Raw genomic sequence first — 51,833 nt, 5'->3', positions numbered from 1 at the left:
TTCGAGGTCGGGTTCTCCGTCCGATGGGTGTGAAGTTCGCCGGCGTAGTTGGTCTGGATGATGTGCTCGGCGAGGTTGCGGTCCTTCTCCTCGTCGGGCTTGTCCGTCACGGTGAAGATGAGGTCGAACCGCGAGATGAGCGCCGGTTCGAGATCTATCTGCTCACCGATGGGTTCGTACTGGTCGAAGCGGCCGTACTTGGGGTTGGCCGCGCCCAGCAGCGAACAGCGGGATTTGAGTGTCGCATTAATACCGGCCTTGGAGACGCTGATACGCTGCTGTTCCAGCGCCTCGTGCATTGCCGAACGATCTTCGGGAGACATCTTATCGAGTTCGTCGATAGCGGCGATACCCTGATCAGCGAGCACGAGCGCCCCCGCTTCCAGCGTCCACTGCTGGCCGTCGCCGAAGTCGTCGCGAACGGCGGCCGCGGTGAGCCCCGCGCTCGATGACCCTTTGCCGGAGGTGTAGACAGAGCGTGGCGCAATGTTCTCGATATATGATAGCATCTGCGATTTACCCGTTCCCGGGTCCCCTATCAGCAACATGTGGAGGTCCCCACGGATTCGGGACCCGTCAGGTAGCTCCTTCGTCACGCCGGAGAAGAGCTGGAGCATCATCGCGAGCTTCTCTTTCTCGTAGCCGTAGATAGAGGGGGCGATAGCGCCGACCATCTTGTCGTAGATGTCGGATTCAGTGGAAAGCTCGAAGATTTTCTCCTTATCGGCATCGGTAATATCCATGTCCTCGAACTGCTCGTCTTCGATTTCGACGCTGACGCCCTCCATGTAGATGTCGAACATCGGGGACTTCTCGTTGTCGTTGCCCCGCTGATCGAGTTTGAGGATGCCGGTCACGCGGACGTGGTCGCCGGCGGTGACGTGGCCCGTGATGTCGTCCTCGATGTTGATATCGATTGACTGGGGCGTCTCCCCGCCGCGCAGGCCCTCGGGCGATTCCTGGACGCGGAGCTTCTGGGCGTCGATGAACTGGGACTGGTCGGTGTTGAGCCGGAACGGCCCCTGACGCTCACAGCCCTGGCAGTCGTGGGGTTCCTGAAAGTCGCCGGCGGTCTGTGGAATACGCGTGAGTGTTCCACAGCGCTGGCACTCGAAGGCTGCCTCGATGACTTTCGGACGGACATCGGTCGCTTTCCGGATGATACCACGGACGGCGACGAGGTTGCCGTGGTGTTCGTGGCGCAGGTCGCGGATGTCCTCGGATTCGGGGAGGTTCCGGACGCGGACGTGAGCCTGTCCGAGCGAGACATCGACCGGGAGGTCGTACAGTCGGAGGGCCTCCTCGGCGTACTCTTGGATCTGCTCGGGCTTGGTCCGGTAGTCGTCGGCCAGGTCCGGGTCGAAGCGATAGAGGTCGTCCCAGTCGATATACAGCGATTTCTGGTCGTTCGGATATTTCTGGGCGAGCTCACCGATCTCGTTGCGGTAGTAGTTGCGGTAGAACTCCTCGAAGCGGTCGATGAGTTCGGTGTTCTCGGCGGTCGCCATTTGAGTGGACAGTGGTTATGCCCACTGGCCTAAGAAGGTTCGCAAACCGGGGTGGAACTGAAATGATGCGGTACGAGGGGGAATCAGTATCAGTGTCGAGAATGGGGCCCAGTAGTTTTTGCTGGTATATCTGATTCACTCAGAGTAGAATAACCGTGCGCGATCAAAAAATCACAAGACGTCAGCTCCTCGCCAGCGGTAGCGCGGCCGCAACCGCAGCGTTCGCTGGCTGTGCGAGCCGCTTCGAGAATTTCGGAGGGAGCGGAGCAGGGGACGAGGGTTCCAGCGAGAGCCAGCAAGCGACCGCCAGCGGCATCGACGAGAGCGATGCGGCGGCGACTGTCGGAATGGTGTACGCGCTGGGCGGGCTCGATGACCGCTCGTTCAACGATGCTGCGAACCGCGGTATTCAGCGCGCACGCCTCGATGACGGGGTCGAGTACACGAACCACGAGCCAACCAGTGTCGCCGGATTCGGCGAAATACAGGCCGAGCTGGCGAGTTCGACGAACCCGTCATACGACCTGATCTGTTGTATCGGATTTCTACAGGCTGAGGGGCTATCTGAGGCTGCATCGGAGTACACGGACCAGCAGTTCATGATCGTCGACTCTGTCGTGGATGCAGACAACGTGGCGAGTTACGTGTTCCGCGAACACGAGGGGTCGTTTCAGGCCGGAAACCTCGCTGGGCTGCTCACGACCAGGGATGTCGACCTCGGTGCGGGTGCAACGAACCCGGAAGAGACGACGGTCGGGTTTATCGGCGGCCTCGACCAGCCACTCATCCACAAGTTCGAAGCCGGCTTCAGAGCCGGCGTCGAGTACGCCAACGCGGACGTTGATGTCCTCACGGAGTATCTCGGGAACTTCGACGACGTGCAGGGCGCCCGGGACATCGCAGCCGGGATGTACAACGATGGAGCGGACATCGTCTACCACGCGGCGGGTGGCGCAGGTGTTGGCATCTTCCAGGCCGCGCAGGCCCATGGGCGGTACGCGATCGGAGTGGATTCAGACCAGTCCCGGAGTAATCCCCGGTACGCGGACGTCGTGCTCGCGAGCATGGTCAAGCGGGTGAACGTCGCAGTCTACGACGCGGCGACAGCGACGGTCGCGAACAACCTCCCTGCTGGTGAGGTCGTTTCTCTCGGGCTTGACAGTGACGGCGTCGGCATCGTCTATGGGACCTCCCTCGAACCGGCGATTCCCGACGACGTCAGGGAGGCGCTGTCGACGTCGCGGGAGCAGGTCGCCGCCGGCGACATCGTCGTACCCACTGAGCGCTCTAACACGGGTGGTGCCTGATGGCGGGCGGTCCACTTGATGGACTGGCGAGTGCACTTGATCGAGTCGCCCCCGAGTTTGTCCGGCAGCGGTTCGCTGCGAAGTTCGCTGTTGCGTTCCTCGCCGTGTTGCTCGTCATCGCGGGCGCTGGCGCGTTCACGTTTCAGGCGACATCCACGGCAGTCGAACAACAGACGACCGAACAGCTCGCCGAGACCAGTCAGCTGGAGGGAGACTCTATCGGCTCGTGGGTTGAACAGCAGCGCACGCACACACGATCCATTTCGCAAGGTGAACCGCTCCGGAGCGACCGGCGCGCTGCGGCGTATATCCTGCTGCAGGACCAGCTACTGCCTGACGATGTTGTCAGTATGCATCTCGTAAACGACACGCGTGGCGAGGTGGTCGCCAGCACGGAACTCCCACTTGAGGGGCGGTCGCTGTCCGAACTTGACGCGCCGTGGACGGCCGCCGAAGTGCCGGAGGGCCCCGGAAACAACACACAGGTCTGGTCGAGTAGTCGATCGTACCGCTCACCGGTCCTCAACGACGAACCCGTGATGGCGTTCGCTAGCTCGGTCCCGAAGCGCGACGGCTCGCACCTCGTCGTCGTCACACGCATCCAGAGTCAGGTCGACCGGCTCAGCGATACAAATTCGACGAAGGAAACCACGATTCTGAACACCAACGACGAGACGGTACTGAACATCGACCGCGAGTTCGATGCTGACACCCACAGCGGGAGCCTCGCGGCGATCCGCGATGCGAACGGTACTGCAGCGCCGGTGACAGCGGTGTCCGATGGTCGCGTGTACGCGTTCGCGCCCGTCCCGACCACCAACTGGGTCACGGTGACGAGTCTGGACACGGCACAGGCGTTCAGTGTCCGGGACACGGTCGGACAGACGGTCGGACTGCTTGTCCTGCTGGCGCTCGTTTCGTTGTCGGCTGTCGGCCTCGTACTCGGGAAACGCACGGTCGATCCGCTGAAGCAGTTGCGGGACCGTGCTGAACGCATCGAGGCCGGCGACTTCGATGTCGACCTCTCGACGAACCGCGCCGACGAAATCGGCCGCCTCTATGGGACGTTCGACGATATGCGGATCTCTCTCCAGAACCGCATTCAGGAAGCGGAGGAGGCAGTCGAGGAAGCGAAGGCGGCGCGGTCGGAAGCCGAAGAACTGCGTACGGAAGCGGAGGACGCACGGGCAGAGGCAGAGGAAGCCAGCCAGCGCCTGCAGGAGCGCGCCACCGAGTACAGTGCGGTGATGCAAGAGATCGCTGACGGTGACCTCACGAAGCGACTCGACGAGGACGCGGAGGAGACGGCGATGCGGGAAGTTGCAGTCGAGTTCAACGCGATGCTCGACGGGCTCGAAGCCACCGTCAGCGAAGTCGCGGCGTTCGCCGATGAAGTCGCGAATGCCACGATCGAGGTCGCGACTGGGGCCGAAGAAATCGAGACGACGAGCCAGACCGTCAGTGACCGCATACAGGAGATCGCGGACGGCGCTATCAGACAGCACGACGACCTCGAGGAGGCCGCCGCCGAGATGGACGAGCTATCGGCGAGCATCGAGGAGGTCGCGGCGTCGTCGACGACAGTCGCAGAGACGGCCAGAGAAGCTGTCGACCGTGGCGAAACGGGCCGGGAGGCCGCCGAGTCGGCCATTGACGACATGGCGGAAATCGAGTCCCGGTCGGCAGACGCGGTCGACCAGATCCTCGCGCTGCAGGAGCGCATGGACGACATCGGCGAGATCGTCGACTTCATCTCGGATATCGCCGAGCAGACGAACATGCTCGCCCTGAACGCCAACATCGAGGCCGCCCGCGCCGATAAGGACGGCGAGGGCTTCGCTGTTGTCGCCGACGAGGTCAAGAGCCTCGCAGAAGAGACGAAACAGGCGGCAGCAGAGATAGAAGCCGAAATCGCCGCCGTACAGACGGAGACCGACGAGACTGTCACGGACATCCGCGCGACCAGCGACCACATCGACACCGGTGTCGAGACTGTCCGCGAGGCTGCCGACGCGATCGAGGATACCGTCGACGCGATCGAGAACGCCAACGACGGTATTCAGGAGATTGCGGACGCGACCGAGGACCAAGCCGACGCGACGCAGAGCGTTGTCCACCGCGTTGACGGAGTGTCCGAGATCAGTCAGAACGTGACGGAGGACGCCGAGCAGGTATCGGCGGCCGCCGAGGAACAGTCCGCATCGGTCGCTGAAATCGCTCAGAGCGCGGACGAACTCCGTGACCGTGCCGACTCGCTGGCCGCGACCGTCGATCAGTTCGACACCAGCGGCGGCGCGGACGACCACAGTGGTACCGACGGTCAGCCATAAACACACCGCGCGTTCGCCCCTGATCGGACTGACGACTAGCGCGGTGCGATCTCGCGATGGATTCTTTTCGCAGTGTCGCCCGGAGATTCGCTACGGAGATGGTGGCGATGCCTGACCGTGGCTACGAGTATGAGCAGCGATGGCAGTAAGGGACTGCCAGAACAGGGCGCTGGAAAGTTAGCGGTAGAGGCGACAAAAAGGTCGCTTTCGGTATCGCAGGTATGGGATCGCCCAGAGTCTTTGTGAGTTTCTCGCTGTACTGCTGTCCTGCGGTTGGGTTTGGTGGGTTCATTCTTCCTCGATCTCAAGATTCTCCGTGTACTGACGCCGCCGTTCCTCCATCTCTGTGACGGGGTCAGACTTGTCGTAGTGCTGTTCTATAACCCGCTCAGAAGCGTTCGCGCGGTCCTTGACTACATCACGAGGGACGCCCTGATGGCGCATCCATGTAATCGCACCAGTCCGAACCTGATGCGGCGACCGCGACGACGGACACTGTGACGACGACGTGTAGCTCGTCCACTGACAGGTGGGCCGTTCCTTTCCGTGGGGACACGGCCGGTGGTGGCACGGCTGGGTAGCGGCGTAGGTCCAGGTCCGCAGTGTGTTCGCAACAGGACGCCCTCGTTGTGATGTAAAGAGCGGTACCCTGCCGTAGTCGTCCTGAATCGCTATCCGATGCTCGTCGATGTACTCAGCGACAACATCGGTTACAGTGTCGGTCAAACCAACGACACGCTCGCCCTTGGTACCCTTCTTCAGCGGGGTGTCGCTATCGGGCCGATGGACGAACTGGATGTACTGCCCCTCCGCGTCGAAGTCCTGCAAATCGAGGGAACGGATAGCTCCAACACGAGCGCCGATAGTCCAGAGTAGCTCCAATAGCGTATGATCGCGGGATGCGTGGTTGACGGAACCACGATAGGACGCGAGTAGTGTTGTCCCCACCTCGGGGGCAAGCTTCGTGTCGTCGCTCGGGTCATCCGGCATCCGCGGGCGCTCGACGGCGTCGGCCAGACCGTCCTCGAGTAAGCCGACGCCCTCCGCCCACTCCAGCCACCGCTGGAGGGTGCCGAGTTCCTTCGCTACTGTGACCTGTGCCGCCGTCTGGCGTCTGTGTGTCTCGTAGGTATCGAGGTCCCACGCAGTCAGGTCCGAACACTGCCGAATGTCGTTCTCCGCACACCAGTCGACGAACAGCTTCAACTGGTAGTGGTAGGTGCTGATAGTGGCTTCCCGCATCTCTCCGCTACGCTTGTCCAGCCACCGACTGACGGCGTCGGTGACGCTCAAATCCGGTGGGCCGCTCTGGCTCACGCTCCCACCTCTCCCAGTTCGCTCTGATCGTCAGCTAGCCGGGTTTCGTCGTCGGGCTGAATCTCCCGGTAGTCGCCGGCCCACTCTCCCAGCTTCTCGCGGACGGCGTCGACACGCTCGGTCAGCGTCTCGATGTCCGGCGCGGTGACCTTGCACTTCTGGGTGTCGTCGCCGCGCTTCAGCTTGACCGTGTAAGTGAACGCATCGTCAGTCATCGCCCACCACGGCCTCGGCGGCCCCGTCGGCGTCACCGGTTTCGGCGGTCATCTCCCGCGCTCGCCGTCGCCAGTCCTCGTCGGCGATGCGCTGGGGCTTCGTCCCCCTGCTATCGGCTACGCCGTACCTCTCTTTTCGGATTCTCTGGACAGCGTTCACGCGGTGAGGGGGCAGTTTGAACGTTTGCCCGTCCCACTGCTTGAGCCACAGCCAGCCGGTGTCGCGGACCCTCGCCGAAGCGACGTACACGTTCCCCGCGCCATCGACATCGACGACGGCCGGCTTGTCGGCGTTGGTCAGGTCCTCCGGGTCCGGGTTGTCGGCGAGGCTCATGCCGAACCCTCCCCGTAGCGTCGGGTCATCCGGTCGAGTTCGTCCAAGAATGCGTCTGCTTCCTTCAGATTCAACTCGGCGGACTGGTCGGCCAACAGACGCTTGAGGAGAGTGCGCGTCTGCTTCGAGCGCACATCTTCGAGCGTGTCGAAGGCGTCCTGTATCTCGGTCTTGTTGAGAGAGTTCGCACGGCCGTACAGCAGGGCCACGGTGTCGCTGTGGGTCAGCCCTGTGTCGAGTTCGTGAATCTCCTCACCAAGTTGTTCCAGCGACGACTCGGCGGCTTCCAGCGCATCGAGACCGCGCTGAAACATCTCTGGATCTACGTCGACGGCGTCAGCGTCGTCGCTCATGGGCCGTCCTCCGCGTCGTCGTCACTCTTTTCGTCGCGGCTATCCTCAGAAGAATCGGGGCCTCGGGAATTGCTGCCAGGCATTTACGCGGCCCCCTTCTCGTGATTCTCGTCCTTACACAGCACTGCATCTGGGCACTCAAATGGTGAGTCCGTTGCCTGACGGATAACGTGGCGAACGTACTCTGAATACCCCATATCGTGCTTCTCTGCCTCTCTCTGGATGTCTTCATCCATCTCTACCGGCATCGAAATGGATACTGACAGGCTTCTCTGTGCCATTGCGTTAGCAACTAATTAACCAACAGCAAATATATTTTACGCAAGCTAACTTAGTTGGTAAGTACTGGTTTATTTGCTATCCACAGGAATATTAGCCCGTCGATTAGTTAGTTATCAATATGAGATACAGCGGCGAGTGGATGGTATTGCTTGATGATAGAATATTGGAACATCTGGAAGACAATGAAACGACTACTGCCAAGGAGCTATCCGAGCAGGATTTCATCGTACGGAGTCGACAGCAAGTTTCTAACCGCTTGAACAAGCTGGCTGAACACGGTCTTGTGAAAAATCTCGGGAATGGTGTCTATCGAAGCACGGAACGAGGAGAGAGGTACTTAGCTGGGGAGATTGATACTTCCGAGGATGCACCTGATGAGATTGAGTCGCATACCGACGATGGACCCAGCGCAAGCGAGAACCACGAGCAGGCGTGAATGACACCTCGAAAGCCCGCATCTTGGATGATTCAGGTAGATGAGCGTATCATGGAATGGATTCGTGAGAACGGTTTTGCTTCACCGGGTATCCTTTCCCGAGAACGCGGGTTCAACCTCTCACCCGGCCATATTCGGGACCGGTGTAAGTGGCTTCAGTATGCCGGTTTGCTTGCACCTGTGAGTGGTGACTTGTACGACCTGACAAGTGAGGGAATTCTGTATCTAAAAGGCGAGCTCAGTGTGAAACACTGCCCGCGACCGACGCCGAGCAAGGTTTTTGAAGATCGATATGCCACACCACCCAGTTGGATAGATTCGGGAACCACTTTCCGCATTAGGCCATGAATAATATAGCTAAATTTATGGTATCACAAAAGACAGTATGTTTTCCCGCATGGAAAGAAGAGATTACCTCAAAACGTTTGCTGGGACGAGTTCTGTAATCGCTTTCGCTGGCTGTAGTTCTGGTGGGCAACAGGAGCAGGAGCAAGAGGATACACCGACTCCACGACCCGATCGAGACGGGGATGGTGTTCCTGATTCGATGGACGCCTTCCCAGATAATAGCAACCTGAGCAGAGTGGTAGCTTCGGAATCCGATACGAGAAATATAGAAGAAGACGAGTGGTGGTATTATACTCTAGAATTCAATTCGGCCGGCCGCTTGCAGTACGATTTCATAGTCCGGGAGGGACCGGCAATTGACGTAATAGTTCTATCTGAATCAGAATATTCCTCATTCAAGGGTGAGGAAAGGTACGAATATTTCACCGATGTTAGTGCTCTGGATAGCACAGGTGATGAAGTAAGCGGATTTTTAGAAAGCGGAACATATAGATTGATATTTGACAATTCTGACGCAGGAGAGGCTGTGCCGCCCTCCAACTTCTCAAACGACGTTGTTGAAGTAGAATTTGAATACCAATTAGCTGAATAGCGTTCTCAATCTGTCGGGTGGTTTGTTTTTTGGGCTATAGCCACTCGACTTTCTGGCGCTCACGCAGCTGTGCCTCAGGTGTGTGCGTCCCGCGGTAGTGGTCGAGGAACGTCTGTAGATCGTCCCAGCCGCCCCAGTCGCAGACCACCATCGCGTCCACATCGGCAGACCGTAGCGACGTAGCCCACGTCCGCCGAAGGTCGTGCATCCCGACGAACTGCCAACCGTCGTCGCCGGTCTCGTCAAGCAGGTTGCTCGTAGCGCGGTCCATCCACCGCCGGAGGGTCCGCGTTGTAGCGTCCACGAGAGGCGCGTCTGTCGGCTCCTCCCGCACGTCACCAACAGTGCGGATGGTAGTGGCGAGGTTCGGCGGCATCGGCGTCTCACGGTACTCGCCGGTCTTGGCGGACTGCCACACTCGGAGCATGGTTCCCGCGTCGGTGTCGACAACATGCTCGGGGGCGATGTCCAACACCTCCGCCGACCGGAGACCACACCGCACCGCGAGCGAAACCGCTATCCGTTTCTCGGTGTCGTCGAACTGGTCGAGTAGCTGCTTAACTTCTTGTTCGGAGAGCCATGCTTTCATCCCGTCTTGATCGTCGTAGTTCTCTAAGTTCATCCAGTGTCCGTAAATTCTGCTTTGCGGTCAATATCCTAGAATCTTGGGGTGATTTCGGGGTGTCAGGCGGAAAAATCGGGCCGATTGTGTCCGGGTCTGAGAGGAGAACCGGACACGGATGCACTAGAATACCGGATTCTCGAGCACAATATAATCGGTGTCATGGGGTATTTTTATGGGAGAACTACTAACTGAAGTCAAAATGTCGAAAATAAACACAGTCGAAAACGTTGTCGTTGGGGTTATGGTTATTGTGATTTTATACCTCATTTATCAAGTTTATAACGGAGAGTTTACTGCTCAGTTCGCTTCAGCTATCGGTTCTCTTGGGCTAGTAGCAGCAACACTGATCTCCCTGTCAGCAACTAGAACAACAGTCAGAGAACAAAGAAAGGCTCGCGAACAAGAGATTAGACCGGCTCTACAATTGACTACGAATCGTGTTTCAGCGTCGGGCAACAGGTTTGGCATTAAAAATATTGGCAACGGTCCCGCGAACGATATTAGTATAACCTTGACCGCAACCCCAAAAAAAGAGTCACCAATTAATGAATCACAGGAACTGACTTTCAGTTTGCCGAATCTCTCGCCAAATGAATCTGTCCGCATTTCTGCAGGCACTGTACTCGATGAAGGCATACAATTAAAACACGGCTATGGAGGCGATATTGAAGCTGAGAATATACTTGAGTATCCAGACTCAGTTCATGATGATGTTCTTTTAAAGTACTCAGGAATAAAAATCGACGGTAAATGTAGAGATATGTTTGGAAACACCGTTCCTATATCTGGAAAATTCACTCCCATGTTTTCACACGGTAAGTTGACTAATCAGATGAGTAGGGGAGAGGTAGTTGATCAACTCGCAGGGATTAAAAACGAAATCTCTAACATTGAAAGGTAGCTCAGTCGTTAAAAACCGGCTCTTTCTAATCCAAGCCCGAACTTAGGTCGATGTGGTGACTCTTGGGCATCGGATGTCCGACTCTACACGCAGAACCGGACGTAATATGCAGGAAAGTTGCCAGCTTAGGATTCTACCTTCTCTTTGAATGCCGTAGTCCTTGTAGGCGCGTCTGGGTGCTTTTTCCGATATTCCTCGACATTTGATACCTCACCTGTACAAGAATCACTTTGGAAGTGTTGTGCTTCAAGCGTATCGTATTCCTCGCCTCCGCACTCCCGGCAGGTGATATTGAATTCGCCCGGTTTGTACGTTGTTTCACTCATGAATATGAAGTAGTTCGCAAGCAACTTGAGACTATATGATGAATCAGTGCCAGAGCTTACTGGTTTTGATGAAGTATCTGACTCTCAGTACAGAAGCAGACACGGCTACACAAGAATATAGCATTATTTCACACTGATAGTGGTAATTAATTTTGTGCCACTCTATGACGACTTGCCGACAAATATATACATTTTAATTTTCAAGCTTCAGCTATGGATGACTTGAGTGATATACCTCAGATACTATACATCGATAAAAGTCAGGTCGAGAATTTGTATTCGATGCTGAATTATGGGAAAGTGACAGAAATAGTAGAACGGAATAGAGAACTTGATAGCAGTACCAAAGGGGTGGGAATAAAGAAAATTCTACAACTACAGGGTTCTACAAGTTCTGAGAATGAAGATGAGCAAGAATTTAAAAAATCCATGAACTTAGTCGGTCAATTCGCTACGATATACTCTCTTCTGACCGATTCAGAATCCATCAATTATATAGGGGAGGTAGGCCCCTCGTCACGCCAGGATCTAGATGAGGGCGACTACGTGGAAGCAAAAGGGAAAGTTCGTTCATCACCTATGAACGAGATTCAAGAGCGATTGCAGCAGGCAATGCCTTTTCTCCAGATGATGCAGGATGTAGGCCATGAAGATGCTAAAGAACTCTCTGAGCTTGATATCGAAGGGGCCTCAGAAGACGTAGGATTCGGCTTTTTGCAGAGTTTCGTGCAAGAGTTGTCACCATCTAATCCACTCTACAGATTGAATGTAGAGGGGGAGGAAGCTAGTTTGGTATTCAACCTCTCAAAGGAGGAATTCCAAGAAGAACCCACTGACTTTCCAGGCGAGTATACAGAATATCGGGTTCTTGGGAGGGTAGAGCATGTTTACTCGGAGGCTGAGGAAGAGTTTGTTATAGATGTATTAGATATGATTGACGCCAGCGACAGAGAAGCAAGAGCTGAAAGAAAGAGAGCTCTGAAACAGATTACTAATGGGGCATCTGAGGCGGCGGGTAGAGATGTGAGTGAGTCTGAATTCAAGTTTTCATATCCCGATATCCGGATTAGGCCGATAGCAGTCTATTTGTTCTGATCGAATACACATCATGATTTTACCTTAGATCGTAATAATGAGAGAATGATCGGATACTGAATTGACTGCTCCAGTCCAAAATCTGAATACCCCAAGGTAATAATCAAAAATAAGATGCATAGCAGAAAGCGTACGTTTATAACCAAATGGTTGATTGCGTCTGTATTTATATGGGCAACCAGCTTCGCGTTCTTTGGATTCCTTGAACTGGCACCAATTGGTATATTTTCAAACCAACCGACACAGTATGCTATCGATCTGTCACAAAGTCAGAATACAACAAACGCGACATTAGTTGCTAACGTAACCACCAATCAAGTTCCGAATGGGAATCCGGGGATAGAGATAGCTGATGAGTCATTCTCTGTTTTATGGTTAGTGGTGATATCTTTACTCACTGCTCTTCTTTCCGTATTAGGATGCATTGGACACGGTTATGCTATAAAGAATAAGGAAGGATATCGGAGTTTGCTGGAATGTATTCCTAACGCAGTTATTGGAGTCGGTTTCTATATTATTTCAGCGATATGTTGGTATTGTTCGGGTGTTGTTAGTGGACGGATATTGCATAATATTGTATTTTATATTGGTATCGCATTTCATTTTACCTCGATAGGCATACTACTGTTTCAGTTCGACAAGAAGTTAATTCCAGTTCCAAAACCAGCAAACCTTCAGCTATATATTCAGTTACAAGGCCAAGTTGCTAGTGGAGCATTGTCGGTTGGGTTAGCTTTAGCAATTGGCGGCGCGCTAACGTTTGCAAGGGCAGGAACACGTTTTGCGCTCCCCGTGGCGCTAATTGTCGGTGTATTTTTATTCCCACTTTCTGGAATAGCCGCTCACCGGTATTATCGTAACTACAAAACAGAGTCGACGTACCGGTATAGAAACAATCCATTCACATAGGCAATCATTGGCTGGCATATGCGACTATCATAGTCATGTAGTGGGAGGGGGATTTGAGCTAGCGTCCAGTATTGGGTAGTACAGGAAGCTCACTGCTGGCTCATGTAGACGGCCACACCTATCGCTCCCAGTGCGACCACCCACGCCAGAGTGTCCGGCCCGCTGCCGCCGACTGTCGTGGTCTGTGGCCGCTGGGTCGTCGTCGGCTGGGGCTGCTGGGTCGGCGTCTGGGTCGGCGGCGAGTAGCTGCCACTGCCACCGCCGCCGATGGCCGACGGGTCAATCTGCTCGCCGTTGACATACAGGGTTGCAATGCTCGGCAGGTCTGCCGAGACGACCGTCCCAGTGAACTGGTAGGTGTCGGAACCGCCGCCGATCTTGCCGTTGATCGTCCCGCCGTTCACTTGGTCGGCGTCGCCAACGTCGCTCGTTTTCTGAACCTGTCCGTCCACCTGAATCGTGTAGTGCGCGCCGGCCCCGGAGTCGGAGCCGGTGACTTTGAGAGTATTCATGTTAATTCCCTCCATTGTCTGCCTGCTCGTCGGTCTGCTCCTGTCCCACGGCCCGGCGCATTGAGGTCTCCTCGTCTGTACCGGGGCGTGGCTTGAAGGGCAGTTTCGCGGCTACCCACCGCCCGAACCCTTCGACCCGTTCCATTCCGTAGCGGGTCGGCACGGCCATTCCGGCCATGAAAAACAGCATTGCGACCGCTACGGTCTGTGCCTCTGGCGTCGGAATCTGAGTGAATGCTGTCTGCATCATCTTGGAACCCAAATGGTGTACATGGCCGTGAGGTCCTGCGAGTTACCGTTATAGAGTTCGATGGTATCGCCTCCGTTGGTCGTTGTCCAAGAGAGATCACTGCTCTTTACGTCGTAGCCGTCCCATCCGCCACCAGTCCAAAAGAACGAATGTAGGGTATAGCGGCCGCCGTTGTCGACCCATGCGGCCGCTTGGAAGTGATGGGCATCCGATGAACTGACGGGGTTGCTGAACGAGTGTGTCCCATAGCCGGACATATTGACCGTATTCTCTGCCGCTTTGCTGCCTGCGGCGGTCTGTGCCTCTCCGTCGCTGTATCGACTGTGGTGGTCTGCGGAACCGACTCCGCTAAGTTGCCCGTGGTCGACACTGTGCGGGTTGCTTGTGTCGCCAGTGTGGCCGTTCAGTTCGGATTGCGTGGCCGTGTCGAAGGCCAGCCGGTCTTGCCCGAGAGAGCCGGATGCCACACCGAGGTTCCCGTTCCCGTCGATGGTAAGATACTGCGATAGCAGCAGTTCGAGCGTCCCGCCAGCGAACGAGAGGCCGCTGCCGGGTGTGAAGTGGTCACCGGGCGAGACGTTCGTGAGTTGGTCGTGACTGACGTAGCCGGTCGTGTCCCACTCGGTCCCGTCGTAGACCTTCACCTCGCCCTGCCCATCGGTTCCACCGTCCGTATCGAACCAGAGTTCGGCGTTTTCCGGGTCGGCCGGCTCGGCGGCCTGTATGTAATTGAAGCCGCCACCAGAACCCGCGTTGAGTCCGGCCATGCTACTGTGCCCCCTCGAAGATGATACCCACGCCGTCGCCGGCCGTGTTGGTCCTGATGTGCAGTGCGGCCGTGGTCGCGCCCTCCCACTCGAAGACGTGGCCCGCGTCGGTCAGCGGGATGAACTGGTTGTCTGCATCCCCGAGAAATACGTCTCCGCTGTTGGCGGGCAGGTAGACGACGAGCGCGGTCACACCGTCGGGGATGGAGAGATCGGGCAGCTGCTCGACGGCGGTACCGCCGGTCGTGTAGGTGCGGATTGTGGCCCCATCGGGGTTGCCGAGGGCCTGCTGAATCTGCTTCTGTCGCTCCTCGTTTGACGGCGCTTGGTCGTCGCCGTTGCTGTCTTGGACGACGTTGATGCGCTCGACTTTCCCGTTGGTTGCGATAGTCACTGTGCCACCTCCCAGCCGAGCGGTTGGACCGTGTACCGCCGGGTCGTCGTCTCCGACAGGTTCCGAAGGTAGACGGTCATCTTCGACGAAAACCGGCGGGCGGGGATGAACGTGGCCGCGAGGTCGTCAATGTCGGTAGGTGGTACGGGAGCCGGGCCGTACACCCGCTCCCCATCCAGCCACGCCTCGTAACTGCTGTCGGGGTGCTTCGACATTGCCAGCACGGGCAGGATGAACTCGGTAACTTGGTTGGTCGGCTGGAAGGTCACGGTCAACTGCTCGCCCGGGTCGAGGATGCGAGTGATTGGGTCGTTGTACGGCACGTCGTTGGCCGTTGGTTCGGGGACGATCATGCCGCCCCTCCTTCGCCGTCGATCTTATCGCGCTGCTCCTGGAGTTCCTGCTCGCTCAGTTCCTTCTTCTCGGCTTCGATCTCAGTCCTCATTCTTGCCTCTCAGATGCTTGTTTACGAGTTCGGCCAAGCCTGTCCGATGCTCCGTACCGTTCAGTTGTCGCTCGTGTTTGAGCGTCGTATTCCGGGTCCAGCGGGCTTCTATGGCGAGCGCAGACAGCGCTCCTGCTGTGATGATGGCCGTCGACTGGTAGATGATAGCCTCGGGGATCATCTACCGGCCCCCCAGTGCGTCGGCCCCGGCGGCCGCCAGACTGGCGTACGGACTCAGCACCCACAGCGCCAGCAGTAGCCCAAGCAGCCCGCCGTAGAGCTTGATACGTCCCATGTCCAACCCGAGGAACTGCGCGGCCGGCGGCTCGTTGTCGCCGTCGTCGCCGTCACCAGGGGAGGGCAGCCACGACGGCGTACTGTCGTCGTTCTCGTCGTCGGTGTCGTCTGGGTCCGGTTCAGCGGTATCCTCGCCGGAGACTACGACGTACTCGGTTTCGTCGCCGGTTTCAGTGCCAGAGCCGGGAAGGACAGCGTTGGCACTGACAGAGTATTCGCCCGGCGCGTGAGGGGCGCTGAAGGTCTTGGTCACTTCTTCGGTGCCAGTGCCCACGTTCGTCACTCGAACGCACATCGGCCCCTGCGACCGGGTTGCTCCCATCGGCCCTTCGAGGTCCACCCGGACCATGTAGCCAGCCGATGCTTCGCCGGTACAGCGGTCGGGTTCCCACGGGTTGATGTACAGACCGCCGTTGTGGACCTTCGCCGTCACCTCGAATCCCTGTCCGGGTTCGACGGTCTGGGGCGCGTCCAACTCAAGCGTGATGTTACCCCCTTTCGCCTGAGTCATGCGTATAGCACCCAGTAGCCCGCGATTCCCAGCATGGTGAGGCCACCGACCGCCAGTGCTGGAGATGGGCCGCTGTTGGTGGTCTGCTGGCCCTGTAGTCGTCTGCGTAGCTGCTGATAGCTCGCTCGCATCTGCTGGGCCGCCTCCTCGGGATTCTGTGGCATCTGTGCATTGCCGTCCTGCTCGGTCGTCGTGTACATCACGGCCTCGGACTGCTCGATCTCGTCTTCGGTCGCGGCGACTGCCACCGGGTCGCCGTCAGTCCCATACACGGCGTTCACTTCGGAATCCGGCGCGTGGCCGTCGATCTCGCCGGTCGCCACTTCTTCCCCGAACTGCTCGGCAGCCTCCTCGTTGCTGTCGAGGGAGTTATCGCCGCCGATGCCGTCGCCTTCGATCAGGTCGAGGTCGCTGTTGCTGTTGTTCTGGGTGTTGGCTCCCGTCTCTGTGTTGGTGATCGAACCGTCTTCCTCGATCACCATGTCATCCTGCTCCGATACCCACTGCTCCATTGCATTCTGTCCCATCAGTTTGTATCCTCCGTGACTGCCAGCCAGACCACTATCAGGAACAGCACCACGTTCATGACTTGTAGCACTAATTCGAGGTCCTGAAGGGTCCAGTTGCTCTTTTCAACACGGGCCGTCAGCGGCCCGTTCGTCTGCGTGTTGGCCGCCGCTACGGTGTCGCCCTCGTCTAGGCTGGTAGCGGTGGCTGTCGGTTCGCTCTGTACCTCCCACGGTGCCGAAAAATCCGCCATAGAAGCGGTCGCCTCCTACTGCCGCCCCATGTCCTGACGCACGGCCGCAGTGAGACCTGCAACCTCACTCTGACCGATCTGCGCCGGGATGTGGAGCAGTGCGTTCGTCGCCTCGGTACCGTCGCCGTCGTTGTCGGTCCACCGGACGGTGTACGGCGCGTCGAGGTAGCCGTTGATCGTCATGTCGGTGCCGACCCAGCGGTGCATCCGGGTCTGATTGAGCGTCATGTATTCGGGCTGCTCAATCTGCGGGCTGGGATGAACCAATCCGAGATTGCCCGAATAGAGCCGCTGGCCCCCAGTATTGGCGTTGCTCGCCTGCTTCCGAAGCTCGAAGGACGCCGCCGCGTCACTGATGTAGTAGACGTGGATGCGGTTTTCGGTGCCGGAGTCGGTCACGTCGACCGTGTCAGCGTCGTAGTCGATAACGTCGGGAGCGCCGTAGTACTCGCCGTTGATCCACACCACCGCATCCTGAGTAACCGGGCACTCAGTGATCGAGTGGTTCAGGTCGAACGTCTCGGTGTCGTCGGCCGTCGCGTTGCTCGTGAACTTCTGGTAGGCCGGGATAGCGAGCTTGAGCGGGTTGCTCCGTCCGGTGCGAAGCATATGAGCCGTGGTGGCGCGGAACTCCGCGATCTCCGAGCGCTGGCCCTGCGAGTTGACCGACGTTTCCATCTCGTCGGGCACGATGTGGCCGGGCTGGCGCTTCGCGTTCCGTAGGCGTTGGTCCAGACCCATCGAAATCACCGCCGTCCGTGTTTCTCGACGGCGTTGCTGTCGATGTAGATTTCCGAGTTGCTGTGGTCGATCTGTGCGGGGGAGTCGAGCAGCAAGTACAGCTTGTCGATGTCGCGCACGTCGATCTTGTCGGTCGGCTGGCCACCGTTGGGCAGCCCCTCGGGGTTCTGAAGCTCGATTTTGACAGAATCCACGTTGTCGACGTTGCGCTGCTCGTTGACGGTAAGCTGATTGTACTGGCTGATGTTCTTGAGCGCTTCCGAGACGCGCATCGTGGTCTCGTGGCCGCTCGGTTCGATAGCCAGGAACAGCGAGGAGTTCGTCGGGAGCGGGTCGCCGTTGGCGTCCCGTAGGTCCATGTAGATAGGGATGCCCGATTCGGTCCCCTTCGCCACGCGGTTGAGGAACCGGAGGAACTGCCCGCGTTCCGGCGAGATTTCGAGGAATGGCGTGGGGACCGGCGAACTCGGAGCGTTCTGCGAGGTCGTGACAGATTCGGCAGTCGCGCCTTCGCTGGCGAAAATGTCCTCGCTCATTCGTTACCCTCCGTGAACCGCGTTCGCAGGGCTTCGAGCGTGTGGACGCCGCCGCCGATAGCGACCTTCCGACCAGCGCCGCCGTAGAGAGCGCCACCGACCGCGACTGTGGCGCCGTAGGCTTCGTCGGGCAGATCCTTGCCCATCTTGTTTTCAACTCCGTACTTGACGAGTGCAGGGGCCGCGAACCCGCCCATCACGAGGGCTACATCCGTCATGTAGGCCTCCGAGGCGAGCGTGCCCATCGCATCACCAAAATCCATGCAGGTCCACTGTAGCGACTACCTATCCATCAAGAACCGACGAAAAAGTGGAGGAAAGTGAGGCAGTGTGCTTCGGTCTCCATCAAATCTGACCCGATTAATATCTATTCAATATAGGTCGGTATAATTTTAAAATTCTAACATCTTTGGAGATTCAATAGATTATCGTTTTGAGTGTCATTCGGTTCCGTTCTAACGTACTTTGTTGTTCCATCTGTTACCGCAATCACTTCCGTACGTGATCCCTGATACTCAACAACGAATTCGTCACCTTCATCCTCAATTCGGTCATGAATCCTTTCTGGAGTATAGGTATTTATGCCCCCGCTTTGACTGGGGATTCCGATTGTTGTTATACACCGGCAATCGTTATGAGGCGAGGAATCATCGATGTTCACACATTCAATCGGATACGCCATGTTATGGATAATTATGATTAATATGTGATAGTTGTTGTGGTTCTATAGTAAGGAGAGTACTAGCAGTATTACTCCCGGTCTCACAACTGGATAAAGCCTGACACCCGGCAATGGAGTGCCTAATAACCGAATAAATCTTCTATTATAAGACGTTCAAACTATCAGAAGGTCGATTCGTCCATCAGCACACGGACCACTTCGGCGTTACTGGGTTCGCTACCGGGTAGCTCTCGGTCGATGCGCTTCCGTACTTCCTCGAAGGTTTCGCTGTCATCGCCGCGGAGTGTAATCTGTGTCATCATGCGTATTCTGGTGGGTTGAGGTCGTTGCCTTCGCTTCCGTAGTGCGTGCTGCTCATCTTGACGCCGCCCGTGTCGACACGCCGCCGATTCCCGTCGTCGTCCGAGTATATCCACTCACTGCCGACAGTCTGCCCGTCGTCGTTCTTGTGCTTCTGGAGCGACGTGGGCCGCTCTCGCCCGTCTGGTAGCAGTTCGTCTGGGATACCAGACGGGGCTGGGTCTGCCCGTGGGTCGTGTAACTCGGCGGGGTATTCTATCGACGTTGAGAGCGGGCCGATCTCGCCGCCGTCGAAGCCGCCGACCATGCGGGCCTGACACTGGGTGAGGATCGTCTTGTCGATCTCCGCGGTTCGCTGTGTGACCCACATGGTCGACGTGCCAGCGCCCCGGCCGGTCGTCGCCAGTTCTTTGATGGGCTTGGGCAGTTTCTCGCGCTGGGGAGCAACAAAGTGCGCCTCATCGACGACAACGATTTGGTCTCGGTCGAGGCGACGGAGTGCCGAGGCGATGCGGGTGCAGATTTCCCGCCAGCGGTCGGTTCCTATCTTCGCCTTGTGCCGTTCCAGCACGATGTACGGGTTCGCCTGAAGAACCGCCATCCAGTCCTGCACGGACCACTGAGCTTCGACGGGGCCAACTATGAGATGGTCGGCTATGCCCTCTTTGACCAGCCCTCGGTACTCCGCGCAGTAGTCGAGAACTACCATCGCCTCGTACTCGCTGGCGTTGCTCTCCATCCAGCTTTGTGCGTGGTATCCCTTGCCCCAGCCGCTTTGGGCGACAAACCCGAGGTTCATGCGTTGTCGTTGGTGTCCACGTCGACGGCTTCGAGCCGGTACAGGTCGCCGCTGCCGGTCTGGATAGTCTGAGCGTCCCCGTCACCGAGAGCTTGCAGGTCGCACTCGTTCAGGATCGCCCAGTCGGGCTGGTCCCTGTCGTCGTTGTCGCTCTGGGTCCGCTGCCAGATTGTGTGAACGAGCAGCCCGCAGAAGAGTATCCAAGCCGCTGCTTCAGCGTAGTCTTGGATTCGATAGGCCGAAGGGATATTCATGCCAGCGCCTCCGTGTTTGCCTTCATCGCCTGCTCGGTCTCTTTCGACGGGCCGGCCAGCAGGTCTTCTAGAGCTGTGGCCGAGTCAAAGGCCACAACCTCCTGCTCGAAGCGGTCGACGGTGACACCCCACTTCTTGCTGATATGGTGGTCTGCGAGTTCCCGGTCTGTCGCGTCGATCTCGCCGGCTTGGCTGTCGCGGATCGTCGAGGCCCAGCGCTCAATCTGCTGGTTCCACTCGGCTTCACTCATCTCCGCGTAGTGGGAGAGCGCCGCCGGGTCGCCGTCGACGGGGCAGCACTCGTCTACCCAGACTTCCGAGAGTGGCCGCCCACCAGGGCCGTAGCCGTCGACGAGGTCGAGAATCTCGATGGTCCGGCTCTCCTTGTCGATGCGTCCCCGGCCGTCGTCTGGGGTGATTTCGGCCGCTTCTCGTTGGTCGATGACGGCATCCCGCTGTGCGGTTTCGATTTCTGCCAGTACCTCCGCCAGCGCTCGCATACGGTTGCTTTCGTGGGGGTTCTCGATTTCTGCCTTTGCCTCTCGAATCTGCTTGATCTTGTCCATCATAGTAGGTCAGCCTCGTTGATCTCGTCTGCCGCTCGGTCAATCAGGTCGCCCGCTACGTCGGTCTCAGTCAGCAGCACGACGGCCACGAGTCCGGCCGTCCCGAGTGCCACGGCCTTGCCGGGCGGTATCTCGGTCCCCATCCCGGCCTGCTGTAGCCACTCGTCAACGTTCTCATCCAGTTCTACCGGCGGGGCGCGGGCAAGTTCCTCAATATCCTCGGCGGTCTTGCCCGGCTCGCCCTCGGTTGACTCCGCGATCTCCCCCAGCAGGAGCGCCAGCATAGAGACGTACTGGTCGCCCCACGTCTCTCGGTCTGGCATAGGGGGCTGGCTGGCCGTCTCGTCGCTCTCCTGCTCGGCCGTGTCGTCTGGGTCGTTGCCATCGCTGGTATCGCCCTCGTCGTCTGCTCCGGCCCCTGCCTCCTCCTCCACATCGTCGGGGTCCACGTCGATCTCATCGAGCGCGATTTCGGCTTTCTCGTCGGCGTCGATCTCCGGGGCGTCGTCCTCGGTTTCGCCCTCGTCACTCTCCCGCTCGGCCGGGTCGATCTCCTCGGCCTGCTCGGTCTCTACCATTTCACTTCAGCCTCCGGGTCGTCGGCCACCGGGTCGGCCTGCTCGGTCTCCTCGACCACCTCGCTCTCTACCTCGGCCAGCTGGTCGTCTTGCTGGTCGTCTCCCGAGCGGACCACCAGCAGCAGCGCCACCAGTGCCAGACCACCAACTATGGCCCACACAGGCACCCCTCGCCCGCTGCTTGTCTTGCTGGCGTCGTCCCCCTGCTGTCCCTCGGTCTCGGTCCCCTCGTTGGTGGTCGTTGTCCCTGTGGACTGTGCGACCTGCTGCTCGTACTCGCTTGATTGGTCCATTTCTTGCTGGTCGTTTTCCTCGTTCTCGGCCGCTTCAGCGCGCTCTTCTTCGCTTTTTCCCTGCTCTTCGTCGTCGGGGTCGTCGGGAGCGCCCTGATCGCCCTGTTCAGCGCCCTCGTCGCCCTCCTCGGCAGGGCGGTTCAGCGCGCTCCTGAGTGCTTCCGTGTCGCTGTGTGCATCATCGGTTTTGGCGTTGATATGCCGCCTGACACTGGCGGCTGTCTTTTCGCCCTCGTCGTTGTAGTTGCACCCCTCAGCGGGGCAAGTTGGTCCTGTCATAGCGTCTCCTGACCGCCTTCAGCAACCGCGAACTCGTCGGGTACTTGCTGCTCTGTCTCGCCGGAACCGCCGCTTTCAGCGCGCTCGTCGCTTCGGAGTCCACCAGGGTTCTCTTCGACCACCTCAACTACCTCGCCCTGTCCCCGCTCACCGCGCTCACCACCGGCCAAGCGTGCTTGGTCGTCCGCTCGGTCGCCGCTCAGAGTGCGCTGGTCGTCGGCTTCGAGTATATCACCCTCGTCACCGGTTCCGACAGGGGTATCAGCCGCCCCGTTGACCACCGCGTCCGGCAGCTCCTCTTGGGGTCCGTCAGTCACTCCGTGACTGTGTTCAGAGTGGTCGGCATGGCACTCGTGGCAGTCGGCGGCCATCTCTCGGGTAAGGTCCATCAGGGCTGCTTGCTCGGTCTCTAACCGCTCGAAGTGGAGCGGGGTCTGGCCGACTGTTCCGCGTATCGCGTTAATAGCACGGGCGGCCCGCTGGGCCTGCATCCAGTTGTTCGCCAGTTGTTTCAACGCCTCTTCTACCTCACCCATCGCCGCTTTGTAGCCGTTCCAAGACCGCTGTAGCGCCCCTTTCTGCTTGCCGGTAAGCTCGGTCGGGTCCGGGTCGGCAGGTGCGTCGGGCTGCTCTGGGTCCGGTCGCCGGTCAGGTTCATTCCGGGCCAGTACGTCGTTCATCACGTCGTCTAACGACATCTGGCAGGTTTCTTGGAGGAACTCGCACGCTTCGGGGTCGCCGTTCAGGCAGTGCCCTCGGGCATGGTCGCACTGGTTGGACTGTGCCGACCGGGCCGCTCGGGCTGCCTTCTCGTCGGCGGTCTCATCTGCCGACCGCTTCCCGCTCTCTCGGCTTGCTTGCTCCATCACTTCCCGATGCTCGTCTACAGTCAGGGTTGGGTCGTAGTAGCTCACCCAGTCCTCGACACCCTCAGACTGCGCGATACCCTTCACAGAGCGGGCGTGAAGGGCGTTTGCCCGGCCGTCGGAGAAGTCGATGCGGTCGGTCTCCGAGTCGGACAGGGGCACCTGTCCGCCGTCGTCGCCGCCGTCGTCGCGGCTATCAGCCGCTTCAAGCCGCTCTTGCTCTAAGACCCACTCAGGCGTGCCGCTCTCTGCCCACGCGACGGTCTTGAGCCGGCGGTCATCGTCAGTACACAGGTACTCGCTGTGTCGCTCTCTCGCCGCGTCTGCGGCGTCTTTACTCCCGTATTCGATTCGCTCTGTCACTCGAAGATGTGCCTCCGGTAGTACGGAGGTAAGTACTAGAAATAAAACCTGTTGCTAAGTTAATAATTAACTAACTAAGCAAAAGACGGAAAAGCTCTGTTACTTATCGGTAGTCTGGTCTATCACCGATAGCTGCCTACAGACTGCTCACTCATCGTTTCCTCCGGAGAGGTCATCTTTCGGCGTCAGTGGTGGCAGGGCCACACGGCCGTAGCTGACAGTCAGAAACGGCGTTTCAGCCAACGGTTCAAGCACTTCCTCGCGGATGAGTTTCTTCGGCGTGTTCGGGTGCGTCTCCTGACATAGTACGGTCGCCGCCTTTTCCACGGTCATCACCCGCTTCTCGTCCCCAGCGAGAGCGAGGTAGGCGTCCGCCAGTGCGGGGTCCTCGGGTAGCACGTACTGGGACCCTTCAGAGTCGGGCAGGTACTCATCCAGCGCTTCGCGGACCACCTCGCTCTTAGCGACTCCATGAGAGTCGACGTAGCTGGTGAATCGCTCCGCAAGCGTGCCGGAAAGGCGCGCTTCGGCCCGTTCCTCGCTTTTGTGTCGGTCGTTACTTTCGGAGTCGCCGGGGAGTCGACTGCCGGACCCGCTCATGCTGCCCTCCTGTCCGCAGATTGTGGGTCAGTTGCGGACACAGATGAAACGGGGGTTGGAGTACCCCGCATCCGGGTGGCGGTGAACCTTGGGTTCATTTCGAGTGGACGGTATGGTGGCGGACACCCCCCCGCACCCCGTTCTGAGAGTGTGGTGGGTGGGTTCCCCGTCATCGGCGGCACCCCGCTATCTTCTCTCGGGCGTCGGCCAGTAGATTACCGATAGTACCAGCCGCTCGGTCGGTGTAGCGGGCGAATTCCCGAACACCGAAGCTACCGAGGTCACAGGTCAGGTACGCGTCGAGTTCGGCAGGAGTGAGTTGGTCGAAAGCGGTCGGGTCGTCGTCGAGGCGGAGCCATGCTGGTGGCGCTGGGTACTCCCGGCCGGTGTCGAGGTGTGCAACGACGATCTGCCCACGGACCCACTGCCACCACAGCGAAGCGACGTGAGCGCACCAGCCGCCGTGATACTTGTGGCCGTCGCAGTCGCACTCAGCGACGAGTGTCCGGCCCTTGAGTGCCCACAGAACGCGGTGGTAGTCGTCGCCGTCGGACAGGGCGACGATACGCTCGGCGTCGTTGATAGCGCCGCCGTCGTCTCTCTCTTGCTGGGCGCGTTGCCACGCCGTCGACAGCGTCCAGTCGTCGGGCATCGACAGCGTCGACGGCCCGCCGACCGTTCCGGGGAGGTCGTCGCTCGGCTGCCAGCTGCGTTCGGCGCGGCTCATGGCCGACACACCTCCTCATCCTTCGCCGGACACGGTTGGTCAGATTCCTTGATGTAGTGGCCACAAATTTGACAGACCGGGTCGGGAAGTTCCTCGGGTGAGAACCCGCTACTGGAAGAATATGAACGGCTCACGCCGAAACACCTCCGTGTAGCAGCGTACCTACCGGTTGTTTATGCTGCTTCTTTGATAAGGGGATGGGATCGCCCAGATTTGAACTAGGGGCGCGGGCACCCAAGGCCCGAAGGTTACCAAGCTACCCCACGATCCCGTACTATCTTCTCGACTCGACAGCGTGTAAAGCGTTTCGTTGCAAGGCGGCCGTGTCACGCGGGAGCGAGGCCCCAGAAATACGCGATACCAAGGGTCGTCGCGATGGCGAATACGGCCTGTAGCGGCGCACCGACCTTCAGATAGTCGGTGAATCGGTACCCACCGGGGCCGTAGACGAGGAGGTTCGTCTGGTAGCCGACCGGCGTCATGAACGCCGTCGATGCGGCGAACGTGACGGCGAGGACGAAGGCGAAGGCGTTGGCGTTCAGTTGCTGGGCAGTTTCGATAGCCACCGGGATCATCAGGACGACGGAGGCGTTGTTCGAGATGATGTTCGTCAGCAGCGCCGTGACGAGATACATCAGACCGAGGACGACGGCGAGGCCGCCCCCGGCGGTGAGGATGCTGCCGGCACCCATGACGAACAGCTCCGCGAGCAGATCAGCGCCGCCAGTTTCCTGCAGGGCGATGCCCAGCGGAATGACGCCGGCGAGCAGGAAGACGACGTCCCACTGGACAGCGTCGTACAGCTCTGGCGGGCGGAGACAGCCGGTGAGGACCATTGCCAGCGCACCCCCGAGCGCCGAGATGACGATGTGAATCGGGGTCAGCGCCGCGACACCGACGACGGCGGCGACGATGCCGATTGCGACAGGGATCTTCGACCGGCGGAAGTCCGGTCGTTCGACCTCCTGAGCGACGATGAAGTCGTTGTTGCGGTTGAGGCGGTCGATACTGTCTGGGGTGGCCTGAACCAGAAGCGTATCACCGATGCGGAGTTTGACGTGGTCCATCCGCTGGCGGTACAGTTCCTGCCCGTGGCGAAGTGCCAGCACGGTCGCGTCGTAGCGCTGGCGGAAGTTGGTGGAGACGAGCGTCTCGCCGATGAGCGAGGAGCCGGGAGCGACGACGACCTCAACGAGGTTCTTTCGCTCGGTTGCGGTTTCCAGTTCCGCGTCGTCGACCTCGACCTCGGGAATCACGTCCAGCCCTTCGACATCGAGGAGATCGACGAGCGTGTCGCGGCCCGTCCGAACGGCGAAGACGTCACCGGCCCGGATCGCTTTCTGGCCGAACGGTTCGAGGAACGTGCGTTTCTCGCGGACCAGCTGGACGATGTCCACGTCGAACTCCGAGACTCTGAGCGCCTCCTCGACAGTCTGGCCGATCAGCGGAGAGTCTTCGCGGACGACAACTTCGGTCAGGTACTCACCCATCTCGAACTCCTCAGTGAGATCCTCCTCAGCCGGGATACGCGACGGGATCAGATAGCGCCCCACGGTAAGGAGATAAACCGTTCCGATGACGGTCACAATGATGCCGAGCTGGGTGAACTCGAACATGCTGAACGGGTGGCCGATCAGTTCCGCCGAGAGTTGCGAGGCGAGGATGTTTGTCGAGGTGCCGATGAGCGTCAACATCCCGCCAAACATCGAGGCGTAGGACAGCGGCAGCAGTAGTTTCGATGGTGAGAGTTTCCCCTTGTGCGCGATATCGGTGACCATCGGCAGGAGGATGGCAACGGCGGCGGTGTTGTTGATGAACCCGGAGATAGGCGCGACCAGCCCGACGGTCGCACCGAGCTGTTTCGTTTCGCTATCCCCGGTCAGGGAGGCAATTTTCGCGCCGAGGATCTGGACGATGCCGGTCCGCTGGACGCCGTCGGAGAGAATGAACATCGCCAGCACGGTTATCGTCGCTGTCGAGGCAAAGCCCGAGAGCCCGCGATCCAGCGGCGAAATCCCATCGCCGGCCTGATGTAACACGTACACCGGTTCGGCAAGCAGTCCGACATCGGCCGCGAGTACCGTCACCGGTTCGGCCAGCATCAGCGCGACCATGACGGCGATAGCGGTCACGTCGACTGGCAGCGCCTCCGTCGCAAACAGCACCAGCGCGGCGACGATGACCGCGAACACGAACAACATCCCCGGCGTGACAGGTGGCAGCGACACGTCTGTCCCCTGCGAGGCCAGTGACAAAAGGATGGGTCGTTTGCGAGCGCGGGCGTCCGCTCACACCCTGTTCCGGCGGCCGACGTTTATCCCTGTCCGGGCCGAATTGGTCACAATGAGCCTTTTCAACGATCTCGGTCGAAAAGTCGAGGAGCTGAAACAGGAGGTCGGAAACGCGACCGACGACGAAGCCACCCACCGGTGTATCGAGTGTGATACGCTCCTCTACACAGACCACGACGAGTGTCCCGAATGTGGGAGCACGTCGGTCATACCCCTGTCTGACTAGCAACAGCGAGGAACCCGGCCGGAGTCGCGTCGCTCACCGTGTCGGGCCGTCACGACCCAGGTCTTCGAGCAGGGCGTCGTAGCTCCGTCCGAACACCGCCTGTTTTCTGAGCGAGGTTATCGCGACCTGGAAAACGGGGACGGCGAACTGCCCGGCCGGTCCGCCGACGACGACGGCCGCTTCGTGGTCCGTTTCATCGCTCCATTCGCCGTCGAGTTGCCGAACGAGTACCTCGCCGAAGTAGCCGCCGAGTTCCCGCACGACACTGGTGAACGCGCGGTCGTCGAACGACGCGTCGCTCCCGAACGTCGTTTCGGCAAAGCGCTCGTCGTCCCACTCCGCGTCAACCAGATCGTCGAGGCGTGACAGCGAGGTCGGCGAGAAATCGAGGTCGTGTTCGCCCCAGAAGTCGGCGAACTCGACAGCGGTATCGGCGTGCTCCGCGCGGACCGTGCCGGGGTCCCACGAGCGGGCCGTCGAGCCAGCGGTCGGGTCGCTGTCAGTGGAAGCGGACAGTTCACTCTCGTCGGTGGCCGCTGTCGCAGCCGTCTCGTCAGTGGTCACGTCCTGTGACGGTGCATTACCAGTGGCACCAGACGCCTCGACATCCTCGGCAGGGGCCGATGTGTCACTGTCATCAAACAGTTCCCTAGCGTCGGATTCTGCACCGGCTGCCGGCTCGTCATCGACCGCCTCGGCATCAGCTGTGTCTGCAAGTGGCTCGTCGACCGCGGTTTCGGAACCCGGCGCGTCTGGAGCGGCGTCTGCCGACGCATCCGGCGAGCTATCGGGGGCCGGTTCGTCGTCCATCGATTCATCGACCTCCTCGGCGTCGGCCGTGTCCGTCGCTGCTTCGTCGGCGGATGTGTCAGTTGCTGCCCCCGTGGGCGTGTTGTCGCCGGTTCCGTCTTCGTCGCGGGAGTCGGCAGCCGAGTCTTCGGCCGGAGTCTCGGCCGCTGGCGCATCGTTCGAAGGGTCCGCTGTGGCACTGTCGACCGTTGGCTCCGCCTCGTCGATGTAGGTGGCCGCTTCGTCGGCCGTGATCGTATTATCGCCCGCCATCTCTTCATCAGCCGTGACCGTATCATCGCCCGTCGTCTTGCCAGCAGCAGTCGTGTCGGCAGTCGATCCATCCGCAGAGGCGTCGAGCGGTGGCTCCGTCACCGGTGTTTCAGCCGTTGGTTGATCAGCAGCGATGTCATCCGCCGGCTGCTCGACGGCGGTGTCGGTGGTCGACCCCGTGTCGGTTGAGTCGATAGTCGGTTCCTCTTCGGTGGTTTCAGCGGCCGGCGGCTCGCTGTCGGCATCATCTGACGCTGGATCGATCGTATCGAGATCTGCGTTCCCGCCAATGTCGGCAGTCGAGCCGTCAGCTTCGTTGTCCGGTGAAGCCTCGTGCTCTGGCTCGTCAGCAACCTCACTGACGACAGGCGTGGGGTCAGTGTCGTCCGACCGGTCGCCCGTTTCCGACTCGGATTCGATCCGCCGGACGATTCGGGTCGGCCCCGTCTCGATAGCCTGGGACGAATCGGAACCAGCGGTGTTACCGGCAGTTGCCTCACTTCGCTTATCTGTCGCCGCCGGTTCGGGAGACGCGCCGCGCTCGTCAGTCTGTCCGTCGTCGACGCGGCGGACGATCCGTGTCGGTTCGGAGACGACACTGTCGGCATCGGTTTCGTCCGCATCCGCCGCTCCTTCGTCGACGTCGGTGCCTTGTGCAGTATCGAGCGCCAGTTCGGATTCCAGTCGCATCACGACAGCCGCGAACACCGGCTCGTCGCCGAACGAGCGGGCGGCCACGTCGAACACCGCGACCGCCACCTCGTCGTCCGGCCCGGCAACGGCGACGCCCCATCGACCGTCGGACTGGACCCACTCGCCGTCGTAGGCTCGCACGAGGAGTTCACCGAGATAGCTCCCGAACCGAACCGTGTTCTCAGTGTAGGTCGTCACACTCGCGTCATCACCCGCGGTTCTGCCGTCGTAGCTCTCCTCGATGGCCGTATCGAGGCGCGCGAGCGCGTCGGGGTCGAACGTCAGCGGGTCCGCGCCGCCGACGACGTGCTCGGCGTACTCCCGGAACGTCGTCGGATCGAGCGTCGCCGTGTCCAAGAGTCCCGGCCCATCATCGGACGGCGGGTCGCCCCCGGCCGCCTGCTCGTCCCCGTCGGTCGACGAGTCATCGCCACCGACGGCGCGACGGATCGTATCGAACAGGCCCATGGACACCGGAAGTACGTGCCGCTACAAGAATGTACGCCGAAAGGATACTCGGCCGACAGGTCTGCGGGGCGAAAGCGACTCAGTGCTCGTCGCGCAGTTCCATGTCGGCGACGATCTCGTAGGGGTGCTGTCCCTTGCGGATGCCGTCGAGCAACTGGAACGCCTCGTCGGGCGCGAGGAAGTGCCGCGTCACGGCCCGGCCGAGCGGCGTCGGCGAGAGGCCGTCGATGAACTCGTATTCGAGCAGTTTCCCCAGCGCGTGCTTCGTCGGCACCTCGCCGACCATCCGGTCGTTGAGCCGCTTGGCCTGCTTGCCGGCGACGGTGACGTTCGCCAGCGTCTCCTCGACGGCCGCGCCCTCGTCGTAGCGGGTGATAACCGGCTCCATCTCGCCTTTCAGGAGCTTGAACGCCACCTCGTCCTCGGTCATCTCCATGCTGTTGTGGTACGAACAGTCAGGCTCGACCAGCATGTAGACGGTGCCCTTGTCGTGGTAGTCCGGGCGGCCGGCCCGGCCGAGCATCTGGCTGAACTCCTGGACAGTGAGCCACTCGATACCCATCGCCAGCGAGTCGAAGATGACCTGCGAGGCGGGGAAGTCGACCCCAGCAGCCAGCGCCGCAGTCGTCACGACCGCCGCGAGGTCCTGATCGGCGAACTGCCGCTCGACCCGCTGGCGCTTCCGGTTGTCCAGCCCGGCGTGATACGGCGCAGAACTGTACTCCAGTTTGCGTGAAATCTGGTGACAGCGCCGCCGGGAGTTCGTGAAGATGATTGTCTGACCGCGGTACCCCTTGCTGGATTTGTTGTCGAACGCCCGCTTGACCAGCTTCTTTTCGGTCTCGATCTTCTCGCGGCCGTCGGCGAACGTGACGTGGCGCTCGATTGGGACTGGTCGCTCCTCGAACTCGATGAGCGTCGCCCGGAGCTGGTCGGCCAACTGCCCGGGGTTGCCGACCGTCGCCGAAAGGTAGATCCACTGCGTGTCGCCGCTGTCGGGTGCGCCACCGGACTCGCAGTAGTATTTGAGTCTGGAAATCAGTCCGTCGAGCCGGTGGCCCCTCTCGTCCTCGCCGAGCGTGTGGACCTCGTCGATGACGACTGTGCCGACAGTGCCGAGATCCTTGCCGGTCCGGAGCGCGTGGTCGATCCCCTCATAGGTCCCGACGATGACATCAGCCTCAGGATCGAAGCGGCCGCCCTCGTCGGCGATGCGGCTCGCACCCACGCGCAGTGACACGTCGACCATGTCGCCGTAGCGGTCCTGAAACTGCTCGTATTTCTGGTTCGCGAGCGCGACCAGCGGGACGAGAAACAGCATCGTCCCCTTGTTGTTCAGGACACGGTCGATGCCGGCCATCTCGCCGATGAGCGTCTTCCCCGTCGCCGTCGCGCTCACGACCAACTGGTCGCGGCCCTCTGTGGCCCCGTGCTCGACGGCGAGGCTCTGGACCGGCAGCAGTGTATCGAACCGCGATTCGAGGTGCTGTTGCATCCCGGGATGGAGGTCAAGCGAGTCGACGCGGACGGGGTCGACTTCATCGACGGTCGCCGAGATCTCGTCGAACTTCGTCAGGTCCGGGTCCAGCTGGCCCGACAGAAGGTTCGTCACCCGATCGAGGTCCTGCACTTCCAGCAGCAGTTCTTCGAGGCGGTCACGGGCGTCGCCGCTGATACTTCCTTTGAATGCGAGTTCCCTATCAAGCTGCTGGCGAGCACACTCGGGACAGATGGTCTCGTCGTCGGTCTCGATGGCTGTCTCACTGGTAATCGGCGAGTAGCGCCCGTCGGAGGCACACAACCGACAGGTCCGGACAACCTTAGCCTCGATCTGGTACGCGTCGAGCATCTCGCGGATGCGCTCGCGCGCAAGCGGGGCGGTCTGCTCTGAAATTCGAATGCGGGCCGCACGGCGGGCGAGGTCAACGAACTGGTCGGGCGAGCGAAGCTCCTCGCTGGTCCCGTCCTTGACGCGGAGCCGACGCGGGCGGGGGCCGGCGTCGGTCTCCTTGAGTTCGAGGATGCCGTGGAAGAGCCGCTCGCCGTCCCGGTGGGCGGCGACGCGGAACTCCTCGCCGTGTTCGTGGAGGAACAGCGTCTCTACCTGTGCGGCCTGCTGTGACACAATTGTTTAGTGGCGACTGCGCTACTTGAGCGGTTCGGACTTGTTTCGAGGGAGCGTACCAGTGATTTCAGAATGTTGGCGACTATTGCATCAGTCCGCCGCAGTTGTGCCGGACTCTGCTCGCACACACTGTGTACGGTTCGTCGCCACCGAGCATCTTTTGAGCGGCGCGCTATCGAATTACTAGTTGGATTTAGTCTCCCAAATTTTATCTTCCAAGTTCTAAAATGAATGAAATTTTTATTTCCGTAAGTCTAAGTAACTGTATTCTTCAATCGTGTATAGATGGAAAAATACGACAATGAAAGCATGATTCCGCATGAACAACGTGGTCGGAAGAAGCCGGCGTATCGGTGGCATATGTATCACACACTGATTGTGTGGGTCGTAGCGCCAGTAGCCGGACTTATCGTAAAGCTGGGTGGACTGAAACTGCCCGTCCTCAGAGAAGTGACAGTTATTTTCTTGCTGGCTGTCTCGTTTGCGGCGCTCCTGACCGCCATCGGTTCAATAAAGGCGTTCTACGACGATGCTCAGTCGCTGAAAGGAGCCAACGCATACTATCAGCCGCTATGGCCGCTATGGGTCATCGGGTCGGTTATTATTAGCACTGTGTTCACCGCGCCGCTGTACTTGATTCTGCGCCGCGTCCGAATGGGGCCAGCCGACTATTCTCAGACATATCTGACCAGGGTCTTTGAAGGGTAATTGATCGAATTCGGTTATTTTCTTACAAGACGTTCACCGGGACGTATGCTTGTAGAGCAAGTGCCCCATTAGCGATGTATCTGACCTCAGGTGCCTTACGGCGCTAAGATGCGACGCCACTACTACGAATTAGCCTTGTAGCGTAATTTCGTCATCGCCGGTGGGAACCGCACAGAGGAAGGCACTCGGTTCATCGCCGTCGTTACGGTACCAGTGGACAGCACCGGCGGGTATATGGAGGCTGTCGCCCGCCTCGACGTCGTACTCCTCGCCCTCGATGCCGATGGTGTACCGGCCAGCAAGGACGTACTGCTCGTGTTCGATTTCGTTGGTATGTTTCGGGACGTTGCCACCGGGGGCGAGCGTGAAGCGACGGATGGCAAGATTACCGCCGCCCTGCTCCTCGCCGATGAGAACGCCTTTTTCCAGCCCGTCGGCTGCGTCGACAGCCTCGTACTCGATGTCGTCCGCACGGCGAATCAGTGGGTCACTCATGAGTGGCCCATCGCGGCCAGACCGCAAAGGCGTGCCGGCGGCGGTGACTGCGACAGTCCCGCCAAGGGGGCTTAAGACCGTCCCGCGTCAACTCCTCGATATGCGCCGGTTTCGTATCGGAAGCGCGTTCGGAATCCCGATCCAGTTGGACCTGACGTTTCTCCTCGTGCTACCGCTGTTCGCCTGGATTATCGGGACACAGATCGAACAGACGACGGAGCTGTTGAACGGGACGTTGAACGCCGGGCTGGATGCGGCTGTCCTGACTGACGGCGCGCTCGTCTGGGTGCTCGGCATCGGTGCGGCCGTCGGCTTGTTCACCGGCGTCGTCCTCCACGAACTCGGCCACTCCCTGGTGGCTATTCGCTATGGCTTTCCTATCGACTCCATCACACTCTGGCTGTTCGGTGGCATCGCCCAGCTTAGCGAGATGCCCGAAGACTGGAAACAGGAGCTGGTCATCGCCATCGCCGGCCCCATCGTCAGTATCGCCGTCGGCGGTGTCTGTTTTGTCGCGTTCCAGATTCTCCCGAGCGGCGCGGCGACGCCGATCGAATCGGCCCGGTTCATCCTCGGCTATCTCGCACTGATGAACATCGCGCTGGCGGCGTTCAACATGCTCCCGGGGTTCCCGATGGACGGCGGCCGCGTCCTGCGTGCGCTGCTCGCCCGCCGGCGGTCCTACGCCCGAGCGACGACACTCGCCGCCGAGGTTGGGAAAGTGTTCGCCGTCTTCCTCGGCCTTTTCGGCATCTTCGTCCTCGGGAATATATTCCTCGCCGGGCTGGCATTCTTCATCTACATCGGCGCGGCGGGCGAGTCCCGCCAGACCTCAATGCGGGCCGCGTTCGAGGGCGTCACCGTCGCGGACGTGATGACGCCGGCGGACCACGTAACGACGGTCCCCGAAGACATGTCTGTCCGTGAGCTCATCCAGACGATGTTCAAGGAGCGCCACACCGGCTATCCGGTCGAGCGCGGCGGGGAGGTCGTCGGCCTCGTGACGCTCGAAGACGCCCGCGCCGTTCAAGAGGTCGAGCGCGATGCCTACACCGTCGGCGACGTGATGACGACGGAGATCATCACGATCAGCCCGGACACCGACGTGATGGACGCGCTGACTTCACTTCAGCAGAACTCCGTCGGTCGCTTGCTCGTCACTGACGAGGACGACGCCTTCGAGGGGCTGCTCACCCGGACAGATATCATGACGGCGCTCTCGATTATCAAGTCCAGTGGCGACTTTACCCCCATCGGCGAGACGGAAACCGAAACCGTCCGACCCGAATCCAGAATAGAGCGCTGAATCACTCCTCGGCCAGATACGACATCGCAGCCTCGTCGGAGACCTGCTCGAACTGCTCGTAGTACTGGCCGACGGCGCGGAACTCCGACGGAACCTCCAGACAGACCACCTCGTCGACCAGCGCTTCGAGGTCCGACATCGCCCGTGGCGAGGCGACTGGCACCGCGAGCACGAGCCGTTCGGGGTCGGCCTGTCGGATCTGCCCAATGCAGGCCCGCGCCGTCGCGCCCGTCGCCACGCCGTCGTCGACGAGGCACACCCGCTTGCCCGTAAGCGACGGCGATGACTCCGGGTCACGGTAACGCTGGGCTTTCTGCTTGGCGGCGTCGGCCATCTCCGCTTGCGTGCTCGCAACGTAGTCACGAGGAATCTCTCGTCGATCAATGACATCCCTGTTGAGCCACACGGTCCCATCGGCGGCGACAGCGCCGATAGCGTACTCCGGGTTGTTCGGTGCACCGATCTTCTTTGCGACCGCTACGTCCAGCGGCACACCGAGTGCGTCAGCGACTGGACGCCCCACCGGCAGTCCACCACGTGGAATTGCGAGGACGATGTCGGCTTCGATGTCCCGCTCGCGCAACGCCTCTCCCAGCCGTTTCCCGGCCGCCTGCCTGTTCTCGAACGTCGAGGAGCGGTTGCGCCTCATACTAGTTAGTTCGCTGTCGGGATGCAAATATTTCCGCATTCTGGAAGCTTCGGGGTAGTCAAACGAGCCAGCACCAGCGAAGCCCTGCGTTACTCCTCAGACAGCGCCGCGGCAACCGCTTCGAGTTCCCCCTTCCGGAAGGGCTGCTCCGCGTCCGCCGGGTCGTCGTCCTCCCGTTCCCCGATCTTCCAGAGGATCCCCGCCCGCATCTGCGGCTTTGACGGCAGCCGATCCGTGTCGATGTCGTATCCGACGGCCTCGCAGATCGCCGCCAGCGCTTCCTTGGTAAAAGCAGTCGAGACCGGGCGTTCGTACCGGCCGACAGCCTCGCGAATCTCGTTCCGCAGTTCGTCGACAGTCGGTGACATACGCATACTGGCGGCGGGACTTGTTGTGTAAATTCCGGTCCGACTACACCGTCACACCACCGACAGCAGACGTGTCCCGCCGCCGGATGCCAGCCCGCCAGTGCAATTCGGCCCGCGAGAGGTGACCGAACTCTGACCGACGGTGACAGCCCGGACACAGCGAGACGACGTTGTCCAGCGTATGCGCATCCCGAACAGCAAGCGCCGGCATCGCGGCAAACAACCGGACCGGCACGATGTGGTGTACGTCCGGGTTCCGGCCCAGTTCGTCTGCATCAGTGCCACAGAGCACGCAGGCGTGGTCGTCCCGCTCCAGCGCCTGCTTGCGGACTGCCCGCCATCCCGATCCGTAGTCGCCGACGCCACCGCCGCGCCAGTTCGGATGGCCGTCGCCGGTGAACGTCTCCGAGAGCCACTCGGCATGGCAGTCGCGGCTACAGAGGACGACTTCACCGGTCACGCCACTCGGATATCGCTTAACTGGGCTGTCACAGACAGAACAATCAAATCTGAGCATTCCACCATTCCAGTTCGGATTGGCCGCACCGGAGAAAGAGACTGCAGCGTCGCGACACTCGTCAGAGCAGTACCGTTTCTCGTATTCAGAGTGAAACTGGTCCGAGCAGTGGTCACACTCTCTGTTTGGCAGGCGCTCGCCGTGAGCGCTGCTGTGGTGAACGCCGAGACCGCGTTTAGAATCGAACGTCCGGTTACAGGAGGGGCAGTCGTGACTTGCCATCAGAAAGTGCTACAGCCTTACATATTATAGATAAATGGAGATTGGAATAGTAGTGAAAGCGTCGAAATTAGCGGGTAGAAGGCCTAAGTCCGGGCGCGGGAATTGAACCCGCCTCTTAGCCACCACAAGGCTAAAGGATGCCACTACCCCAGCCCGGACACGCTTGCTGAAGCAATCATAGATATTCCGCTGGAACAGAAATACGTTACGAATCTGGAAACCAATGGGTCGTGAGAGCGCGTGACAGCGGTGGTATATCGGATGCTGTCCAGTCCATCGGCCGCTTCGGGATGTTTTTACACTGCCGACGCGTACAGATAAGCACGCGTGGCCATCACGGACAAGATCTACGTCAAGAACCACCAGCAACTCGCCTCCCAGTTAGAGACGAGTTTCCCGAAAGGGGCGTTCAAGGGCGCAACGTTGGACATCCTCTTTCAGGGCGAGGGACTGGCAAAGCTCGACGAAGCCTCCAGAGAGCGAGTCCTCGATTTCGCAGAAGATTTTCTGGACTGTGACTGTAAGGCCAACCCCCACTGTGGCTGTGCCGAACGGAAGTTCATCTCGTACCTGCTGGAACTGCGCGAGCAAGGGATGGGGCCCGACGCCGTCGTGGACGTGATGAGCGACGACTACATGCTGTATGCGTATCCGGGCGACGTCCTGTCCTTCCTCGATAACTCCGTCAGAACATTAGAAGCCGTAGAAACCCTGGCCGACGTCGATGGGCGCGACGACGTGGCCGAAGACGTACAGCAGAAACGCCAGCGATTACTCTAGGTCGTCGAAACTGCCGATACGATAGGAGGCGTCTTCCTCTTCGCCCTGGTCGAGGTCTTCGAGATGAATGACCTCGTCCTGATCCATCTCGTCAAGTTGCTGGCGGAGCTTGGTGACGTAGCGCTTGTGTTCTTCCAGTTGTTCGCGGAGGTGCTCAGCTTCGAGTTCGAGCCGTTCGTGTTCACGGACGAAGCTCTTCGGGACTTCGACCTTCGGCGGGAAGCTCTCAGTGCTGGTCTCGGTCGCGTCGTCCTCGAACTCGTGTTCCGGCGCGACCTTCACCTGGCCGTCGTGGGAAACGAGCGTGTCGACGTAATCACGGAAAACTGCGGACAGCGAGATATCGCGCTCCTCGGCGATTTCGCGGAGGGTTTCGAATTTGTCCTCGCTGACGCGAAAGGAGATAGTCTTGTTTTTGTTGCCCATAGTTACGTACTATTTTAGCAGCAACGTATTTAATCGTTTGTCAGACGCTACCGGACCAGTTCCTCGATGGCCGTCGCTGGCAGCAGTCGAACCGCTGTGATTTAACAGTCGGCCGACCGCGATTCCGGCAGAGATGGCGACAGACATCGACGCAACTGGCCACCACTTCGGTATCATCGTTAGCGATCTGGACCGTGCCGTCGAGTTCTACCGCGACGTGCTCGGACTCGACGTATTGACTCGCTTTTCGGTCGGTGACGAGGCGTTCGGAACCGCCGTCGACGTCGAGGGGGCCAGCGCCGAACTGGTCCACCTCGATGCCGGTAACGTCCGTCTGGAACTGGCGACATACGAGCCGGAGGGCGAGGCAATGCCCGATCCCGATCTCAATCGGCCGGGAGCAACCCATCCCGGGCTGGAGGTCGACGACCTCGACGCCGTCGCCGACCGACTGCCCGACGATGTCGAGACGCTCAGCGGCCCTCAGACGACCGAGAGCGGGACGACGATCATGTTCGTCGTCGATCCTGAGGGGAACCGCATCGAGCTACTGGAGCCGTAGCGACGGAAACGTCACCACCAGCAAAAAGTCGGAGACAGCGCCGGAGTCAGTCGGGGACAGGGCCGGATTCAGTCAGCGCTGGCTTCGGCCTGCTCGTCCTGCAGGCTCTCCAGCGCGCCGACGACCGACTGCCGGTAGTTCTCGATCGATAGCTGTTCGTATTCCTCGTCGGCCATCGCGATGTACTCGTCGGTGGCCGGGTCCTCCAAGTCGGCTTCCTTGTACCGCTTGACCCGGTCGAGCGTTCGCTCGGCCGTCTCGACGACCCAGCGGTCCCGGGTCGCCTCGTCGACCTCCGAGATGGACTCGGGGCGGATCGAGACGTTCACCTCGCCCTCATCGGTCTCGTAGGTGCGTGGCTTGCCGACGACGGCGACGTAGGCCGGCGGTTCCAGTTCGCGCAGCATCGACGCCGCGTCGGGCTGGTACTGCCCGGCGTACATGAAGAACGTGTCGCCGTTGGGGTCGACGACCCGGCCCTGCCAGTACTCGCTGTCCTCACCGACATCCTCGGTCTCGGTGAGGGTGCCGACTAGGAACACGCGGTTAGCGCGCTGGCCGGTCGGCAGGAGGACGTACACCGGCGCGCGGTCGTCGTCGGATTCCTTGAACGTGTAGCTCGCGTCGTTGAACTCGCGTGCGAAGACGCGCCGTGCGACCTCGCGGGTGGGTGTACTCGCCATTTAGATCGACCTCGCTTTGATGAGAATCTCGTCTGCATCCACGGCCCCGGTCAGTCGCTCCTGCTCGTCGGCGAGCAAGTAGCGGCCAAACGTCGGGCCTTGGACGCGGTAGTACCGGCCGAGGATTTTCTGTCGCATCTCGTCGGCGACAACGGTGGTATCAAGCGCATCCATCGCCATCTCCTTCGCTTCTTCGAGGGTGATACCGGTCAGTTCCTCGGTCGCGTCCTCGTCGAAGATGACCTCGGTGACCTCCTCGCCGTCGTCGAGGACGCCCTTGATTCGGAGGTCGAACTCGCCTTCGACCTCGCCGTGTTCGTTGCAGCGGCCGTTCTGGAGGACGCGCGTGCAGTCGTCCTCCGGACAGCGCTTGATGAGTCCGGAGCCCGACTGGATGTCGACCAGTGCGCCCTCGGCCTCGACGCTGTCGTCGCCGACCTCGATTTCCTCGTCGAGTTCCTCGATGGTGGTCGTTCGGTTGAGCTTCACGGAGAAGCGACCCTGATACTCGTCGGTGACGACGTTACGCAGGGCGTAGGACTTGCCTTCTTCGAGCGACGGAAGGTCGGATTTCGACCACTTCGTGAACTTGATCGTGCCCGTCTCGTCACCCAGTAGGCCGACCTGGGCCACGGCGTCGGCGCGTGGCTCCCAGAGTTCGACGACCGTCGCGCGGACATCGACCCACTCCTCGGGGGCGTCGACATCGGCGACGTTTACCTGCTCGTTGCCGCCTCCGTCGCCGCCACCTAGCTGGTCGCGGTCCATACCGGCCTCGTCGAGGTACGTGTTGACGACGCTCCGCCGGGCCTCGCTGATGGGGACCTGATAATCGTTCACCAGCGTATCGAGACGTTCGACAACGTCGTCGACGTCTATCTCTAGCTGGTCGGAAAACTGCTCATGTATTTCTGTCGCGTGGGTACGCAAATCTGACTCAGTCATTGGCTTTCACTGTCTCCGCCTGGTTTTCGTTGGGAGACAGTCGACGGTTGGTCGCCTTTGGTTATAAATACTCGGCTGGCAGAGAAAGTGAAACAGAGCGTGTTGTCGTCGTTTCAGAGCAGGCAGCGCGCGTTCAAGCGAGTTACGCGAGAAGATTGATTTGTGGCCGGGCACAACGGTCAGTATGGCCGACGACGACCGACTCGCACGGTTCATCCGGGATACCTTGCGGTCGGCCGAGCAGCAACTCTCCGACGCGAAGAAGGCCTACAAGAACGGCAAGCGGTCGGCAGAAGCGGGCCTGCCCAGAGACGAGGAAGGGCGGGCCCGTATCGTCTGTCGCCGCCACGCCGAGTACCGCGCGGTGGCGATGGACGAGCAGCGGCGGCCAGTCTGTTACGACGCGGAGAACCCGGACTGTCAGGGCTGTGTCGAAGATATCAGAGGCGGTACGATAGAGACGTGGTAAGTGGCTGACGGCAGTGGGCCGACCGGTCCTTGCCTCGGTCGCAGTACAACACTTTAGCACCGTCCGAGTGAAGCCCGGGTATGGAGCGACCAATCGTCGCACTCGTCCTGGCCGGGGGCACCGGCACGCGTCTGTATCCGGCGAGTCGGAGCGACCGGCCCAAACAGTTTCTCTCCTTCGGAGAAGACGAGTCACTACTCGCCGAGACTGTCAGTCGGGTCGGGTTCGCCGATGAGACCTACGTGCTGACCCGGGAGTCGTTCGCCGACGGGGTTCGGGAGCGTGTCCCGAATGCGGCAGTGTTGACCGAACCGGAACCGAAGGACACTGGGCCGGCGCTGGCGTACGCGGCCCACCGCATCCGCGAGCAGGTCGGCGACTGTGTGTTGCTGTGTCTACCGAGCGACCACCGGATTTCCGGGCCGTTCGAGACGGTCGCACGGACGGCCGCGCGAGTCGCAGTGGAAACGGAGGGGGTCGTCACTGTCGGCATCGAACCGGACCGGCCGGCGACCGGCTACGGCTACATCAAGCCCGGGCCGTCCGAGAACGGCTTTGCGCCGGTCGAGACGTTCCACGAGAAACCCGACCAGGAGACCGCGACGGAGTACGTCCGGGACGGGTTCTACTGGAACGCCGGCCTGTTCGCGTGGACGCCGACTGCTCTCCTGTCTGCCGCGGCGTCGTCACCGCTTGCACCCATGGTCGAGCGTCTCGACGATGGAGACCACGGCGACGCCTTTGCCGCTGTTGACCCGGTGAGCATCGATTACGCTGTGCTCGAAGACGCCGAGAACGCCTTCGTCGTTCCGGCGGCGCTGGACTGGGACGACCTGGGGTCGTGGGATGCCTTCGAGCGCGTCCTCGACAGCCAGGACGGAAACGCGGTGCTGGGCGACGCGGTTACCATCGACGCCGACGGGAACGTGCTGGCGAGCGACGGCCACGTCAGCGTCGTCGGCGTCGAAGACCTCGTCGTGGCATCGTTCGACGACCGGACACTCGTGGTCCCGAAAGACGAGGCCCAGCGGGTCCGAGAAGTGGTCGCAGAGTTGCGGGACGACGGGCAGTTCTGAACGAACCGCTGGCCGGGGCCGTTAGCTCCGCATCGCCCCACCATCGACGGGCAAGGCAGTCCCAGTGACGTAGGAGGAGCGGGCCGAGGAGAGGAACGCCACCACGTCGCCGAGTTCCTCCGGCTGGCCGACACGCTGTAGCGGGGCGTCGGCCCAGGATTCGATTCCCTCCTCGTAGGAGTCGTACTCGCCACGCTCGACGGCCGCTTCGACGAGTTCCTCGATGCGTGGCGTCTCGTGGGCACCGGGGAGGACCGCGTTCACGCGGACTTCCGGCGCAAACTCGCTAGCCTGCGTCTTCATCAGACCGATAACGGCACGGCGGACGGCGTTCGAGAGCACCAGATCGTCGATGACCTCCCGAACGGAGCGAGAGGTGATGTTGACGATCGTGCCAGCCTCGGAGTCCCGGAGGTATGGGTACGCAGTCCGAGTGGTCCAGACGACGCTCATCACGAGCAGGTCGTAGGCGCTGTACCACTCTCGCTCGGTCGTCTCCATGAACGGTCCGGGAGCCGGACCGCCGGCGCTGGTGACGACGTGGTCGAGGCCGCCGAAGCTGTCGACGGTCTCCTCGACGAGTGCCTCGATCTGGTCGGGATCGGTGATGTCAGCCTCGACAGCCAGTACGTCGCCGTCGCCGATCGATTCGAGCCGGTCCCGTGCCTCGTCGACGTGTTCCGGCGTCCGGCCACAGACCGCTACGTTGGCACCGTCCGCAGCGAGGGCTTCGGCGCTTGCAAGTCCAAGTCCGCTCGTCGCGGCGGTACACAGCGCTGCGTTCCCATCGAGTTCGAGGTCCATATCCACAGGAAGGACCGACTGGCTCAAAGAAGTCCCGCTCGCAAACTGTCCAACCGTTATAGGCTGTTCTAGCTGCCCCAGAAGTTGTCCCGACTCCCGAGACGCCGGTCGTCATCGTCAGCATCGTCGTCCGTCTCGTCGGTGTCGCCATCGTTCGCTTCGCTCTCGGACTCAGAGAGGTCCTCGTCCATCTCCAGTCGCTCGACCTCCTCAGCCCGGGCGTGGTTCGAGTGGACGTTCGTCACCTTGACCAGCGAGCGGGCCGGCGGGAGGACGCCGTCGACCATGATGATGAAGCCGTCCTCGGTCCGACCGACACCGGCACCGCTCTCGTGGATGTCCTCGACGTCGACAGTGACTTCCTCGCCCATTTTGACCGGCTGGCTCTTGAGTTCCGAGATCGGCTGGTTGTAGTGATTGCACCACTCGGCGCCGCCACGGTTGCCGTAGTGGGTACAGCCCATCCCCTGAATTCGTTCGGTGAATTCGGGACAGTCGTCTGCGAGCGGACAATCGGCCATATCAGGGGATAACGTGGCCGCTGGCAAAACGCTTGCGACCCCGTTTCCGAGGCATACAGCCTGTTATTACGTTTGAGATTTTCACCGGCACACACTTTACCGCCACTCGCTGGGTGTCGCGTAGCATTCGGCAGCACCCAGAGCTATGAGAACACAGATGTCGGCAGGACTGGTTTGCCTCCTTCTGGTTTGTACGTCTCCGGTCGCCCTCGGTGTCGAATCGGGGCCACCAGCACAGGGCAGTGTCGACCGCGACAGGTCGATTGCTGTTCAGTACACACTCGACAGAGAGCCGAACCAGACCGGTCGGGTGCGGGTGACCGCGACGATCGAGCGACCACGGCACGTCACTGGACTGTCGGTACGGACGCCGGCGGGGACGACAGTCCACCGAGCCGACGGCCTCCAGTCCGATGGCGATCGCTGGCGTCTCAGCGGTGATGCCAGGACAGCACAGTTGACCTACACTGTGCCGGTCGGGCTCTCGACGACGTTCGGCCAGCGGACCGCTGACACACACAACTGGACGCTGCTTGCCCGACAGGAAGTGTCACTGCGTGCTCGCTGGCGCTGGCACGTCGGGCCGCGGCCCACGTGGAACGAGTCGCTCGCACTCGCGCCCGGGCAAAGCGGTGTCGCCGGTCGTACGGCCGCCTACATCGGTCCCCACGAGACAGAAACCAGAACGATCGATGGCGACCGAATCACGCTCATCGTCCCAGCAGCTTCGGACCTGCGACCCAACCGAACTGCCGTCTTGGACTCTATCAGCCACGCGAAGCGTGCCTCGACCGCCGGAACGGAGCACGATCACATCCGCGTGTTTGTCGCGCCGAATGAACTCGCACCGGGCGGGTACACCCCGTCGAACGGCGCGTCAGATGTCATCGTCAACGCCGGCGAACCCGTCCAGTCCCCGGTCAACGTCTGGGTCCACGAGTACCGCCACACCCGGCAGACGTTCGAGACGACACCGGCGATGGACTGGCTCAGTGAGGGGAGCGCGGACTATCACACCGCGGCGCTCACGTACAGTGCGGGTGGCATCGGTGAAGACCAGTTCCATGAGCGGATTACGACCGAGCGCCACGAAACCGCGGATCTGACACAGCCCGATAGCTGGGACGGGCCAGGCGCGCAGTACCACAAGGGAACGCGTGTCGTCGCAGCCATCGACGCCCGTGTCCGGCAGGCGACGGACGGGAACCAAACGTTCGAAGCGATCCTCGACAGGCTGACCCGGCGAGGCGAACGAATGACACTCAGGCTGTTCGCCGAGACGGTGTCGGCTGTCGCCGGGGACGACCTCGACGCGTTCGTTCGACAGGCTATCACTGGCACCGCGCCGCCAGTCCAGACCGACACACTCAGTGACCGCAACCTGCGGCGAAGCGGCACAGCAGATACGACCGACCGGCGCGCAAACGCCGCACTGTCGGTCGATAGCAGCGCGGCCACAGCGACTAGCGCCGACGACGAGGGCAAGCACGGTACCGCACGGCCCGTCACCGACCGTCACGGGGAGTGGACCGTACTCGGGACGCTCGGCATACTGTCGGTGGTACTGGTCGATCGGCAGCGACGGCGCAAACGGCTGTAGCGCTTCGATAATCGCTTCGCCTGCTTTGAGAGTGCCGCTGACCGAGCATCGTGTCCGAGTGCCAGCGCGGCGTTCTGTGCCGAATATGTTTTTCCACAACTGTCATGCCGGCCGGTTACCTGTCACGCGACAATGGCATCACAGTCCATCTTCGAGCGGATCGGCGGTCGCGACGCGGTCGACGCGGTGGTCTCGGACTTCTACGACCGAGTACTCGACGACCCAGTGCTCGAACCGTACTTCGAAGCGACCGACATGGACCAGCTCCGCAGCCACCAAGCGCAGTTCATCAGTGCCGTCGCCGGCGGGCCGGTCGACTACGACGGCGATGACATGCAGACCGCTCACGAGGGCATGGGAATCACCGAAGACGCGTTCGCCAACGTCGCGACCCATCTCGAAGCCGCGCTCCGGGAAAACGGCGTCCCCGACGACGACGTCGAAGCGATTCTCACTGAGGTCGCTGCCATGGAAGACGACATCGTAGAGGCGTAGCCGGCCGCCGTGAGTCAGACAACCACCCACCGCAGTACCGGAGCCGGGGCTGAAACTGATTATGCAACGAAACGGTGTCGCTATCGCCCCGCCCCAGCAAATTCAAACCATGAAAAATCAGGCAATTCACCCAGATATTCAAAACAGTAGCTGGGTGTGAAAATGTCGTGATTACATGCGTGTTGTCGGAAAACCTGTGCGTGTGAAGGGGACGAAACAGGTACCATCCCCCCAAGTCGGGTTGCCGTGCCTCTGACAGGTCATGCAAGCCGACGCGGTACTGGTAGTCGTCTACCCTTCACTGTAATACTGCAAGGGTGGGTCTCGGAGACGACTGGCTCCATTAGAACAGACAGCAGGTGGTGTTGGCGCTTCTCGTTGCGGTCGGAAATAACGGGCACGGTGGGATTCTCACTCGACAGCGAGACTCGCTACGCTCGTCTCGCGTAGTTCGAATCGCCTGCATGCTGCGATTCAGCACGCTTCACTATCGTTCAGCGGCTTCACGGGCACGGTGGGATTCGAACCCACGACCGTCGGATATCTTCCCCCAGTGGCACAGCCAGCGGGGATAGAAGTCCGACGCTCTATCCGGACTGAGCTACGTGCCCTCGCTGTCGTGTACTTCCGGTGGTGACAAAAGAAGTGCGGAACACGGTCGCCGCTCAACCATCGCGGTCGAGGTCTTCCTCGACATCGTCAGCCGTCGTGATGGCGTTCACGTTGCCGGTCTGAATCGCCGTCAGTCCGTCCAGCTCACAGAGGGCGTCGATTTCGTCCTGTGTGGTCGAGACCAGCAGATCGTCGAACTGGAGGTGGCGCTCGACGGTCGCGCCGGCGGCCTCCGCGGCCGCGGCGACACGCTCGGGGGCAGCATCGTCGGCCGTTTCGAGAACTAGGTCGACGGGCTCACCTTCGATAGGGTCCGCGCGAAGACTCTCGACGGCACGGGAGACGTACATCACTCGGAGGAGGGACCGCCGGGGCCTTGATTGTGCTGTTCGGGGTGGTCGAAGCGGGCCTCCGCGACGGCGAAGGCCAGCGTACTGACCAGACCGAGCAGGGTCCCGCCGGTGAGCATCACCGCGAGGTACTCCAGGTCACGAACCCCGAGGAAGAAGGCGCTGACGGCGTGCAACACGGCGGCAATCGATAGGACATAGAAGGGTGCGTTGAGATATCGCCAGCGGAAGCTGCCGTCGAGGTACTCGTCGGTTACCCGGCCGAGGCTGGAGGTGATGCCGGCGGCAGCGAACCACTGAATCGCGCCCGATACCAGCGACGCGATGACTTCCAGTGCGTCAGGGTCCGTTTGCCGTTCGAGTTCCTGCACACCGCTGACACCGCCGATAGCGAGCAGTGCGGCCGCGACGACGTAGGTGATGATTGTCACGCGCCCGGCGTACAGTCCAGACGTCGTCCGCTCGACCGCTTCGTCAAGTATCTTCTCAGCGCCGAGGCCCCGGGCGAGGATATAGAGGCCGAGCAGGCCGGAGATGACACCCAGCGCGGAGCCGGGGTAGCCCAGTGCTTCGATGGCGATCGTCAGCGGGTAAATCAGCAGGAGGATACCCAGCGGAACCAGTATCGTCCCGCGGGTCTCCGGGTCGTCGAGCACCTGCTTGATCGTGTAGTACATCGATTCGAGGTTCTGGGCCTGCCGGACGACGACGCGGCGGACGCCGTCGATGCGGACCCGAGAGCGGATGACGGGGACCACCGATTCGTCCTGTGCGCCGTCGGTGACGATGAGCGCCCGTACGTCCTCGCTGGCCGCCAGCGATGCGAGAACGGTATCGACCTCCTCGCCGACTGCTCGGTTGGCGGCGACGTCGCTTCCGTCGACACCGGTGACGGCCGCGACTTCGACCGGTTCGTCGGTGATGTCGTCGTAGATGTGGACGCCCTCGAACAGGACGTTCACGTCGGAGTCCTCCGGGTCGTTGGAAGCCAGCGCCACCGCTGCGTCTACGACGGCATCACGCCCGATGACGGGGGTGTCGATGCCGGTCTTGCGGCCGAGATCGTCGTCGAGGTCGATACACAGCACCAGCAGCATCTACCGGCGCTACGCCGTCTGTGTTTAACTTCTTTCGGGACCGTTTACCCTGATTCCGGCAGCGTCCCGCGGGTCCGACGCTCGACGAGCAACAGCGCCGCGAGTCCAAGAATAATGAGCGTGTAGGCTGCGGCAGCGGTGAGCGCGGCCTGTTCGGAGCTGTACTCGCCGGTGCGGAAGATGATGGCTTTCCGAACCATCGCGATGACGCCCGTATAGATGACCAGGCGGACGATGCGGCGCGTCTCGCTTTCCTGCGTGTACGCGACGACGGTTTGGTACACCTCGACAATAATAAAGAGGAGGAGGGCCGTGTCGATGAAGCCGACGACGACCAGCGGGTCGGTGATATCGCCACGAAGCGCGCTCTGGAATATCTGGAGAGTCAGATCGAAGACGCCGATAGCAAAGAGGAGAACCAGTACCAGCGCCGCGATGACCTCGACGTACCGGATGAGCGACTCGCTGACCCCCAGCACCCTGTCGTCGAACGACTCCGCTTCCGGCAGTGGCCCGCCCACGGGGTCGGTCTCCTCGTCATCCATACGCATAGAACGGACGCCAGCCCATTCAAAGCGGTCCCCATCTGGCGTGGCCCGGGTCCGCCGGCCGGGTCTCGTACGCCTCCTGTGTCACGCCCAGTCGGGAGACGAGCCACAGAACCGGGAGCAGCAGTACGCTCCCGACAACGAAGGGCGACCAGTAGCCGACGGCGAAGTACAGCCCGCCCATGACCGGCGGACCGACGGTCCGGGCCAAGCTGCCAGCGCCCTGCGTGATACCGAAGGCGCTCCCCTGGAGAGCGGCGCTGGCTCGTTGGGAGACGAGCGCCGTCAACGTCACCGAGAGGATACCGTTGCCAAGCGGCAGCAGCGTCAACACGAGCAAGAGACCGAGCAGATCAGCGGTGAAGAACGGAGCAAGTCCGGTCAGGTCGGGAAGGGCCGAACCGAGGAGCCGCGAAGCCGGAATGGCACCGACGCCGACGACGAGCAGCCCGGTCCCGAACAGCGAGAGCCGAACCGGGCTGTAGCGGGCCGAGAGCCGGCCGACCAGCACCCCCTGCGTGATGACCGCGAGGACGCCGATGTAGGTCAATAGGAGCGCGCTCTGGGCGGCCGTGTAGCCGTAGATGTCGGCGACGTAGGGGACAAACATCACCTGAACGCCCGAGAAGGCGAAGGAGACGAGGAAGAAGGCCAGAAGCAGTGGTCGGAGGCCGGGTGTCGCCACTGCCGTGCGGAGTTGGGTGATCGACGAGGTACGTTCGGTGGTGGTCGCACCCGCGGACTCAGAGACGGTTCGTGACTCGGGGAGAAAGAGCAGGGCAACGAGCACGCCGGCAAGACTTGCGGCCGCGGCGGCGAAGCTCGGGAGCGAGAACCGGGTAATAGGCACAGCCGCCGGCAACAGCCCATCGACGACTGCGACCGTGGCGTCGAAGCTCAACACCGCGCCGATTCCGGGGCCGAAGATGAAGCCAAGGCCGAAGGCGGCTCCGATGAACCCCAAGGCTGCAGCCCGGCGCTCCGGCGGCGTCACGTCGGCGACGTAGGCCTGAGCCGTCGAGAGGTTCCCGCCCATCGCGCCGGCCAGCAGCCGGGACAGGAACAGGAGCCACAGCGCGTCGGCCAGCCCGAACACCGTCCACGCAACGACGGAGCCACACAGCGACACGACCAGCACCGGACGGCGGCCAACGCGATCCGACAGCGACCCCAGAAGCGGTGCGAACACGAACTGCATCGCAGAGTACGAGGCCGCCAGCAGCCCGATGACGAACTCCGTCCCGCCCGGGAACGAACGGGTGTAATACGGGAGGATGGGGATGATGATACCGAAGCCCAGCAGGTCTAGAAAGACGACGAAGAAGACGACCGCGAGGCCGCGACGGCGGCGGGACCCGGTAATCCCGGTCCCAGTGTCTGTCATACCAGCCCCTGTGTCTGGGACCCCGATAAGCACCCGGGGCGACACGGCCTGCGGTAGCCCGTGTCGCCCAGTCACACGCCGAACGCGATGCGCACGCTTTTTCCCGCTGGGAGCGGTGGCTAGAGACAATGATTTCCGAGGGCTGCGAACAGTGCGCCAAAGGCGGCAAGATGGTGCTGTTCGTCTACGGCTACTGCGATCAGCGAGACTGCTTCTACTGTCCCCTCGGGGAAAACCGCAAGAACGTCACCCAGATGTACGCCAACGAGCGTCCCATCGAGGACGACTCGGACGTTATCGAGGAAGCCAAGCGCATGAGCGCGCTGGGCACCTCAATCACGGGTGGCGAACCCCAGGAAGTCCTCGACCGGACCTGTCACTATTTAGAACTGCTGAAAGACGAGTTCGGCGAGGATCACCACACGCACCTATACACCGGAATCCCCGGCGGCCGCGAGAACATGCGCCGACTCTCGGAAGCCGGCCTCGACGAGATCCGCTTCCACCCGCCGCTGGAGCAGTGGGGCGACCTCCACGGCACCGAGTGGGAGGACATCCTCTATATCGCCCGCGAAGAAGGACTGACGCCGGCCTTCGAGATCCCCGGCATCCGCGCCGAGGAGGAGTTCCTCGAATTCCTCGACGAGGGCGCAGCCGACTTCTGTAACATCAACGAGTTCGAGATGTCCGACGGGAACTACCGCCGGATGCAGGAGGAGGGCTTCGAGCTGAAAGAGGACCACATGAGCGCAGTCGAGGGCTCCCACGACATCCTGGAGACGATGGGCGACCACGAGAAGGTGTACTTCTGTACGAGCGTGTTCAAGGACGCCGCCCAGCACCGCTCGCGGCTCAAGCGGATGGCTCGTAACATCCGCCGCCCGTTCGACGACGTGACCGACGACGGGACGCTCGTCTACGGGAAGGCGTGGACCTCCGAGGCCCGACTCGAAACCCTCGGCGTTCCCGAAGGGTACTACACCGTCAAATCCGACCACGTCGAACTGGCCTGGTGGCTGCTCGAAGAGATGGTCGAGGAGGGCGACGTGGAGAAGGGCGAAATCGTCGAGCAGTACCCGACCTACGACGGGACAGTCGTTGAACGGACACCGCTGTCGAACGGTGCTGACGCCGGCCGAGCGACGGCCGACGACTAGCGCCCCAGTTCGGTTTGTCTTCTCGATTGCCACAATTCGCGGGCCTGTACTGTCCGGCCGTGGCTTTATGTCTCACCTCAGAGAAATGTCGGTGACCCTCCATGCGCCTTGCCATCGACAGTGGCAAACTCCTGTATGCACTTGGTGTCCTGTTCGCCGCGGCGGCGCTCCTGTATTTCGTCCGTGATGTCGTGTTCGACCTCTCGATAACGGTGAAAGCGGCGCTGCTGTTGCTTGGCTTTGTTGTGCTGTTCGTTGCAGGTGTGGCCCTCGAACGGGACGTGCTCGACGTCGTCGCCTTCGCTCTCAGCGGCGTGACCTACGTCGTGTTCGTCGGCTACGTCGTCGTTCGGTATTCGCCCGGCGAGACGGGCACGTTCCTGTTGCTCGCCATATCTGCGGGGCTGTTCGTCGGGCTCGGCTACGCGCTCCGGGCAGGGATTCCGACACCGTCACGGCGAACGGCGGCGGCCGCCCTCGGCGGCCTCCTCATCGTGAGCGCCGTACTCGTGGGAGCCGACGCGCTCAGCGGCGGGGTGACATACGACGTGCAGACAAACGAGTCGGTCACCGTGTCGGTCCCGGAGCCGGAGCAGAAAGGTGGCGAGTACCCGCCCGTCAGCAGGGAGATCGGAACGGTTGCCGCTTCGAACCCGTCACCGTTCCTGCGAGCGCTCGACCCCCCGACTGTCTCGGGCTGTCTGGTCGGACCTGCCGAGGACTCCCGGGAGGACGTGTGGGTGGACGTGGACAGGGACTGGGACGAAGATACGCTCGCTGGGTCGACCACGAAGTCCTACGCGATTACGGGCGAGTTCCGACTGGACACGAACCGTACCGGACAGGTAACGTACGCCGTCGAGCGAGACATCGACTGCAGCGCGGAGCGCTCCGAGCCGACGATAGCGATCCAGGTCGACGGGAGCGACACGTTAGACTGACTGCTCCAGTTCTGTGAGACATTCCTGACAGTAGGTGGCGTCTTGCATGTTCGGCGTGCCGCAGGTGCCACAGGTCACGACCGACATATTGGTTTCAGACAGCAGTGACACCCTGTCGTCGGTGAGGGCGTCGGCCGGCCAGTCGGGGCCGGTCGGCGACTGCTCCCGCATCTCGGTGCGCTGGTGGGCCTGCTGGATGAGTTCGTCGTCACGCATCGCTTCGAGGCCGCGCCACAGCCCCAGAAACAGCAGCGTCGGTGCGACGATGACGAACAGGCCGGCGATGACGCGTAACGCCAGTTCCACCTGGCTAAGTGGCATATGATAACAATGGGCTGGAGCGTCGAGTATCCTTCGCCGCATCCGTTGGCTCGCAAGCAGACAGGCCGCGTCGCCGCCTTCTTCCTTCGTCTCGCTGAAGGCAGGGTATGAGTGGCCCTATCGTAGCAGTCGGTGGCGGACTCGCAGTGGTCGTGCTTCTCGGATTGAGCGCGTTCTTTTCCAGTTCGGAGATAGCGGTGTTTTCGCTACAGAAAGACTGGATCGCACAGCAGGCGGCGACGGGGGAGCGACGGGCACAGGTGCTGCAGGAACTGTACGATAATCCACACCGCCTGCTGGTGACGCTGCTGGTCGGCAACAACATCGTCAACATCGCGATTTCGAGCATCATCACCGTCCTCGTCGCGAGCTATCTCTCCCCGGGGCCGGCGGTCGTTGCAACCACGGTCGTGACGAGCTTCCTCATCCTGATTTTCGGCGAAATCGTGCCGAAGGCGTTCGGCCTCGGCAACGCACAGGCGTGGGCGCTGACTGTCGCATCGCCGGTCCGAATCGTCGAGCGCGCCCTCTCCCCGCTTATCACGTTGTTCGACGGGATCACCAGTCGCATAAACGCCCTCATTCCCGTCGAAACCGACATCGAGAAGCCGTATCTGGACTGATCGTCAGTACTGGTACAGCGAAACGACGAAGGGGAGTCTATTGTACATCCAGATCGCCAGCGGCAGGCCGACGATTGTTAGAGAAAGCGCGTACGCGACGCCGGTCCAGACGCCACTGGCCCACCAGCCGACGAAGACGAACCAGACCGCGCGGACGAGCAGTGAGTGCTGCGAGCCGCCGTCACTCTCCGTGACGAGCCGGTCACGTCGCTTGAGCGTCAGCACCAGCGGGACCTTGTTTATCATCTTGATGCCGAACGGGAGGCCGATGATTGTGACGTTCAGGAACCACGCGACCGAGAGCCAGATACCGGTCACCCACCAGCCAACGAGCAGGAACCACACCGCCCGAACGAGGAGGGACCGCTGTTCACTCATACCTGAACCTACCCCGGCCGGCATGATAAGCTTCCTGTCCGAGGTGTGAGGACAGAAATCGAGCCAGTAACGGGAGATCCAGCGTTACGCTTCGAACCCGTCTTCGAAGACGAACGTCCCGTTCCGCTGGACGACTTCGCCGTCGACTTCGATGAACGAGTCCTCGCTCATGTCGACGATCATGTCGACGTGGACGGCCGACTCGTTTTGCTCGTTGTCCTCGCCGACAGTCTCGTCGTAGGCTCGCCCTACTGCCATATGAACGGTGTCGCCCATCTTTTCATCGAACAGCATATTGTAGGAGAACTGGTCGATATCGCGGTTCATCCCGATACCCAGTTCGCCGAGTCGGCTCGCACCGTCATCAGTCGACAGCACTTCGCTAAGGAGGTCCTCGTTCTTGGCGGCGCTGTGCTCGACGACCTCGCCACCCTCGAAGCGGAGGAAGACATCAGTCACTTCCCGGCCCTGGTGGTACAGCGGCTTGTCGAACAGCACCTCGCCCTCGACGCTGTCGGGGACTGGCGCAGTGA

68 protein-coding genes and 2 tRNA genes (2 of these 70 running past the window's edge) are annotated in these 51,833 nt (G+C 61.0%); 19 read left to right on the top strand and 51 right to left on the bottom strand.

The window, feature by feature from the left end:
* On the bottom strand, positions 1-1,508 hold the 5' portion of the coding sequence (locus tag ACYJ11_RS06990; RefSeq protein WP_461647227.1) for a minichromosome maintenance protein MCM. It extends 589 nt beyond the left edge of the window; only the first 1,508 of its 2,097 coding nucleotides appear in the window; the start codon lies at positions 1,506-1,508; its stop codon lies beyond the left edge, outside the window.
* A 155-nt stretch (positions 1,509-1,663) separates the two neighbouring features.
* Here ACYJ11_RS06990 and ACYJ11_RS06985 point away from each other — a divergent pair, with 155 nt between their 5' ends.
* Together ACYJ11_RS06985 and ACYJ11_RS06980 are read left to right on the top strand one after the other, a co-directional pair.
* Positions 1,664-2,815, top strand: a complete 1,152-nt coding sequence (locus ACYJ11_RS06985) for a BMP family lipoprotein (RefSeq protein ID WP_461647226.1) — start codon at positions 1,664-1,666, stop codon at positions 2,813-2,815.
* Positions 2,815-5,145, top strand: coding sequence for a methyl-accepting chemotaxis protein (locus tag ACYJ11_RS06980; protein WP_461647225.1), 2,331 nt, complete (start codon positions 2,815-2,817; stop codon positions 5,143-5,145). The genes ACYJ11_RS06985 and ACYJ11_RS06980 overlap by 1 nt, the downstream gene beginning before the upstream one ends.
* A 288-nt stretch (positions 5,146-5,433) precedes the next feature.
* On the opposite strand, the gene ACYJ11_RS06975 is transcribed toward ACYJ11_RS06980, so the two are convergent.
* From ACYJ11_RS06975 to ACYJ11_RS06955, 5 genes are all read right to left on the bottom strand, one after another.
* A complete protein-coding gene (locus ACYJ11_RS06975; protein WP_461647224.1) occupies positions 5,434-6,462 on the bottom strand; it encodes a tyrosine-type recombinase/integrase in 1,029 nt (342 codons plus the stop codon).
* Entirely contained in the window at positions 6,459-6,677 is a 219-nt protein-coding gene (locus ACYJ11_RS06970; protein WP_461647223.1) for a DUF7389 domain-containing protein, read from the bottom strand. The genes ACYJ11_RS06975 and ACYJ11_RS06970 overlap by 4 nt, the downstream gene beginning before the upstream one ends.
* Positions 6,670-7,011: a hypothetical protein gene (locus ACYJ11_RS06965; RefSeq protein ID WP_461647222.1), complete on the bottom strand. Its 342-nt coding sequence runs from the start codon at positions 7,009-7,011 to the stop codon at positions 6,670-6,672. The genes ACYJ11_RS06970 and ACYJ11_RS06965 overlap by 8 nt, the downstream gene beginning before the upstream one ends.
* On the bottom strand, positions 7,008-7,364 hold the full coding sequence (locus ACYJ11_RS06960) for a hypothetical protein (RefSeq protein WP_461647221.1): 357 nt from the start codon (positions 7,362-7,364) through the stop codon (positions 7,008-7,010). Before ACYJ11_RS06960 ends, ACYJ11_RS06965 begins: the two co-directional genes overlap by 4 nt.
* An 83-nt stretch (positions 7,365-7,447) precedes the next feature.
* Positions 7,448-7,645: a ribbon-helix-helix domain-containing protein gene (locus ACYJ11_RS06955; protein WP_058992702.1), complete on the bottom strand. Its 198-nt coding sequence runs from the start codon at positions 7,643-7,645 to the stop codon at positions 7,448-7,450.
* A gap of 119 nt (positions 7,646-7,764) precedes the next feature.
* Between ACYJ11_RS06955 and ACYJ11_RS06950 the strand changes: the two genes are divergently transcribed.
* Positions 7,765-8,082 (top strand): MarR family transcriptional regulator, encoded by a 318-nt coding sequence (locus ACYJ11_RS06950; RefSeq protein ID WP_461647220.1) that lies wholly within the window; start codon positions 7,765-7,767, stop codon positions 8,080-8,082.
* Between the two features lie 397 nt (positions 8,083-8,479).
* A complete protein-coding gene (locus ACYJ11_RS06945) occupies positions 8,480-9,022 on the top strand; it encodes a hypothetical protein (protein WP_461647219.1) in 543 nt (180 codons plus the stop codon).
* Between the two features lie 34 nt (positions 9,023-9,056).
* Here the strand turns inward: ACYJ11_RS06945 and ACYJ11_RS06940 are convergent, their stop codons facing one another.
* The gene (locus ACYJ11_RS06940) at positions 9,057-9,644 is read right to left on the bottom strand and encodes a tyrosine-type recombinase/integrase (RefSeq protein WP_461647218.1); all 588 of its coding nucleotides are present in this window, start codon (positions 9,642-9,644) and stop codon (positions 9,057-9,059) included.
* A 175-nt stretch (positions 9,645-9,819) separates the two neighbouring features.
* Between ACYJ11_RS06940 and ACYJ11_RS06935 the strand changes: the two genes are divergently transcribed.
* Positions 9,820-10,548 (top strand): hypothetical protein, encoded by a 729-nt coding sequence (locus ACYJ11_RS06935; protein ID WP_461647217.1) that lies wholly within the window; start codon positions 9,820-9,822, stop codon positions 10,546-10,548.
* A 125-nt stretch (positions 10,549-10,673) separates the two neighbouring features.
* Here the strand turns inward: ACYJ11_RS06935 and ACYJ11_RS06930 are convergent, their stop codons facing one another.
* Positions 10,674-10,874, bottom strand: a complete 201-nt coding sequence (locus ACYJ11_RS06930) for a hypothetical protein (protein ID WP_461647216.1) — start codon at positions 10,872-10,874, stop codon at positions 10,674-10,676.
* Positions 10,875-11,087: 213 nt separating this feature from the next.
* Between ACYJ11_RS06930 and ACYJ11_RS06925 the strand changes: the two genes are divergently transcribed.
* Together ACYJ11_RS06925 and ACYJ11_RS06920 are read left to right on the top strand one after the other, a co-directional pair.
* On the top strand, positions 11,088-11,969 hold the full coding sequence (locus tag ACYJ11_RS06925) for a DUF6414 family protein (protein WP_461647215.1): 882 nt from the start codon (positions 11,088-11,090) through the stop codon (positions 11,967-11,969).
* 114 nt (positions 11,970-12,083) lie between these two features.
* Positions 12,084-12,878, top strand: coding sequence for a hypothetical protein (locus ACYJ11_RS06920; RefSeq protein ID WP_461647214.1), 795 nt, complete (start codon positions 12,084-12,086; stop codon positions 12,876-12,878).
* Between the two features lie 89 nt (positions 12,879-12,967).
* Here ACYJ11_RS06920 and ACYJ11_RS06915 read toward each other — a convergent pair whose 3' ends face one another.
* From ACYJ11_RS06915 to ACYJ11_RS06800, 24 genes are all read right to left on the bottom strand, one after another.
* The gene (locus tag ACYJ11_RS06915) at positions 12,968-13,390 is read right to left on the bottom strand and encodes a hypothetical protein (protein WP_461647213.1); all 423 of its coding nucleotides are present in this window, start codon (positions 13,388-13,390) and stop codon (positions 12,968-12,970) included.
* A gap of 1 nt (position 13,391) precedes the next feature.
* A complete protein-coding gene (locus ACYJ11_RS06910) occupies positions 13,392-13,640 on the bottom strand; it encodes a hypothetical protein (protein ID WP_461647212.1) in 249 nt (82 codons plus the stop codon).
* A complete protein-coding gene (locus ACYJ11_RS06905; RefSeq protein WP_461647211.1) occupies positions 13,637-14,407 on the bottom strand; it encodes a hypothetical protein in 771 nt (256 codons plus the stop codon). The genes ACYJ11_RS06910 and ACYJ11_RS06905 overlap by 4 nt, the downstream gene beginning before the upstream one ends.
* 1 nt (position 14,408) lies before the next feature.
* A complete protein-coding gene (locus ACYJ11_RS06900; RefSeq protein WP_461647210.1) occupies positions 14,409-14,801 on the bottom strand; it encodes a hypothetical protein in 393 nt (130 codons plus the stop codon).
* A complete protein-coding gene (locus tag ACYJ11_RS06895; RefSeq protein ID WP_461647209.1) occupies positions 14,798-15,154 on the bottom strand; it encodes a hypothetical protein in 357 nt (118 codons plus the stop codon). The genes ACYJ11_RS06900 and ACYJ11_RS06895 overlap by 4 nt, the downstream gene beginning before the upstream one ends.
* An 81-nt stretch (positions 15,155-15,235) precedes the next feature.
* On the bottom strand, positions 15,236-15,427 hold the full coding sequence (locus ACYJ11_RS06890) for a hypothetical protein (protein WP_461647208.1): 192 nt from the start codon (positions 15,425-15,427) through the stop codon (positions 15,236-15,238).
* Positions 15,428-16,054 (bottom strand): hypothetical protein, encoded by a 627-nt coding sequence (locus tag ACYJ11_RS06885; protein ID WP_461647207.1) that lies wholly within the window; start codon positions 16,052-16,054, stop codon positions 15,428-15,430.
* Positions 16,051-16,581, bottom strand: a complete 531-nt coding sequence (locus tag ACYJ11_RS06880) for a hypothetical protein (protein ID WP_461647206.1) — start codon at positions 16,579-16,581, stop codon at positions 16,051-16,053. Before ACYJ11_RS06880 ends, ACYJ11_RS06885 begins: the two co-directional genes overlap by 4 nt.
* Positions 16,581-16,814 (bottom strand): hypothetical protein, encoded by a 234-nt coding sequence (locus tag ACYJ11_RS06875; RefSeq protein ID WP_461647205.1) that lies wholly within the window; start codon positions 16,812-16,814, stop codon positions 16,581-16,583. The genes ACYJ11_RS06880 and ACYJ11_RS06875 overlap by 1 nt, the downstream gene beginning before the upstream one ends.
* A gap of 15 nt (positions 16,815-16,829) precedes the next feature.
* The gene (locus tag ACYJ11_RS06870) at positions 16,830-17,555 is read right to left on the bottom strand and encodes a hypothetical protein (protein ID WP_461647204.1); all 726 of its coding nucleotides are present in this window, start codon (positions 17,553-17,555) and stop codon (positions 16,830-16,832) included.
* Between the two features lie 5 nt (positions 17,556-17,560).
* Positions 17,561-18,091, bottom strand: a complete 531-nt coding sequence (locus tag ACYJ11_RS06865; protein ID WP_461647203.1) for a hypothetical protein — start codon at positions 18,089-18,091, stop codon at positions 17,561-17,563.
* Positions 18,088-18,354 carry a hypothetical protein gene (locus tag ACYJ11_RS06860; RefSeq protein ID WP_461647202.1) on the bottom strand — a complete coding sequence of 89 codons (267 nt, stop codon included), beginning with the start codon at positions 18,352-18,354 and terminating at the stop codon, positions 18,088-18,090. The genes ACYJ11_RS06865 and ACYJ11_RS06860 overlap by 4 nt, the downstream gene beginning before the upstream one ends.
* Positions 18,355-18,491: 137 nt before the next feature.
* Positions 18,492-18,773 carry a DUF3892 domain-containing protein gene (locus ACYJ11_RS06855; RefSeq protein ID WP_461647201.1) on the bottom strand — a complete coding sequence of 94 codons (282 nt, stop codon included), beginning with the start codon at positions 18,771-18,773 and terminating at the stop codon, positions 18,492-18,494.
* Positions 18,774-18,934: 161 nt separating this feature from the next.
* Positions 18,935-19,075, bottom strand: a complete 141-nt coding sequence (locus tag ACYJ11_RS06850; protein WP_461647200.1) for a hypothetical protein — start codon at positions 19,073-19,075, stop codon at positions 18,935-18,937.
* Positions 19,072-19,872, bottom strand: a complete 801-nt coding sequence (locus tag ACYJ11_RS06845) for an ATP-binding protein (protein WP_461647199.1) — start codon at positions 19,870-19,872, stop codon at positions 19,072-19,074. Before ACYJ11_RS06845 ends, ACYJ11_RS06850 begins: the two co-directional genes overlap by 4 nt.
* On the bottom strand, positions 19,869-20,126 hold the full coding sequence (locus ACYJ11_RS06840; protein ID WP_461647198.1) for a hypothetical protein: 258 nt from the start codon (positions 20,124-20,126) through the stop codon (positions 19,869-19,871). The genes ACYJ11_RS06845 and ACYJ11_RS06840 overlap by 4 nt, the downstream gene beginning before the upstream one ends.
* Positions 20,123-20,695, bottom strand: coding sequence for a hypothetical protein (locus ACYJ11_RS06835; RefSeq protein WP_461647197.1), 573 nt, complete (start codon positions 20,693-20,695; stop codon positions 20,123-20,125). The genes ACYJ11_RS06840 and ACYJ11_RS06835 overlap by 4 nt, the downstream gene beginning before the upstream one ends.
* Positions 20,692-21,270, bottom strand: coding sequence for a hypothetical protein (locus ACYJ11_RS06830; protein WP_461647196.1), 579 nt, complete (start codon positions 21,268-21,270; stop codon positions 20,692-20,694). Before ACYJ11_RS06830 ends, ACYJ11_RS06835 begins: the two co-directional genes overlap by 4 nt.
* On the bottom strand, positions 21,264-21,842 hold the full coding sequence (locus ACYJ11_RS06825) for a hypothetical protein (protein ID WP_461647195.1): 579 nt from the start codon (positions 21,840-21,842) through the stop codon (positions 21,264-21,266). Before ACYJ11_RS06825 ends, ACYJ11_RS06830 begins: the two co-directional genes overlap by 7 nt.
* Positions 21,839-23,071 carry a hypothetical protein gene (locus ACYJ11_RS06820; protein ID WP_461647194.1) on the bottom strand — a complete coding sequence of 411 codons (1,233 nt, stop codon included), beginning with the start codon at positions 23,069-23,071 and terminating at the stop codon, positions 21,839-21,841. The genes ACYJ11_RS06825 and ACYJ11_RS06820 overlap by 4 nt, the downstream gene beginning before the upstream one ends.
* A 147-nt stretch (positions 23,072-23,218) precedes the next feature.
* Positions 23,219-23,671: a hypothetical protein gene (locus ACYJ11_RS06815; RefSeq protein ID WP_461647193.1), complete on the bottom strand. Its 453-nt coding sequence runs from the start codon at positions 23,669-23,671 to the stop codon at positions 23,219-23,221.
* 169 nt (positions 23,672-23,840) lie between these two features.
* Positions 23,841-24,398, bottom strand: coding sequence for an SWIM zinc finger family protein (locus tag ACYJ11_RS06810; protein WP_461647192.1), 558 nt, complete (start codon positions 24,396-24,398; stop codon positions 23,841-23,843).
* Positions 24,399-24,596: 198 nt separating this feature from the next.
* A tRNA-Pro gene (locus ACYJ11_RS06805) sits at positions 24,597-24,669 on the bottom strand.
* A gap of 55 nt (positions 24,670-24,724) precedes the next feature.
* On the bottom strand, positions 24,725-26,599 hold the full coding sequence (locus tag ACYJ11_RS06800; protein WP_461647380.1) for an SLC13 family permease: 1,875 nt from the start codon (positions 26,597-26,599) through the stop codon (positions 24,725-24,727).
* Positions 26,600-26,741: 142 nt separating this feature from the next.
* Here ACYJ11_RS06800 and ACYJ11_RS06795 point away from each other — a divergent pair, with 142 nt between their 5' ends.
* Complete coding sequence (locus ACYJ11_RS06795; RefSeq protein WP_005536738.1) at positions 26,742-26,915, top strand: glycyl radical enzyme family protein; 174 nt, start codon at positions 26,742-26,744, stop codon at positions 26,913-26,915.
* A gap of 33 nt (positions 26,916-26,948) precedes the next feature.
* On the opposite strand, the gene ACYJ11_RS06790 is transcribed toward ACYJ11_RS06795, so the two are convergent.
* Both ACYJ11_RS06790 and ACYJ11_RS06785 read right to left on the bottom strand, forming a co-directional pair.
* Positions 26,949-29,138 (bottom strand): hypothetical protein, encoded by a 2,190-nt coding sequence (locus ACYJ11_RS06790; protein ID WP_461647191.1) that lies wholly within the window; start codon positions 29,136-29,138, stop codon positions 26,949-26,951.
* A 79-nt stretch (positions 29,139-29,217) separates the two neighbouring features.
* A complete protein-coding gene (locus tag ACYJ11_RS06785) occupies positions 29,218-31,263 on the bottom strand; it encodes a DEAD/DEAH box helicase (protein ID WP_461647190.1) in 2,046 nt (681 codons plus the stop codon).
* A gap of 285 nt (positions 31,264-31,548) precedes the next feature.
* On the opposite strand from ACYJ11_RS06785, the gene ACYJ11_RS06780 reads away from it, so the two are divergent.
* Positions 31,549-31,971: a hypothetical protein gene (locus tag ACYJ11_RS06780; protein WP_461647189.1), complete on the top strand. Its 423-nt coding sequence runs from the start codon at positions 31,549-31,551 to the stop codon at positions 31,969-31,971.
* Positions 31,972-32,100: 129 nt separating this feature from the next.
* Here the strand turns inward: ACYJ11_RS06780 and ACYJ11_RS06775 are convergent, their stop codons facing one another.
* Positions 32,101-32,466 (bottom strand): cupin domain-containing protein, encoded by a 366-nt coding sequence (locus ACYJ11_RS06775; protein ID WP_461647188.1) that lies wholly within the window; start codon positions 32,464-32,466, stop codon positions 32,101-32,103.
* A gap of 100 nt (positions 32,467-32,566) precedes the next feature.
* Between ACYJ11_RS06775 and ACYJ11_RS06770 the strand changes: the two genes are divergently transcribed.
* Positions 32,567-33,772 carry a CBS domain-containing protein gene (locus ACYJ11_RS06770; RefSeq protein WP_461647379.1) on the top strand — a complete coding sequence of 402 codons (1,206 nt, stop codon included), beginning with the start codon at positions 32,567-32,569 and terminating at the stop codon, positions 33,770-33,772.
* A 1-nt stretch (position 33,773) separates the two neighbouring features.
* Here the strand turns inward: ACYJ11_RS06770 and ACYJ11_RS06765 are convergent, their stop codons facing one another.
* From ACYJ11_RS06765 to ACYJ11_RS06755, 3 genes are all read right to left on the bottom strand, one after another.
* On the bottom strand, positions 33,774-34,421 hold the full coding sequence (locus ACYJ11_RS06765) for a phosphoribosyltransferase (RefSeq protein ID WP_461647187.1): 648 nt from the start codon (positions 34,419-34,421) through the stop codon (positions 33,774-33,776).
* Positions 34,422-34,510: 89 nt separating this feature from the next.
* Positions 34,511-34,789 carry a hypothetical protein gene (locus ACYJ11_RS06760; RefSeq protein ID WP_461647186.1) on the bottom strand — a complete coding sequence of 93 codons (279 nt, stop codon included), beginning with the start codon at positions 34,787-34,789 and terminating at the stop codon, positions 34,511-34,513.
* 43 nt (positions 34,790-34,832) lie between these two features.
* Positions 34,833-35,528 (bottom strand): HNH endonuclease, encoded by a 696-nt coding sequence (locus ACYJ11_RS06755; protein ID WP_461647185.1) that lies wholly within the window; start codon positions 35,526-35,528, stop codon positions 34,833-34,835.
* Between the two features lie 327 nt (positions 35,529-35,855).
* On the opposite strand from ACYJ11_RS06755, the gene ACYJ11_RS06750 reads away from it, so the two are divergent.
* A complete protein-coding gene (locus tag ACYJ11_RS06750; RefSeq protein ID WP_461647184.1) occupies positions 35,856-36,308 on the top strand; it encodes a DUF5814 domain-containing protein in 453 nt (150 codons plus the stop codon).
* Here the strand turns inward: ACYJ11_RS06750 and ACYJ11_RS06745 are convergent.
* On the bottom strand, positions 36,300-36,734 hold the full coding sequence (locus tag ACYJ11_RS06745; RefSeq protein ID WP_004515935.1) for a CopG family transcriptional regulator: 435 nt from the start codon (positions 36,732-36,734) through the stop codon (positions 36,300-36,302). The two genes, ACYJ11_RS06750 and ACYJ11_RS06745, sit on opposite strands and share 9 nt — an antisense overlap.
* 133 nt (positions 36,735-36,867) lie before the next feature.
* On the opposite strand from ACYJ11_RS06745, the gene ACYJ11_RS06740 reads away from it, so the two are divergent.
* Positions 36,868-37,296 carry a VOC family protein gene (locus tag ACYJ11_RS06740; protein ID WP_461647183.1) on the top strand — a complete coding sequence of 143 codons (429 nt, stop codon included), beginning with the start codon at positions 36,868-36,870 and terminating at the stop codon, positions 37,294-37,296.
* A 68-nt stretch (positions 37,297-37,364) separates the two neighbouring features.
* On the opposite strand, the gene ACYJ11_RS06735 is transcribed toward ACYJ11_RS06740, so the two are convergent.
* Positions 37,365-37,979, bottom strand: a complete 615-nt coding sequence (locus tag ACYJ11_RS06735) for an RPA family protein (RefSeq protein WP_004590293.1) — start codon at positions 37,977-37,979, stop codon at positions 37,365-37,367.
* Positions 37,980-38,924 carry a replication factor A gene (locus tag ACYJ11_RS06730; protein WP_461647182.1) on the bottom strand — a complete coding sequence of 315 codons (945 nt, stop codon included), beginning with the start codon at positions 38,922-38,924 and terminating at the stop codon, positions 37,980-37,982. It lies immediately after the preceding gene.
* A 184-nt stretch (positions 38,925-39,108) separates the two neighbouring features.
* Here ACYJ11_RS06730 and ACYJ11_RS06725 point away from each other — a divergent pair, with 184 nt between their 5' ends.
* Together ACYJ11_RS06725 and ACYJ11_RS06720 are read left to right on the top strand one after the other, a co-directional pair.
* Entirely contained in the window at positions 39,109-39,393 is a 285-nt protein-coding gene (locus ACYJ11_RS06725; protein WP_188975789.1) for a DUF7091 family protein, read from the top strand.
* Between the two features lie 80 nt (positions 39,394-39,473).
* Entirely contained in the window at positions 39,474-40,469 is a 996-nt protein-coding gene (locus ACYJ11_RS06720; protein WP_461647181.1) for a mannose-1-phosphate guanylyltransferase, read from the top strand.
* 21 nt (positions 40,470-40,490) lie between these two features.
* Here the strand turns inward: ACYJ11_RS06720 and ACYJ11_RS06715 are convergent, their stop codons facing one another.
* Positions 40,491-41,273 (bottom strand): SDR family oxidoreductase, encoded by a 783-nt coding sequence (locus ACYJ11_RS06715; protein WP_461647180.1) that lies wholly within the window; start codon positions 41,271-41,273, stop codon positions 40,491-40,493.
* A gap of 68 nt (positions 41,274-41,341) precedes the next feature.
* A complete protein-coding gene (locus tag ACYJ11_RS06710; protein ID WP_005536760.1) occupies positions 41,342-41,794 on the bottom strand; it encodes a TRAM domain-containing protein in 453 nt (150 codons plus the stop codon).
* Between the two features lie 145 nt (positions 41,795-41,939).
* Between ACYJ11_RS06710 and ACYJ11_RS06705 the strand changes: the two genes are divergently transcribed.
* Complete coding sequence (locus ACYJ11_RS06705; protein WP_461647179.1) at positions 41,940-43,394, top strand: M61 metallopeptidase family protein; 1,455 nt, start codon at positions 41,940-41,942, stop codon at positions 43,392-43,394.
* Between the two features lie 132 nt (positions 43,395-43,526).
* Positions 43,527-43,889: a group I truncated hemoglobin gene (locus ACYJ11_RS06700; RefSeq protein ID WP_005536762.1), complete on the top strand. Its 363-nt coding sequence runs from the start codon at positions 43,527-43,529 to the stop codon at positions 43,887-43,889.
* Between the two features lie 506 nt (positions 43,890-44,395).
* Here the strand turns inward: ACYJ11_RS06700 and ACYJ11_RS06695 are convergent.
* The 5 genes from ACYJ11_RS06695 to ACYJ11_RS06675 all read right to left on the bottom strand — a co-directional run bounded on the left by ACYJ11_RS06695 (position 44,396) and on the right by ACYJ11_RS06675 (position 47,880).
* Positions 44,396-44,500, bottom strand: a tRNA-Arg gene (locus ACYJ11_RS06695).
* A 54-nt stretch (positions 44,501-44,554) separates the two neighbouring features.
* Positions 44,555-44,851, bottom strand: a complete 297-nt coding sequence (locus tag ACYJ11_RS06690) for a hypothetical protein (protein ID WP_188975779.1) — start codon at positions 44,849-44,851, stop codon at positions 44,555-44,557.
* The gene (locus ACYJ11_RS06685) at positions 44,851-45,948 is read right to left on the bottom strand and encodes a DUF373 family protein (protein WP_421640686.1); all 1,098 of its coding nucleotides are present in this window, start codon (positions 45,946-45,948) and stop codon (positions 44,851-44,853) included. The genes ACYJ11_RS06690 and ACYJ11_RS06685 overlap by 1 nt, the downstream gene beginning before the upstream one ends.
* Positions 45,949-45,992: 44 nt before the next feature.
* A complete protein-coding gene (locus tag ACYJ11_RS06680) occupies positions 45,993-46,493 on the bottom strand; it encodes a phosphate-starvation-inducible PsiE family protein (RefSeq protein ID WP_170096571.1) in 501 nt (166 codons plus the stop codon).
* 25 nt (positions 46,494-46,518) lie between these two features.
* Positions 46,519-47,880: an MFS transporter gene (locus ACYJ11_RS06675; RefSeq protein WP_461647178.1), complete on the bottom strand. Its 1,362-nt coding sequence runs from the start codon at positions 47,878-47,880 to the stop codon at positions 46,519-46,521.
* A 128-nt stretch (positions 47,881-48,008) separates the two neighbouring features.
* On the opposite strand from ACYJ11_RS06675, the gene ACYJ11_RS06670 reads away from it, so the two are divergent.
* The gene (locus tag ACYJ11_RS06670) at positions 48,009-49,037 is read left to right on the top strand and encodes a radical SAM protein (protein ID WP_461647177.1); all 1,029 of its coding nucleotides are present in this window, start codon (positions 48,009-48,011) and stop codon (positions 49,035-49,037) included.
* 101 nt (positions 49,038-49,138) lie between these two features.
* Positions 49,139-49,978: a DUF1109 domain-containing protein gene (locus ACYJ11_RS06665; RefSeq protein WP_461647176.1), complete on the top strand. Its 840-nt coding sequence runs from the start codon at positions 49,139-49,141 to the stop codon at positions 49,976-49,978.
* Here the strand turns inward: ACYJ11_RS06665 and ACYJ11_RS06660 are convergent.
* On the bottom strand, positions 49,970-50,299 hold the full coding sequence (locus ACYJ11_RS06660) for a DUF7577 domain-containing protein (RefSeq protein WP_461647175.1): 330 nt from the start codon (positions 50,297-50,299) through the stop codon (positions 49,970-49,972). The genes ACYJ11_RS06665 and ACYJ11_RS06660 overlap by 9 nt on opposite strands.
* 107 nt (positions 50,300-50,406) lie before the next feature.
* Between ACYJ11_RS06660 and ACYJ11_RS06655 the strand changes: the two genes are divergently transcribed.
* Positions 50,407-50,922 (top strand): CNNM domain-containing protein, encoded by a 516-nt coding sequence (locus ACYJ11_RS06655; RefSeq protein ID WP_461647174.1) that lies wholly within the window; start codon positions 50,407-50,409, stop codon positions 50,920-50,922.
* Between the two features lie 3 nt (positions 50,923-50,925).
* Here ACYJ11_RS06655 and ACYJ11_RS06650 read toward each other — a convergent pair whose 3' ends face one another.
* A complete protein-coding gene (locus ACYJ11_RS06650; protein WP_461647173.1) occupies positions 50,926-51,300 on the bottom strand; it encodes a YccF domain-containing protein in 375 nt (124 codons plus the stop codon).
* Between the two features lie 84 nt (positions 51,301-51,384).
* Positions 51,385-51,833: the 3' end of an aminopeptidase gene (locus tag ACYJ11_RS06645; protein ID WP_461647172.1), read on the bottom strand. The gene runs 643 nt beyond the window's last position; the window shows 449 of its 1,092 coding nt (coding positions 644-1,092); its start codon lies off the right edge, out of view; its stop codon occupies positions 51,385-51,387.

This window comes from Haloarcula sp. H-GB5 (assembly GCF_054850705.1).
The sequence above is the reverse complement of the archived record's forward strand: the minus strand, read 5'-3'. Positions and strand labels throughout refer to the sequence as shown.

Excerpts from the sequence above, each read along its gene's own strand:
- ACYJ11_RS06830 (WP_461647196.1), bottom strand. The coding sequence starts at position 21,270 with ATGGTAGAGACCGAGCAGGCCGAGGAGATCGACCCGGCCGAGCGGGAG.
- ACYJ11_RS06930 (WP_461647216.1), bottom strand. The coding sequence starts at position 10,874 with ATGAGTGAAACAACGTACAAACCGGGCGAATTCAATATCACCTGCCGG.
- ACYJ11_RS06845 (WP_461647199.1), bottom strand. The coding sequence starts at position 19,872 with ATGAACCTCGGGTTTGTCGCCCAAAGCGGCTGGGGCAAGGGATACCAC.
- ACYJ11_RS06960 (WP_461647221.1), bottom strand. The coding sequence starts at position 7,364 with ATGAGCGACGACGCTGACGCCGTCGACGTAGATCCAGAGATGTTTCAG.
- ACYJ11_RS06825 (WP_461647195.1), bottom strand. The coding sequence starts at position 21,842 with ATGACAGGACCAACTTGCCCCGCTGAGGGGTGCAACTACAACGACGAG.
- ACYJ11_RS06810 (WP_461647192.1), bottom strand. The coding sequence starts at position 24,398 with ATGAGCCGCGCCGAACGCAGCTGGCAGCCGAGCGACGACCTCCCCGGA.
- ACYJ11_RS06690 (WP_188975779.1), bottom strand. The coding sequence starts at position 44,851 with ATGTACGTCTCCCGTGCCGTCGAGAGTCTTCGCGCGGACCCTATCGAA.
- ACYJ11_RS06705 (WP_461647179.1), top strand. The coding sequence starts at position 41,940 with ATGAGAACACAGATGTCGGCAGGACTGGTTTGCCTCCTTCTGGTTTGT.
- ACYJ11_RS06840 (WP_461647198.1), bottom strand. The coding sequence starts at position 20,126 with ATGAATATCCCTTCGGCCTATCGAATCCAAGACTACGCTGAAGCAGCG.
- ACYJ11_RS06815 (WP_461647193.1), bottom strand. The coding sequence starts at position 23,671 with ATGAGCGGGTCCGGCAGTCGACTCCCCGGCGACTCCGAAAGTAACGAC.
- ACYJ11_RS06790 (WP_461647191.1), bottom strand. The coding sequence starts at position 29,138 with ATGGGCCTGTTCGATACGATCCGTCGCGCCGTCGGTGGCGATGACTCG.
- ACYJ11_RS06720 (WP_461647181.1), top strand. The coding sequence starts at position 39,474 with ATGGAGCGACCAATCGTCGCACTCGTCCTGGCCGGGGGCACCGGCACG.
- ACYJ11_RS06735 (WP_004590293.1), bottom strand. The coding sequence starts at position 37,979 with ATGGCGAGTACACCCACCCGCGAGGTCGCACGGCGCGTCTTCGCACGC.
- ACYJ11_RS06870 (WP_461647204.1), bottom strand. The coding sequence starts at position 17,555 with ATGGGTCTGGACCAACGCCTACGGAACGCGAAGCGCCAGCCCGGCCAC.
- ACYJ11_RS06980 (WP_461647225.1), top strand. The coding sequence starts at position 2,815 with ATGGCGGGCGGTCCACTTGATGGACTGGCGAGTGCACTTGATCGAGTC.
- ACYJ11_RS06835 (WP_461647197.1), bottom strand. The coding sequence starts at position 20,695 with ATGATGGACAAGATCAAGCAGATTCGAGAGGCAAAGGCAGAAATCGAG.
- ACYJ11_RS06745 (WP_004515935.1), bottom strand. The coding sequence starts at position 36,734 with ATGGGCAACAAAAACAAGACTATCTCCTTTCGCGTCAGCGAGGACAAA.
- ACYJ11_RS06890 (WP_461647208.1), bottom strand. The coding sequence starts at position 15,427 with ATGATCCCCGAGGCTATCATCTACCAGTCGACGGCCATCATCACAGCA.
- ACYJ11_RS06655 (WP_461647174.1), top strand. The coding sequence starts at position 50,407 with ATGAGTGGCCCTATCGTAGCAGTCGGTGGCGGACTCGCAGTGGTCGTG.
- ACYJ11_RS06800 (WP_461647380.1), bottom strand. The coding sequence starts at position 26,599 with ATGTTGTTCGTGTTCGCGGTCATCGTCGCCGCGCTGGTGCTGTTTGCG.
- ACYJ11_RS06755 (WP_461647185.1), bottom strand. The coding sequence starts at position 35,528 with ATGGCAAGTCACGACTGCCCCTCCTGTAACCGGACGTTCGATTCTAAA.
- ACYJ11_RS06730 (WP_461647182.1), bottom strand. The coding sequence starts at position 38,924 with ATGACTGAGTCAGATTTGCGTACCCACGCGACAGAAATACATGAGCAG.
- ACYJ11_RS06760 (WP_461647186.1), bottom strand. The coding sequence starts at position 34,789 with ATGTCACCGACTGTCGACGAACTGCGGAACGAGATTCGCGAGGCTGTC.
- ACYJ11_RS06880 (WP_461647206.1), bottom strand. The coding sequence starts at position 16,581 with ATGGGACAGAATGCAATGGAGCAGTGGGTATCGGAGCAGGATGACATG.
- ACYJ11_RS06955 (WP_058992702.1), bottom strand. The coding sequence starts at position 7,645 with ATGGCACAGAGAAGCCTGTCAGTATCCATTTCGATGCCGGTAGAGATG.
- ACYJ11_RS06665 (WP_461647176.1), top strand. The coding sequence starts at position 49,139 with ATGCGCCTTGCCATCGACAGTGGCAAACTCCTGTATGCACTTGGTGTC.
- ACYJ11_RS06710 (WP_005536760.1), bottom strand. The coding sequence starts at position 41,794 with ATGGCCGATTGTCCGCTCGCAGACGACTGTCCCGAATTCACCGAACGA.
- ACYJ11_RS06675 (WP_461647178.1), bottom strand. The coding sequence starts at position 47,880 with ATGACAGACACTGGGACCGGGATTACCGGGTCCCGCCGCCGTCGCGGC.
- ACYJ11_RS06925 (WP_461647215.1), top strand. The coding sequence starts at position 11,088 with ATGGATGACTTGAGTGATATACCTCAGATACTATACATCGATAAAAGT.
- ACYJ11_RS06860 (WP_461647202.1), bottom strand. The coding sequence starts at position 18,354 with ATGGATTTTGGTGATGCGATGGGCACGCTCGCCTCGGAGGCCTACATG.
- ACYJ11_RS06850 (WP_461647200.1), bottom strand. The coding sequence starts at position 19,075 with ATGATGACACAGATTACACTCCGCGGCGATGACAGCGAAACCTTCGAG.
- ACYJ11_RS06905 (WP_461647211.1), bottom strand. The coding sequence starts at position 14,407 with ATGGCCGGACTCAACGCGGGTTCTGGTGGCGGCTTCAATTACATACAG.
- ACYJ11_RS06740 (WP_461647183.1), top strand. The coding sequence starts at position 36,868 with ATGGCGACAGACATCGACGCAACTGGCCACCACTTCGGTATCATCGTT.
- ACYJ11_RS06945 (WP_461647219.1), top strand. The coding sequence starts at position 8,480 with ATGGAAAGAAGAGATTACCTCAAAACGTTTGCTGGGACGAGTTCTGTA.
- ACYJ11_RS06950 (WP_461647220.1), top strand. The coding sequence starts at position 7,765 with ATGAGATACAGCGGCGAGTGGATGGTATTGCTTGATGATAGAATATTG.
- ACYJ11_RS06775 (WP_461647188.1), bottom strand. The coding sequence starts at position 32,466 with ATGAGTGACCCACTGATTCGCCGTGCGGACGACATCGAGTACGAGGCT.
- ACYJ11_RS06700 (WP_005536762.1), top strand. The coding sequence starts at position 43,527 with ATGGCATCACAGTCCATCTTCGAGCGGATCGGCGGTCGCGACGCGGTC.
- ACYJ11_RS06715 (WP_461647180.1), bottom strand. The coding sequence starts at position 41,273 with ATGGACCTCGAACTCGATGGGAACGCAGCGCTGTGTACCGCCGCGACG.
- ACYJ11_RS06770 (WP_461647379.1), top strand. The coding sequence starts at position 32,567 with ATGCGCCGGTTTCGTATCGGAAGCGCGTTCGGAATCCCGATCCAGTTG.
- ACYJ11_RS06885 (WP_461647207.1), bottom strand. The coding sequence starts at position 16,054 with ATGACTCAGGCGAAAGGGGGTAACATCACGCTTGAGTTGGACGCGCCC.
- ACYJ11_RS06650 (WP_461647173.1), bottom strand. The coding sequence starts at position 51,300 with ATGAGTGAACAGCGGTCCCTCCTCGTTCGGGCGGTGTGGTTCCTGCTC.
- ACYJ11_RS06680 (WP_170096571.1), bottom strand. The coding sequence starts at position 46,493 with ATGGATGACGAGGAGACCGACCCCGTGGGCGGGCCACTGCCGGAAGCG.
- ACYJ11_RS06780 (WP_461647189.1), top strand. The coding sequence starts at position 31,549 with ATGGAAAAATACGACAATGAAAGCATGATTCCGCATGAACAACGTGGT.
- ACYJ11_RS06970 (WP_461647223.1), bottom strand. The coding sequence starts at position 6,677 with ATGACTGACGATGCGTTCACTTACACGGTCAAGCTGAAGCGCGGCGAC.
- ACYJ11_RS06940 (WP_461647218.1), bottom strand. The coding sequence starts at position 9,644 with ATGAACTTAGAGAACTACGACGATCAAGACGGGATGAAAGCATGGCTC.
- ACYJ11_RS06915 (WP_461647213.1), bottom strand. The coding sequence starts at position 13,390 with ATGAATACTCTCAAAGTCACCGGCTCCGACTCCGGGGCCGGCGCGCAC.
- ACYJ11_RS06895 (WP_461647209.1), bottom strand. The coding sequence starts at position 15,154 with ATGATCGTCCCCGAACCAACGGCCAACGACGTGCCGTACAACGACCCA.
- ACYJ11_RS06795 (WP_005536738.1), top strand. The coding sequence starts at position 26,742 with ATGAGCCTTTTCAACGATCTCGGTCGAAAAGTCGAGGAGCTGAAACAG.
- ACYJ11_RS06685 (WP_421640686.1), bottom strand. The coding sequence starts at position 45,948 with ATGCTGCTGGTGCTGTGTATCGACCTCGACGACGATCTCGGCCGCAAG.
- ACYJ11_RS06965 (WP_461647222.1), bottom strand. The coding sequence starts at position 7,011 with ATGAGCCTCGCCGACAACCCGGACCCGGAGGACCTGACCAACGCCGAC.
- ACYJ11_RS06920 (WP_461647214.1), top strand. The coding sequence starts at position 12,084 with ATGCATAGCAGAAAGCGTACGTTTATAACCAAATGGTTGATTGCGTCT.
- ACYJ11_RS06935 (WP_461647217.1), top strand. The coding sequence starts at position 9,820 with ATGGGAGAACTACTAACTGAAGTCAAAATGTCGAAAATAAACACAGTC.
- ACYJ11_RS06910 (WP_461647212.1), bottom strand. The coding sequence starts at position 13,640 with ATGATGCAGACAGCATTCACTCAGATTCCGACGCCAGAGGCACAGACC.
- ACYJ11_RS06725 (WP_188975789.1), top strand. The coding sequence starts at position 39,109 with ATGGCCGACGACGACCGACTCGCACGGTTCATCCGGGATACCTTGCGG.
- ACYJ11_RS06660 (WP_461647175.1), bottom strand. The coding sequence starts at position 50,299 with ATGCCACTTAGCCAGGTGGAACTGGCGTTACGCGTCATCGCCGGCCTG.
- ACYJ11_RS06765 (WP_461647187.1), bottom strand. The coding sequence starts at position 34,421 with ATGAGGCGCAACCGCTCCTCGACGTTCGAGAACAGGCAGGCGGCCGGG.
- ACYJ11_RS06865 (WP_461647203.1), bottom strand. The coding sequence starts at position 18,091 with ATGAGCGAGGACATTTTCGCCAGCGAAGGCGCGACTGCCGAATCTGTC.
- ACYJ11_RS06875 (WP_461647205.1), bottom strand. The coding sequence starts at position 16,814 with ATGGCGGATTTTTCGGCACCGTGGGAGGTACAGAGCGAACCGACAGCC.
- ACYJ11_RS06855 (WP_461647201.1), bottom strand. The coding sequence starts at position 18,773 with ATGGCGTATCCGATTGAATGTGTGAACATCGATGATTCCTCGCCTCAT.
- ACYJ11_RS06670 (WP_461647177.1), top strand. The coding sequence starts at position 48,009 with ATGATTTCCGAGGGCTGCGAACAGTGCGCCAAAGGCGGCAAGATGGTG.